This window comes from Ruegeria sp. BE9 (assembly GCF_056538765.1).
In genome coordinates, this window is the sequence record NZ_JBQFTS010000005.1 from 172,545 (window position 1) to 230,215 (window position 57,671).

Consider the following 57,671-nt stretch of genomic DNA (forward strand, 5'->3'; position numbering starts at 1 on the left):
CCCAAAGTACCTGCGCATAGTCCAACGACGACGGCAATCAAAAGCTCAACGGTTTCGACATTGGCAAAGTTCCAATGAGCGAAGATAAGCGTTTCGAAGATACCAACTGCACCACCCATTGCGGCACCCAACCAAAGACGCCGTGTCATCATTCCCAAAGCTAGGCCGAGGATGCCCGGGAGGCTAATGACGTTGGCTCCGATTGTTCCAAGAAGTTCCAGCATGTCTAACCCCTTATTACTCGGCTTGCGTGGTCAGATACGACCGGATTTCGTTGCTGCCGTCAGCGACCTGCTGCTGGTGGGTTCCAGAGGACTCACTGGCCAGTGTATCGGTTACCTTTTGGTACTCTTCCAGGTATCCCGGCGGTAGGCTGTGTGCGATGCCTTGGTGACAGTCGATACAGGTCATGTTGTTGTCGATCGCGCGCTGGTGTTCAGAGGCTGCGCGGGCTTCCTGAATAGTGAAGTCCATATAGTCGAAATTGTGACAATTGCGGCACTCACGGCTGTCCGAGGCCTTCATCTTTTTCCAGACTGCAGAGGCCATGCTCAACCGATGTTCTTCGTATTTTTCGGGTGTGCTGATGGTGCCGGCCAGTTCGTGATAAATGTCTTTGACCGCCATAATTTTGGCCTTGATTTTGTGGTTCCACTCATGGGGAACGTGGCAGTCGGAGCAAATAGCCCGCACACCTGAGTGGTTGTTGTAGTGGATCGTCTCGCGGTACTCACCCAGATTGGTTTCCATCGTGTGACACGAGGTACAGAATTCCTCGGTGTTGGTTAGTTCCAGTGTCCAGTGGAACCCGCCCCAGAACAGGATACCGGCCAGGAAACCTGCCAATATCAGAAAGCCCGAGCTGAACATGACAGCCGGTGTCCAGATTGCGTTCCAGATGCGGCCTATCCATCCGCGATTTTCGGGGGAGTCTGCCATGTCGGTGCTCCTTTCAGATATGCGTTGGATTAGTTGCCGGACGAGGGTTCAAATACGTTGTCGACCAACGCGGGTGCATCTGCTTGTGGTACGTGGCACTGGTTGCAGAAATATCGGGTTCCAGCGATGTGATCCAACTCGTTGCCGTCACGGTCCAGATAATGGGTCATCGACAGGGTCGGCGCGTTACGCTCCCCGGCTTTGGTCCAGTCGTGACAGGAGAGGCATTGGTTGGTGCGGACATCGATTTGGTACTGTTCGATCGAATGGGGGATCAACGGTGGTTGCTGGCGGTAGTTACGCTGCATTCGCCCCTCGACATTCTTATGTATCTGATCGAGCGGAATGGGCTCATCTACTTCTGCCCCCCGAAGGCTTTCCACCTGAGCCGACTGGGCAAGGGCGAACCCGCTCAGGAGCAAAACGGGTATCAGGGCAATTCCGCCTGTCACGATTGATCTTTTCATCTTGGCACTCCCTTAAATAGGTCTGGCTTCGCGCCGTTCGGGCGCGGGAACTGGATCGGAAGGTACGGCGACGTGGTCGTCGAACCGGTGAGTAAACTTGAAGACATCAACGGCGCACACATCGATGCAACGGCCGCAATTGGTGCAATCCGCAGACAGTATCAGCGGTGTCGAGCCGGGCTTTCCCTTGAGCGCTGGGGAAATGACCTGGTTTTCGGGGCAGACTGCGTAGCAATCCATGCAATCGTCACACGCGGCGCGGTTGGATGCACTGACTCGCAGCAGGCTTTTGCTGCCGATCAGGCCATAGAATGCCCCGACCGGGCAGACGTGCCCGCACCATCCATGACGCGAGACAAGCAGGTCAAAGATGAAAATCGCAGCGATCATGGCCCAAACGAAACCTACTCCGAATATCAACCCGCGATGCAGCATGGTGATCGGGTTGACCAACTCCCACGCGATCACGCCAGTTATTCCGGAGACGACCAATACGGTTGCAAGAATCCACAGGCGGGTGCCGCGTTTAGGTTGCCAACCCTTGGGCAAGTCCAGGCGCCGATGTAGCCAGTTGGCCGCGTCCGTCACCGGGTTGATTGGGCAAACCCAAGAACAATAGACGCGCCCACCGATCAGCGCATAGGCGACAAGTACGATGAGCCCACCGATTAGCGCGGTCAGTTCGGGCCAATGCCCCGCGACAACACTCTGTAGTAGAACAAACGGATCGGTCAGAGGTAAAACGCCGAACGTCAGTGACCCAGCCAGAGTACCTTGTACGATCCAGATCCCAAACCACGGACCCAACAGGAACAGGGCTAGAAAGAACAGTTGGCTAGTTCGACGCAGTAGCAGGAAACGGTGCGCACTTATCCAGCCTTTGGTGTCAATCGCCTCTTGGCCGGCGGGCAGATGGGTCCGGGCGCTCATTGTCCTGACCCCGGTAAATCATACGACGGTGCAAACCCGCCCGGTGTTGCCAGGTTGTCTGTACCCGGCCCTGGCAGGCGGTCGGGCAGGTCGATTAGGCCATCCACAAGAGGGCCGCCCTTGGCCTCTTTCTCTTCCCAGCCTTTGCGGTAGTGATCCGCGCTACTGCCACGCGCCAACCTCGCAGGTAGGACTTTGATCGCGGCTTCTGGTAGAACGCAGCTTTTCTCGCACATGCCACAACCGGTACAGCGATCGGCATGTACGGTTGGAATGAACATCGCATGATGCCCGGATCGCTCATTATGAGCAGTTTCTAGGGTGATCGCCTCGTCAATCACAGGGCAAACGCGATAGCAGACGTCGCAACGCAAGCCGAGAAAGTTCAGGCAATTTTCCTGATCGACCAGAACGGCCACACCCATTTTTGCGTTGTCTATATTGTCCAGCCCCGGGTCCAGCGCCCCTGTGGGGCAGGCGGCGACGCAAGGAATGTCGTCGCACATCTCACACGGCACGTTTCGTGCGGTGAAGTAGGGGGTGCCGGTTGCAACGGCATCCACCCCAAGTTCGGCTAGTTTCAATGTGTCGTAAGGACAGTCCCGAACGCACAGCCCGCAGCGAATGCAGGCCGACAGAAATGACTCTTCTGGCAAAGCACCGGGTGGTCGCAGGGCCTCAGCCGGCAACGCGCGGGCATCGCGGGCCAACCAGGCCAGCAATGACCCGGCAACCACGCAGCCACCTGCCGCGCGCGCCGAATCCTGCAGGAAACGGCGCCTTTGCGGCGAAAGGGGTGAACCGGCCAGAGACATGGGGACTACCTTTGTGATTTAGGCCGGTTACGCGCGCTCGACCTTGCAGGCGCACTTTTTATAGTCGGTCTCTTTCGACAACGGGCAGGTCGCGTCCAGCGTCAACTTGTTGGTTAGCTGGTGCTCGTCGAACCACGGCATGAATACCAAACCGCGCGGCACCTTGTTGCGTCCGCGGGTTTCGACCCGGCTGGTGACCTCGCCGCGGCGGGTGGACAGAACGATCTCCTGCCCGCGGCGCAGGCCCCGATCCTTGGCGTCCTGCGGATGCATGTAGACGACAGCGGATGGGAAGGCGCGGTGCAACTCCGGCACCCGGCGGGTCATCGAACCCGAGTGCCAATGTTCAAGCACACGTCCCGTGGACAACCACAGATCAAATTCTTCATCCGGCTCCTCGGCGGCGGGTTCGTAAGGCGCAAAGATGATCTTGGCCTTGCCGTCCTTGTGGCCGTAGAATTTTACGCCAGCACCTTCGGGAACATAAGGGTCAAAGCCTTCGCGGAAACGGTACAGCGTTTCCTTGCCGTCCACGACCGGCCAACGCATGCCGCGTGCCTGATGGTACATTTCGAACGGAGCCAAATCGTGCGCATGGCCGCGCCCGAAATCTGCATATTCCTCGAACAGACCTTTCTGAACATAGAAGCCGAAATGTTCGGCGTCGTCATTGTGGAACCCTTCTGCCGTTTCGGACAGCGGGAACTGATCCACCTTACCGTTGGCATAGAGCACGTCGAACATGGTCTTGCCTCGATGCTCGGGCATCTTGGCCAGCAGTTCTTCGCCCCAGACTTCTTCGACCGTGAAGCGTTTGGAAAATTCCATAAGCTGCCACAGGTCTGACTTTGCCTCACCCGGGGCTTGCACTTGCTGCCGCCAGAACTGGGTGCGGCGTTCGGCGTTGCCATAAGCGCCTTCCTTCTCGACCCACATGGCGGTGGGCAGGATTAGGTCTGCAGAAACGGCGGTGACTGTCGGATAGGGATCAGAGACAGTGATGAAGTTTTCGGGGTTGCGATAACCGGGATAGCCTTCTTCGTTGATATTGGGTGCGGCCTGCATGTTGTTGTTGCACTGCACCCAATAGGCGTTCAGCTCACCATCTTTCAGTTTGCGGTGTTGCAACACAGCATGGAAACCGGGTTTGGGCGGAATGGTGCCTTCGGGGATGTTCCACGCGGTTTCGCAGATTTCCCGGTGTTCATCATTTGCCACCACCATGTCGGCGGGCAGACGGTGGGCAAAGGTGCCAACCTCACGCGCAGTTCCGCAAGCCGATGGCTGTCCTGTCAGCGAGAAAGGCGAGTTGCCGGGTTCGGAGATCTTACCCACCAGCAGATGCACATTATACATCAGTGAGTTCACCCAAGATCCGCGGGTGTGCTGGTTGAAGCCCATGGTCCAAAGGCTCATAACCTTACGGGTCGGGTCCGCATATTGCTGGGCGAGCTTCTCGAGCTTATCCGCCGGAACACCCGACAATTCCGAGGTGTATTCCAGCGTATAGGGCGCTACCGCTTCGGCGTATTCTTCAAAGCTGATGCTCTCAAGCGCGCCAGAATTCGGGTTCTCTGCCTCTTGTTGCAGCGCGTTGGTCTCGCGCAGGCCATAGCCGATATCGGTGGCGGTCTTTGTGATGTTGACGTGGTTCCTGACGAAATACTCGTTCACCGCGTTGTTCTGGATGATGTAATTCGCGATGTAGTTAAGGATCGCAAGGTCGGTCTGTGGTTCAAACACGATGCCGTTGTCTGCCAGTTCGAACGAACGGTGTTCGAAGGTCGACAGCACGTGGACCTCGCATCCCGGCTTGGTCAGACGCGTATCGGTCAGACGCGACCACAGGATCGGGTGCATCTCGGCCATGTTCGAGCCCCACAGCACGAATGTGTCCGCGTGTTCGAAATCGTCATAACAACCCATCGGCTCATCAATGCCGAAGGTGCGCATGAACCCCACAACGGCGGACGCCATGCAGTGCCGCGCGTTGGGGTCGATGTTGTTCGACCGGAAACCAGCTTTCATCAGTTTGGAGGCTGCGTAGCCTTCCCAGATAGTCCACTGACCCGAGCCGAACATACCGACACTAGTCGGGCCTTTTTTGGCCAGCGCTTCTTTCCACTTTTCAGCCATAACGTCGAAGGCTTCGTCCCAACTGACGGGTTCGAATTCACCGTTCTTGTCATAAACACCGTTTGATTTGCGTAGCAGTGGCGTGGTCAGGCGGTCCTTGCCGTACATGATCTTGGACAGGAAATAGCCCTTGATGCAGTTGAGGCCGCGGTTCACGGGCGCGTCCGGATCACCTTGAGTGGCCACAACTCGTCCATCTTTGGTGCCGACCAGAACAGAACAGCCTGTTCCGCAGAACCGGCAGGCGGCTTTGTCCCAGCGAATGTCAGGAACACCTGCTTGCGCATTGGCCTGACCGGTGGCCAGAGGGATGCCTGCGGCGGACGCAGTGGCAGCGGCCGCTGAGGCCTTTAGAAAAGTCCGGCGAGATTCTGATGTAGTCATAGCGTGGGCCTCCGGCTGGTGGTTTGGCTTTGGGCATCGGGGTGCGGAGTGCTTTCCGCGAGATCCTCGAAATGGTGATAAGTCAGCGTCAGCGAAATCACTCCTGGGATCTGGTGCAGATCCATGATGATTTCCGACGCAAGGCGTTCATGTGTGTCTTCAACAACGACGACGAAACGGCCGTCTTCGGCTTCGGCGTGCACTTCGACACCGGAGGTGCCTTTCATCGCCTGAGATGCGGCTCGGATCTGGTCCGGGGCGACATGTACAAGGCAACCGCAGATGTTCATGAGAGGGCTTCCGTTTGAAGATTGGGTTGGCGTTTGAGACTGACCGCATCAACTGGGCACAGCGCCGCGCAAGAACCGCAGCCAGTACACAAGTCGGTATCCAGAGAAGGCTGGGCTCGGCCACCTAATTGAAGTTTGAAATTGATTGCGCGTTCTTCGCAATTGTCTTGGCAAATGCGGCAGCTTACTCCGTTGACAGACAGACAAGATGAAGCCTCGAGCGAAGCGCGCCATGGCCACTCGGATACGCGTTCGATAGTCAGCGCATCGGTAGGGCAGGACTCGGCGCAGGCACCGCAAAAGGTGCATGGCCCATCGGTAGGCTGCAGTACGGGAAAGCCGTCCGGACCAAATGAAATCACATGCTCGGGGCAGGCTTCGACACAGTCCCCGCACTTGGTGCACTGGTCAAGGAATCCAGACATAGCTGATCCAGGTGGGCGAACAATGCTACTGTCCTCCCGAAGAGTTCTGGCGCTCAAAAATGCGCGACGGCTGGTCAATTGGCTCATTTTGCTTTGACCTGGCTACCTTTGATTCCTTTTCCGAGCTTACTGCATATCGGTTCACTGCCGGATGTTTTTTGATCTTGGTCAATATTTGGGCAAAGAGTTTTATCTCATAATGAGAGAGCGTTGGAGCATAAAAGGTTGCGGTTTCATGTCTTTGCTGCACGAGCAAAGGCCGGGAAAGCTGTTACATAAGTCTACTATTCAACACGCAGCTTAGAAATTGAGTATCAGATCGAAACTTAGTATGCTGCGACGCAGAATTTCTTGTGAAGCCCGCGGTAGCTTCGGCGGGTAAGCAGAATGCCAGTAGTGGGGAAAGGCTTATGACCAAGGATGCGCGTTCGAATGGTTCGAAAACGGGCCCCAACTTGGCTGTAAATTCAGCGGCAGGGTACGACAAAACAGCTAATCTCGTGGCTCGTGCTCTGGATCGCTCTGGCATTCAATGGGATTTGTTGAAGACATCCGTAGCACTGCAATCTGGCAATATTGCCCGGGCGCATACGCAGCGGTCGAGCGACCTGGTGCAGGGGCTGACTGATGTGTCGCGACGGATTATGCGCTCTGGCACAGCGGTCGAAGATTGGGCCGCCTATGTAAAAGACGCAAGTCAGCGGGTCGTGTTGACAATGGACGCCTTGCGAGAGCGCGGAGATGTGTTTTTGGAGCATGAGGCAGCGGGGTGTCCCCCTGTCCTTATCTATGACTATGAGGTCGTCGTTGATGGCGCTTTGCTAAAACGGCCCTGTAACTATCAGTTGCTTAGAATTTTGCCGCCTAAAGGTGTGGAAGTTGAAGACACAAAACGCCCCTACATCATCATCGACCCCCGCGCAGGGCATGGCGGAGGGATAGGTGGTTTCAAGCCTGATAGCCAGGTGGGAGTAGCGCTTGCCAAAGGACATCCGGTCTACTTTGTCAGTTTTGGTCGCGACCCGGTTCCTGGACAAACCCTAGCAGATGTTATGCATGCTGAGGCCGGTTTCGTTCGCACAGTGCGTGCGCGCCACCCCGAAAGCCCTCAACCTGTTGTAACCGGCAATTGTCAGGGCGGATGGGCGACTTTACTGATGGCGGCTTGCAATCCTGATTTGACCGGCCCACTGATCCTGAACGGCGCACCTATCGCTCCATGGTCGGGGGAAGTTGGCGAAAACCCCATGAGGTACAATGCGGGTGTGTTGGGCGGCACTTGGCAACCGATGTTCTGGTCAGACTTGGGAAACGGTCAGTTCGATGGCGCCAATCTGGTCATGAATTTCGAGCTACTTAACCCAAGTCGCAATTACTTTGGGAAGTATTTTGACCTCTATCGCGACCCGGAAGGTGGTCGAAAACGGTTTATTGATTTTGAGCGTTGGTGGGGCGGGTACTTTATCCTGAACGAAGCCGAAATTCATTGGATTGTTGAACAGCTTTTTGTCGGCAACCGTCTGGTCAAGAACACCGCACAACTAGAGCCTGGGGTGCCGATCGATATCAAGGCAGTTAAGGGTCCGATCTTTGTATTTGCCAGTCAGGGTGACAACATTACCCCACCGCAACAGGCGCTAAACTGGATTGCAGCGACCTATGCCGATGAGGAAGAAATTCGTCTGCGTGGGCAAAGGATCATTTACATGCTCCACGAAGAGGTCGGGCATCTGGGGATCTTCGTGTCATCTAAGGTAGCCCGCAAAGAGCATACAGAATTGGCATCGACCTTGGAAACGGTCGAAGCGATGGCACCCGGTCTTTATGAGATGGTAATAGAACACACGGTCGGAGAGGGGCGGGATAAGGAATTTGAGGTTCGTTTCTATGACCGGACATTGGCGGACGTGGCCGCGCTGGATGACGGCCAACAGGACGAAGACAGCTTTGCCGCCGTGGCACACATGTCCGAAGTTCAGGCGAATTCATACGAGACCTTTGGACGTCCAATGGTGCAGGCTATGGCAACTCCGATGGCGGCAAAGACCTTGCGCGATTTGCATCCCCTGCGTCAGCAGCGAGCGATCATGTCTTCGACATCTCCGGTCATGCAGGGGGTTGAGAGCCTGGCAGAGGCAGTGCGAGCACAACGCACTTTGGTAGAGAAAGAGAACCCGTTTCTGGAACTCGAAAAACTCTCGGCAGACTGGATCGAACAGTCGATGGATCTGAGCCGTGATTTGAGAGATGCTTGGTACGAGGCGACCTTCTTCTCGCTCTGGGGCGGGCCATTCGCCGCGTGGTTCGGACGTAAATACGCAGCCAAACGCACCTTGCCCGATCCCGAAACGCTGCGTTCATTGCCCCAGGTTGAGGCGGCACTTGCGCATATGAGACAAGGTGGTCTGGCCGAAGCTGTTATCCGCATATTGGTGCTGCTTGGGCAGAGCAATCAGAGCTTCCGGGCCGAGAGCCTGCATCGGTGGGCGCATGTCTTTAAGCAAGAAACTCCTTTCAAGGAAATGACTGTCGAACAACGCCAGCGGATCCTGCATGAACAGACGGTCATCGTCACCTTGGACGAAAAAAGCGCGATCGAGTCTTTGCCAGAGTTGTTACCACAGGCTGCAGACAGAAAGTTGGCGGTCGAGATGATCCAGCGTATTCTGGGTAATATCCCCGAGCCATCGCAAGAGTTGATGGACATGTCACGTGCTCTATGCGACACGCTCAACCTTCCGGATCCGAAACAGAAATCGGCTTCCAAGCCCCGCTCTGCAACCAAGCCCCGGGCGAACACTAAAGCCGTTACGAACAAGGCAAATCCAAAATGAAAATTCACGAAAACCGAACTTTCTCGCAGCTGAAAGTCGGCGACGAAGCTCAGCTTACGCGGTTGTGTACTGTGGACGATCTGTATGCCTTTGCATCGGCTTCCGGCGATCATAATCCATTGCATTTGGCGGGTTACGATGGTGATGGCGACGGCCGTCCCGAGGCTGTTGCACCCGCATTGTGGCCGGCAGGTTTAGTCGCTGCGGTTCTTGGGAACATCCTGCCGGGTGCTGGGACTCAAACACGCCGGGCAAATCTAGAATTTCACATACCCGTTCTTGCGGGTGATGAACTAACCGCTTTCGTTTCGATCCTGGAAAAGCGAGAAGACGGTGATTTGGTTTGCTCCGCAGAAGTGCGGCGGGTCGGTGACAATGCCCTGATCATGAGCGGTGACGTGCAGGTCACCCCTCCGACGCATCACATGGAATTCGACTCTATCGAAGTGCCGGGTTTGATTGTCCAACGGCACCGTCACTTTGCCGCGCTGCTTGAAAAGGCAAGGCCACTAGACCCGATGCCAACGGCTGTTGTTGCACCGGAAGAACCGAATTCACTCGGTGGCGCTTTGTTGGGGCATTCCAACAACATAATCACACCGATTTTGATAGGTGATCCGGACAAGATTGCCGACGCCGCAGACCAGTTGGGCGCAGATTTATCCGGGATTGAGATCGTAGCGGCAAACACTCACGAAGCCGCCGCCCACCGCGCGGTTGATCTGGTGGTCGAGGGTAAGGCTCAAACCCTGATGAAGGGGCATTTGCACACAGATGTTTTGCTGCATGCCGTTCTGCGTCGTGACAAGGGACTGCGGACAGGGCGCCGGTTGTCACATGTGTTTGTAATGGATGTCCCCGGCATGTCGCGGCCGATCATGGTTACGGATGCGGCGGTTAACATCGCCCCTGATTTGGAAACCAAGGCAGATATCGTTCAGAATGCGATCCATCTGGCTCATTCCATTGGCATCGAAACGCCCAAGGTTGGCGTGCTGTCCGCGGTCGAGACGATCAACCCGCACATGCCATCGTCTGTCGATGCAGCCCTTCTGTCTAAAATGGCAGAGCGCGGGCAGATTACCGGAGGCCTGGTGGATGGCCCGCTGGCCATGGACAACGCGGTTGATCTGAATGCAGCGCGTACTAAAGGCATTACTTCACCTGTTGCCGGCGCTGCAGATATCTTGGTCGCTCCGAATATCGAAGCGGGGAATATGGTCGCGAAACAGCTTACATTTATTTCCCACGCCGAAGCGGCAGGGATTGTGGTAGGAGCAGCGGCTCCTATTATCTTGACCTCGCGGTCGGATGACGACGCCTCGCGGCTGGCTTCATGCGCGGTTGCAGCTTTGCATGCGACGGCAAACAAAGGCAAAATTAATGGCTGATCATGTTCTGGCACTGAATGCCGGCTCTTCCTCTTTGAAGTTTGCTTTGTACGAACTAGTCGATGGCAACCGCCCCAGCATGCGTTGGCGCGGCCAGATTGAACGGCTTGGTGATGCACCTCGCCTGCTTGCTCAATCCGCCGGAGGACGTTCGATCAATCGTCCGTTGTCCAACACCAAAAGCCACGATGAGGCGATCCACGCATTTTTGGAAATGGCCCGAGAGTTCCTTCCAGACATCCATGTTCGTGCCATTGGGCACCGGGTTGTGCACGGCGGTACGGTTTTCTCCGAGCCTGTTCTGATTGATGAAGGCGTCATCGACGCATTGACAGGGTTCATTCCGTTTGCACCGCTGCACCAGCCCTACAGTCTTGCCGGTATTCGCGCGGCCAGCGCGGCCTTTCCGGGAACGACCCAGGTGGCCTGTTTTGATACAGCATTTCATCGTACGCACCCTTGGGTGAACGATACGTTTGCTTTACCGCAGAGCTATTACGAAAAGGGTGTGCGCCGCTATGGTTTCCATGGCCTGAGCTACGACTATGTTTCGCAGAAACTGAAGGAAGTCGCGCCCGGGCTGTATGATGGCCGGGTGGTGATCGCACACCTGGGTAACGGGGCATCAATGTGTGCCGTGTCCGGTGGGCGGGCCGTGGCTTCGACGATGGGGTTCTCGGCTTTGGACGGTCTACCGATGGGGACACGGTGCGGCCAACTCGATCCGGGCGTCTTACTGTATATGATGCAGCAGGATGGTATGACGGCAGATGAAATTGCCGAAATCCTGTACCGCAAATCCGGCCTGCTGGGGCTTTCGGGTATTTCATCGGACATGCGCACACTTCAGGCTGCTGATACACCAGAGGCCCGTCAGGCCATCGACTATTACGTGTTCCGCATTCGCCGCGAACTCGGGGCTTTGTCTGCAGCGCTGGAAGGGATTGACGCGCTGGTCTTTACCGGGGGCATTGGTGAGAACTCGGCTTTGATCCGTCAACTGGTGTGTGACGGGATGCGCTGGATCGGCATTGACATGGATCACAACAGGAACGCAGACGGCGGCACGGTTGTTTCGACCGACTTCAGTCGGGTGCGCATCCTGACCATTCCCACAAACGAGGAAATGGTGATCGCGCGGGCTGCTAGTAAGATGGTCCAGTAAGGTTTGGGCGCGCTATTCCTTACGGCGTCGCGCGTACTTGACCAAAGTGCTGAGGATTGCGCTGATCACATCTGGGGTCAGCATACCAATCGGATCACGCCTCAGGCCTGAAACGGTATTGCGGGCATCAGACAAGCTGTCCTTAATTTCCGTTTCAATGTCCTGCATAGCCATATCTCTAAGCTCAATCGCGGCTGAGGTGTCGGCCTGCACGTTCTGCGCGTTGGCTAACAGGGCAAGAATGATCGCCAGCAGTAGGTTTGCGGCAGCCAGAATGAGCGCAGACAGCGGTTTGGAAAGGGTTGCGGACAACCAGAAAAAACCAGCCACGTTCAGCATGATTACAGCTAGCCCTACTGCCAAGCCAGCAGCGGCATAGAAACCGGTGCGTTTGGCGACAATGGTCAGATGGCGTTGCGCAATTAACCTTTCGGCGCGCAGAATGATCGAGATATTTCGGGAAATACGGCTCATGTTCTGGCTCCTACCGGGATCGGCCTAGCAGATAGCCAACCGCGAAAATGCCCAGGGCAAACAGGATTGGCCTTTTGTGAGGAAGGTCTTCTAGTTCGGTCAAAGCCTCATCAAGCTGCGTCGACCATGCTTCCAGATTGTCGGTTAACTTCTCGGCAGCGGCTTCGGCAGGTCCGTCAGATTTATGATCAGCAGAAGATTTTTGATTATCTGACTGTTCAGCCAATTGGCGGCGCAGTTCCGCGACTTGTGCCTCTAGCTCTGCTTTCGTCACCATCACACTGATCCTTTCCTGGATACCGGCCGATTGGCCTGTGACAATCATTCACATATTGCAGATCATGTTAAGGCGGTTTTCCGGTTTAAGAAAAGTAACTTATGCCCGGGCGGTAAAAAGTTTCACTGCCCGGCGCGCATCTACTAGCAACTGTCACAAGCCGAAAAGGCTTAGGTTTGGTAATCAGAAACCAGCAGGAAATCTGGCTCGGCGTCTTCTTCGATCGTCGCAAACCGAGGGATTGGGTCTTCGAACACGTTATCTGTGCGGTCGTCGTTGACGGTAGATACCTCACCGATCAGGCAGTCGCCTTGTTCCGCCCAAAACGCATGCCAGATTCCGGGCATAAGAGTGACGCTCTCGCCGGGTTTGAGGCGCATTAATTCGCCCGGTTTGATTGTGACCGCGCAGCCATCGCTGGGCACAACAACAGGGTTGTCGCGGTCAATACCGCCCTGGTCGTCCGAGGCATAAATCTCCATCACCAGATCTCCGCCACCGCGGTTGATAATGTCTTCGGCCTTAATGATGTGGCGGTGCATCGGCGATAGCTGCTTTTCCCGAGATACCAGTAGTTTTTCGGCGTACAGCATCCCACGACCGTTTTGCAGATCACGAACGTCGCCATTTCTCAGAGTGAACAGAAACAAACCCAACTCGTCAAAGCGGCCTTGGCCATAGTCTGTGATGTCCCAACCCAGCCCACGCTCACGGATGCTCGCGGCCTTGTCGCTACGCATTTGGTCAGGCGACCAGTCAGCAAAAGGCGGAAGAACTGCCCCGAACGAGCGGATAAATGCCTCAGCCTCGGATTTGATTGCGTTGACGTCTGATCGTTTCATCTCGTTGCCTCTTGGGTCAAAGTTCGTGCGCCCAAGGTGGATTGGCCCCGGCGCGGGATACTGTAACGGCAGCAACTTCTGCGCCTTTGGCGAGGGCCGCCTGCAGGTCTTCAATTTTCAGGTTGCGCAGATTGGATTTGTCGAGCTTTCCCGCATGTTCAAGCTGAGCCAACACGCCTGCGTTGAAAGTATCGCCAGCACCCACAGTATCGACCACCGTTACTGGCTTAACGGGAACTGAGGTCTCGGATCCATCCGCAAGATAGCCCGACGCACCATCGCCGCCCTTTGTTACAATCACCACGGCTGGCCCGGATTGCAGAAGTAGTGGAACCTTGTCAGAAACGTTCTCTGGGCCGGGAACGATCCAATCCAGGTCTTCGTCCGAGACCTTCACGATATCTGCCTGAGCGATCATCTGGTTCAGTCGAGTGCGATAGCGGGTTTGGTCTTTAATGAACCCCGGCCGGATGTTCGGGTCCAACATGATTGCACGATCGGATCCATGACGATCCAACAACGCAGCATAGGCGTCAGCACAAGGCTCGCATGCAAGGCTGATGCCGCCAAAGTACATCGCGGTCACTGCGGGTAGTTGGGCTGGCATATCCTCAGGCGTCAGCATTCGACCAGCCGAGTTTTCGTCCATAAAGCTGTAGGTGGCGTGCCCGTCCTTTAGCTGAACAAAGGCCAGAGTGGTTGGCCGATCCGAGCGAATAGCATGACTGGCATCCACATGGCTGGACTGAAGGGCATCTGCCAACTGTTGTCCAAACATGTCTGACGAAAGACCGGTCAGCATTCCGACCGGCGCCTCCAGTCGCCCCAAGGCAATTGCGGTGTTGAAAATGGCGCCACCGGAGTGAGGAACAAATCCATCAACCCCGGAATCGGTTGGGGTGGGGATCATGTCTATCAGGGCTTCACCGCAGCACAGGATCATGCCGGGACCTTTCAGTTTCTTGGGGACATGCGGCTATTCTACCGCGTCAGTGCACTTTTACAGAAATTGTTAGCGCCAACAATGCCAAATTCATCCTGTTCCGACACATAGAGATTGAACGAGCGACGCAATTCGCTGAATCGACCGCCAGCATTGAAGGCATCGCAGAACGCATCTTTGAACAACCAACGGTTCTTTTCAGCGACGCCGCCGACCAAGAATACGCCACCAGTAGGGATCAACACAACGGCAAGGTCTCCCATGACGGCGCCCAGATGCGTGGTGAACATGTGCGCGGCCTTTACTGCGATCGGATCTGTTCCAGAGCGCGCATCTTCTAGAATGTCTCTGGCGCTCCGCACGGAAGCGTCGGCTTTCCCTGACGCCATTTCGGCTGCTTGATACAAAACCGGCAGGCCAGTGCCGCTGAGGAACATTTCAGCCTCGAGCACCAGAGTATCGTCAAAGAAACAATCCGGAGCGATGTGACGAGCCGCCCGGAAGATTTCCACTTCGTCCTCGTGGCGCGGTGACAAGCCGATATGCCCGCCTTCGCCCGAAGCGGTGTGATAGCGTCCGTCCGAATATAGCAGAGCACCGACGCCAAGGCCGGTGCCCGGACCCACAACTAGGCGTGTGCCGGCGGGAGGATTTGCCTGTCCTTGCAATACTTCGACGTGGTCGCCGGTGATTTCAGCTACCGACCACGCGGCGGCCGTAAAGTCATTGATCACAAACGTATGTTGTGCGCCGGTTGCCCGGCCTATGTCGGTTTCCGACAAATTGAGATTAGCATTGGTCAGGCGGATCGTTCCGTCCCGTACAGGTCCAGCGCCCGCGGCAACCACGGCACGAGGGTCGGTTCCGATCTCATCCCGCAGGCTGTGAAACGCGTCCAACAATTCAGTGAGTGTACCAGTTGGATATTTGCGTAGGTCGGTCAAGATTCCGTTCGAAACCACGCCAAGCCGAGTATTCGTGCCTCCGATATCCGCTACCAGATTCCAATGTTCGTGCATGGATCCAGCGGGTTGTGCCAATGGTAGTGAAACGGCACCCTTTGCCAGTGCAGCTTTAACTGCCTTGAATGAATCTTCGACAGCGTGTTCTTGACCTTCGGCCAGCGAAGGAAGGAAGCAACCTTTCACCGGAACGTCGTTTGTAAGAGCCGTTTTGATTGCTTTGAGATGCTGTTCGAGGTTGGTGGTCCGATCAAATCTCTGCTGGTTCTCGGCATCGACCAGATTGGTCTCGGTCACAAAAATCGGTAGGTTTTTGGTGTAATGCTTCTGGATTTGGGTCAGCGCCTTGGTCAGCTCAGCGGGCGTGATCCCTGAGCCTGTTTCCGCTGTGGATAGCCCGGAGACGGTATCATTGAAGCCGGGGTTTGACGTGTCGAAAGCGGCGACAAATTTGCGGGAGTGGAGGTTTACTCCACACCAATCTAGCTGGACTCCGATCGTGTCGAAATCACTGTGCCAGTCCCTAGGCATTAGAGTTTCAAGACGCTCCAGCACAGTTTCCGGATAGGCTTTGTTGAAGATGCCACTTAGAAAAAAACGGTTATGAAGAGCGTCACAAAGATCGGTCGCTTCTTTTGCTTTCGCGCTTTCATCTGTGGGATCAACTAACTGCAACGCGAAGGTTGCTCCGAGGTTGGACATTCCCAAACCACGCATCGCCTCTATCGCGTGACCGTGGGCCAGCAGAACATGATGCATCGAACGCGCCATTGTGCGTTCGTCACCCGGGTTTGACACGCGGTTTCCTTCAGCGAGCATTGGTCTGATTACGCTGGCGGGGTCATGGATCGGCGCGACACTGTACATCCGATCTCCGATACGGCCCATGACCAACTCGGTGAAATCAGCGAACCACCCGGCGATATCTCGGTTGCGCCAACCACCCAGATCTGTGAGTGGTGCGGGCAACTCTGTTTGGTGCAGTGTTGCGCAAGGGCGAATGCCGCGTTCAAGCAATGCGTCTGCCAAACGGTCGTACTCATCCAGACCTTCTGGGTTAACTTGACCATGCCCTTCAGGCAGGATCTGCGCCCAACGGACTGAAAAACGATAACCGTCAAAACCGGCATCGCGGACCTGGTCCAAATCCTGTGCGGCTTGGTTCAGGTGGTCACCGTCTTGTTCACCTTTCTTACATTCATCCACTCCTGCCCGAGTCTGTGCGTAGTTCTGATCAGACGAATTTGCGGCGCCAAAGAAGAAGTCTTTGGGGAAGTCAGTACGGGTAATTTTCATCGTCAGAACCTGTTAGGCGCGTGGCGGGTTTAGCGCTAACTATCAGGTCGCCCCTTAGCAATCCAGTTTTATCCGGTCACAATTGTGGTTGGGGGCGATTGGGACCAACTCTACCTAAGCCAAAACTGTTATCAACCTGCCTCTCCGTCACTGTGCTTGACAAAGCGGGGCGTGGTGTTTCAACATTATTGAAACGTTTCAAACATCAGTAAAGCACTCAATGCGCGTATCCGCTCAGCTTTATACCGTCCGGCAGGTCGGGGATTTGAAAGCCCAACTTGAACTAGTTGCGGCGTGTGGCTTCACCGATGTTGAAACCGTTGGGTTTCATGACCTTTCCCCGCAGTCTGTAGCGTCGCTAGTCCAACAATCCGGCCTGAATGTCCGTTCAGCGCATTTTGACTGGGAAGATTTTGCAACTCGATTTGACGAAACTCTGGAATTGTTGAAGCTGACTGAATGCCAAGTGGCCGTCATGCCGTGGCTGGCGCCCGAGGCTAGGCCCGATACCCCTGAGGGATGGATGGCGGTATCGGGCCAATTGGCTGATTGGGGGGCAAAGCTGAACTCGCATGGAATTCGGTTGGCCTATCACAACCACGACTTCGATCTGGCAGGGAGGGCCGGAGAAACCCCACTAGATCTGATCCTGTCGCAGGATCACGTCTTTTGGCAGCCGGACATAGGTTGGCTTGCGGTGTCAATGCCGGAGCCAGTGGAGTTGTTGGCTCGTTATGCAGATCAGATTGTTTCGATCCATGCGAAGGACGCTGAACCGACCGCCGGGGATGGGGATGACCGGTGGCGCAATCTCGGACATGGCATTGTGGACTGGGATAGTGTCCTGAGAATATTGGAGCACAGTCCCTGTGCTGATCTTTTCGTAGAGCACGACGAAACCGCGCGGCATTTAGAAACTCTGGTGACTGGTCGGAACTTTCTGCGGCAGCAACTTTCGATGGGGGCTGGGTGATGGCACGCGCGACCATAAAGTCGATTGCTAAGGACACCGGTTTCTCTGTTGGCACGGTTTCGAATGCTTTGCGTGGCGCGGCGTCAGTAAAAGAGGAAACACGCCTTCAGGTTCAGGCAGCTGCGGCCCGGCTGGGATATCGGGTGAATTTGGACGGGTTGAAGCTGAAAACGAACAAATCGTATCGCATCGCAGTCCTCGTAAGTGTCTCACCTGATGCCGAAGAAGAATGGGAAGGTGTTGAATTCACCCGTATTTTGGCGGGGATATCCGGGGCGATCCAGAACTCGCGATATGAATTGAGCGTCTTCAACGTGTCAGATGTTGAGGACGCGATGAGCACTCTGGCCCGAATTGTTCAGGATGGACTGGCCGATGGAGTCATTTTCTCAGGCACTTTGCATGACGACCCGCGCATAGCTTTCTTGCAGCGGAATGACTTCCCGTTTGTCACTATGGGTATGAGTGAAAGCGAGATGCCGCATGCTTATGTAGATATAGACAGTGAGGCAGCGGCGTATGACGCGACTGCTCGGTTGGTTCGGCTTGGGCACCGGCGCATAGCTCTCATTAACCCTCCGGCCCAGTTAATCTATGCGACGCAACGCCGTCGTGGATATACCGAAGCTTTGAAGGCGGCCGATTTAGCCCCGGATGCCGAATTGGTTTTCAGCGGCCCTACGACCGCGCGTACTGGCCGGCAAGCGTTTGAAGCTTTGATGCGGCTTGAAAATCGACCAACGGCCTGTGTCTGTGCGAACGAAGCCATGACCTTGGGCGTCTTATCAGCAGCCCATGAGACCGGAGTCAGGGTTGGTCGCGATATAGCGGTGATTTCAACCGACGACCTGCAGCTCAGCCGCTATTTTGTGCCTCCGCCCAGCACCTATTACGTACCGATCGAAGAGACCAGCCGTCTGCTGGGCGAGTACATGTTGAAAGCCCTGGACGGGGCCGATCCATCCGAAACTCAAAAAAAGATCAGGGCCACCTTAATCGAGCGGCAACCTGACACCCCTGCGCCGCAAATGGCGTCAATCAAATAGACCAACAGAGGAGTACATGAGAATGTTCAAGAATCTACTGGCCGCTGCGGCACTGACCGCAATCGCCGTACCAGCGGCATTTGCCGCCGACCTGGAAGGGCGTGTTTTGAAGATCGGAACCGATGCAACCTATCCGCCGATGGAAACGGTGGATGAGGCAACGGGTGAGATCGTGGGCTTTGACGTCGATGTAATGAATGCGATCTGCGACAAGGTGAATTGCGTCCCGAATTTCGTCAACACTGCTTGGGACGGCATCTTTGCAGCACTTCAGCAGGGCGAGTTCGACCTGGTGATATCGGGCGTCTCAATTACGCCGGAACGCGAAGAGACGATGGATTTCTCTGAACCTTATATCGTGGTCAGTCAGGCAATTATCCTGCAAGTCGACAACGCGGACATGACGCTGGATGACTTCAAAGCGGGTGGTCAGAAATTGGCGGCGCAAACCGGAACCACCAATGCGCAATTGGCTGAGGAATTGGTCGGGCGTGAGAACGTCAGCCTGTATGATAATTTCTCCGCCGCAATCTTGGCCTTGCAGAACGCTGACGTACAAGGGGTCATCATCGATGGCACTTCGGCTGCTGCCTATGAGCAAGAGTTTGCGGGCGAGTTGACCGTTGGTATCACGGGACTGCAATCAGACCCGCTTGGCATCGTATTTCAGGAAGGCGACGCCACAGTTGACGCTATCAACGCCGGGCTCGAGGCGATCAAGGCGGACGGCACTTTGGACGCATTGATCGGAAAATACTGGGGTACTGAATAACTCGGTTCTTCCAATAACGGCCCGGTTCCGTTGGTGATCGGGCCGCCTATCCGCAGAGAGGTCCCATGTCGCGCCTAAGCTCGATCCGCCCGAGCAACCTCGTGTTGCTCGCCGCTGCTCCGTTTATAATCTATCTGTTTGCCACCTCCTCGAAATACCTGCGTTCGCTGATTGCGATTTTGGGGATCGGCAACAATGCAGGGCCGATTTTCGTCGGGTTCCTGATCATTCTTACAGTGGCCATTCTGGGATATCTCTGCGCCCGCCATGCGCGGTTCCATACTGTTGCACCAGCTTGGTTGCGTTTAGCAGCCGTGGCAGCGTTGCCATCAGCGATTGCATTGGCGGTTTTGGGCTTTGTTGCCCCCCAAGTGCTGATGCCTTTCGCAGAATCCGTCTTTTTTCATGCGCTCAGCGAAAACACATCGACTCTGATCGACCGATCTTCCCAGACTTGGGTTCTATTCCCCGAAGTCGTCGCGAAAGTGCAGACCGGCCTGCAAGTCGTACTAGTGGTTTATGCCTTAGTTGTTGCAACCATCCTCTGGTCTTCTCGTTTTTCTAAAGCGTTGCGTGGATATGTGCAGTTGGGGTTAGAAATCCTCACTGGTGGGGTGCTGTTCTACTTGATGTTCATGGCGCATTGGCAGTTTGCGACCGGGGTGGCGATTACGTTCCGAGCGGCCATTTTCGCCTATATATTTGCTGCAATTCTGGGCCTGATTTGGGTAGGGCTTCAATCATTCAAACCCAAAGCGCGCACGACCGTCACGTATGGCTGCATCAGCCTCGCCCTGTTGGCGGCGTCAGCGTTCTTCTTCATGCAGCCCAAGGTTCAGTATGAGTTGGTGGGCTCTCTGGATGCGCGCATCGCAATTGTCCGCGGTACGCCGCAGGCCCAAGCTGACGTGATCCGATTTGGCGAGTTTCAAGAGGGAGAAAGTCAGCAGTTCCGCATCCGCAGCGCGCCAGATGCTGCCACCGCGCTTGAGCAGATTGAAACGGTAGAAAGCGTTTCAGGCGCCTTTGTTCCGGTCGGCACGAACACCAAGGGATACCCAGTGATCTGGCAAACCAGCTTCTTGCCGGACTCGTATCGCAATCCGGCTCTCGCGTTCGCCGTTTTTGGCTTTCTGTTGCTGACACTGACCGTTGGCGGTGCCCAACACAAATTGCACCCATTGGCAGTAGGTGCTGAGTTCTTTGTTGATACCATCCGCGGCATTCCAATGCTGGTGATCATTCTCTACATCGGCCTGCCTCTGGCGGGTGCGGTCAAAGATGCCACCGGCGGTGGCATAGACATGACCAACATGACACGAGGGATCATCGCGATTTCGGTCGGCTACTCTGCCTATATGGCCGAAATTTTCCGGTCTGGCATCGAGGCCATTCCAAGAGGGCAGATTGAGGCTGGCGGTTCGCTGGGTCTGTCGCGATGGCAAACTGCGCGGCTTATTATCCTACCGCAGGCGCTACGCATCGTAACGCCTCCTTTGGGGAATGAGTTCATTGCGATGATCAAGGACACCTCGCTGCTGTCGATCCTGTCGGTTCGCGATATGACCCAGCGGATGCGCGAATTTCAGGCAGCCAGTTTCCTTCCCTTCGCACCCTTTAACACAGCGGCAATTTTGTACGTCGTGATCACACTGGGTTGCGCCAGTTTCCTAAAATGGATTGAGCGCCGAACGGCGAGGGAAGACCGATGAGCAAACTGGAACTGGGGGTTTGTTACTACCCTGAGCAATGGGATCGGTCGCTTTGGCGCGAAGATGCGAGGCGGATGGTTGAGATGGGTATCGACTGGGTGCGCATTGCCGAGTTCACGTGGGGTCTGATCGAACCCGAACGTGGTCAGTTCAAATGGGATTGGCTGGATGAGGTGATAGAAATTCTGGGCGATGCGGGCCTGCGCGTAATGATGTCCACGCCAACGGCTGCTCCTCCGAAATGGCTGATCGATGAACATCCCGAAATTCTTCCGGTCGGCCCAGATGGCCGGGTGAGGGGCTTTGGATCTCGGCGACACTATTGCTTTTCCAGCGATGTTTACCTTGCCGAGTGCCGCCGGATCGCAACCGAGTACGCACGCCGTTATGGCGAGAACCCGCATGTTCACGCTTGGCAGATCGACAATGAGTATAACGACCACGACACAGTGCTCAGCTATTCGGATGCGGCGCGCGACGGTTTCCAACGCTGGCTAAAAGACCGTTACGGATCCATCGATAACCTGAATCAAACATGGGGCACTGTATTCTGGGCATCAGCCTATTCCGGCTTTGGCCAGATCGAGTTGCCCAATGGTCTGGTGGCCAATCCCAATCCAACCCACGCACTGGATTTTGCGCAATATTCCTCAGACCGGGTAAGACTGTTCAACCGGGCTCAGGCGGACATTCTGCGTGCGTTCTCACCTGGCCGCGATATCACCCATAACTTCATGGCGGGCAGCTTTGAGTTCGACCACCATACCGTGGCCAAAGATCTGGATATCGTTGGCTTCGATAGCTATCCGCTGGGCAACTTGTTGGGCTCATCCCTGACCGACGAGGAAAAACACCGCTATTTGCGGACCGGAGCGCCAGACTATCAGGGGTTTCATTGCGATCTTTACAGATCACAGGGCAAAGGGCGGGTATGGATACTAGAGCAGCAACCTGGCCCGGTTGATTGGGCCGAAAAGAACCCTTCCCCCGCAGACGGAATGGTTCGGCTGTGGACTTGGGCAGCCTATGCCCACGGGGCGCAGGCGGTGATGTACTTTCGCTGGCGACAAGCCAAGTTCGCCCAGGAGCAGTTCCACACTGCGCTGTTGCGCTCGGACGGAAGCCCGGATCAGGCCGCATTGGAAATGGCTCAGGTGGTAAAAGAGCGTGCGTCGCTGCCCGCGGCCACGTGTGACAAGGCATCGGTGGCCATCTTACTGGATTACCAATCAATTTGGGCCGCAGATATCCTGCCGCACGACGATGCCTTCCCCAATGCTCAAATCTTTCGCGAATGGTATGCTGGGTTGCGTTCTCTGGGGGTAGATCTGGACTTTGTCGGACCCGAGGATGATTTGACGGGCTATAAACTGATCGTTGTCCCGCAAAGCATGATCGTATCATCGGATTTGGCGACAAAGTTACAAAACAGTCAGGCAAAGCTGCTCATCGGGGCTCGGGCGGGCAGCAAAACGATGGACATGCACACGCCGCAAAACTTAGCCCCGGGTGAATTGGCTGAGTTGACCGGTGTTCGAGTGAAACGCGTGGAGTCGTTACCGGATCTGGCTCGAGAGACAGTATGCCTAAGCGACGGTACGCACCATGAATTTACTGGCTGGCGTGAGATCATTGAAACCGAACAACGCGTAATCGCCCGCTTTTCAAGTGCTTACAGGGATGGAAGTCCTGCAGTCGTGCAATCGGATCGGGCCATGTACTTTGCAATGATCCCGCGTGGCGAATTGTTGCAAGCAGTACTGACCGACGCGCTTGAATGGGCAAACGTTCCTATGATGAAATGTGACGCAGATCTGCGCATCACATATCGGGGGACTTTGGGTTTTGCTTTCAATTACGGAGCCAAACCAAAGGCGCTGCCAGAGGCAAGAGGTCGGCAATACTTGATCGGATCAGACTTGATCCCTCCGCATGGGGTGTCAGTGTGGCAGAACCATTAACCGACCCTAGCCTAAGGGATTCCGCGATTGAACAACGAAGCTGGCGCCCCCAGTTTCAATGCACTGATTGGGGTTCTCTGAGTGTTGAAGGTGTTTGCGGGAGATTATCCTTTGGCTTCGATGGCAACGGCACACGCTGGGATTTCCTGCCCGTTCCACACGACGGAAGTGGCATTGTAGTTGATCAGGAATGTGTGATTTTCCGTCTCGCGACGCCGAAGGCCATCGGGCATGGATTGTAAGTCTAAATCAACCTGCTTAGCTGCCAATTCAATCAGCCTGTCCCACAGTGTTTCGTCAGGGAATCCAGACAAATACCAAACGCTGTCATTGCCCTTTAGCGCGCTTGTCCCGTCCGCGTAACCCAATAAGTCTTTGGCGTCGCCAGACACACGATCTATCCAATGGAGCGCTGCACCACCGCCGATAACCTCTCGCTTCACATTAGGCGGCAGGGTTTCAACCAATTCCACCTCACACTCCAGACTATGCAAACCAGGGCGTCCCGTTTCTGGGATCTGAAAATCTCTGGTTATTGCACCGCTGCGTGGGCCGAGTATTGCTAGGTCGCAATTGCCTGTCAGGCTTTCTTCCAGCGCTCCTTCTATGGTCGCCAGACCAGGTGCCAGAACCAATTTGTAACGCTCGTCGGGGATAGCTGTCGGCGATACAAAGTCCACGGACAACCCCGCCCGTCGAAGGGCGCGATAGGCCGAGAACACCAGTTTGAAATAGTCAAATCCTGCGCCCTGGGGCTGGGTTGCCCAAGCCCAGTGAGAAGCATAGTCGAACACTATGGCGACCTGCGCCTTTGACTGAGTTATTTGCCCCAATTGTTCAAGGATGTCAGCGGCTTCGCGCGCCTCAGACAATGCTGGGGCAGGGCGGTCGTTTGGCGTGAATAACCCGGCGTGCATTTGTTCCTGGGCAAACGGAGCCTGCCGCCACCGAAAATAACTGACGACTTCCGCCCCATGGGCGACGGCTTCAAGCGACCATAGCTTAACCATACCGGGCAGAGGCGCAGGGTTGTAAGGGGCCCAGTTAACAGGGCCCGGCTGTTGTTCCATGACCCACCAGCGCCCTTTACCGACAGCGCGGTAAAGATCATGGTGAAAGGCCTGCATATCGGGATCACCTTGTTGCAGGAACCGCGTCTTATGGTCTTCATCTGCCTCTAGGCGATCAGAAAGAAATCCAATCGGGTAACTGTCCCAAGTGGCGATATCCAGGTCGGCGCCTACTTTGAAGTGATCAAAGTCCAGAATGCGGCCCATATAGTTATGCAACAACGGAGCATCTGTCAGGGGCCGCAAAACATCCACCTGCGCTTTGTTGAAGACCGCAACTTGGTCCGAACTAAACCTGCGGAAGGCTAAAACATGAGCAGGATTAGGTTCGGTGACCGTCAGGTTTGGCAGTTCAATCTGGTCGAACGTGGCGTATTCCATTGACCAGAAGATGTTACCCCAAGCTGTGTTGAGCGCGTCGATGGTGCCGTACTGTTCGCGCAGCCAGTTTTGAAAAGCACGCAAAGCAACGGGGCTATAGCTGATGGTTGTATCATGGCAGCCGTATTCATTGTCGATCTGCCACGCCACGATGTGTGGGTTGCGGCCGTAACGCTCGCCCATTATCTGCGCAATTCGTTCGCATTCTTCGATGTAACCCGGGTGGCTAAAGCAATAGTGCCGTCGAGAGCCGAACTTGCGGGATTGCCCGTTTTCGTCGCACGCCAGCATATCTGGGTGTTTGTCGAGCATCCAACGCGGAGGTGTTGCCGTTGGCGTCCCCATTACGATTTTCAGGCCAGCTGCACCTAAAACCTCTACCGCCCGGTCCAGCCACTCAAAGCGCAAGTCTTCAGGCGAGGGCTCTAGTCGGCTCCACGCAAACTCGCCGATCCGAACCCACTTCAGGCCAGTTTCTACCATGCGTGCGGCATCTGCCGGCCACATCTCTTCGGGCCAGTGTTCAGGGTAATAACACACGCCAAGTTCAGGCTTCATAGGATGACCTTGTGTTCAGGTTGTCCTTTGCCGACCTCAGTGGCCGCAAAGGTCATGCCATTGGAAGGGTGGCTTAGTAGGGTCTCTTCGTTCAACCCTTCGCGCGCTGTTGTGCAAAATAAGGTCGTTAGATCGTCACCACCGAATGCGGGGCAAGATGTGTGTGCCGCCTCAAAATCGACCGCTTTCAAAAACGTCCCGTCTGGGCTGTAGGCCGCGACGCGGTGTGCACCCCATTGGGCAACCCAGACATTCCCATCGAGATCGACGACTGCGCCATCCGGGTTTAAACCTTCGACTCGCAAATCCAGAAACACGGTGCTGTTCCCCTCGGGCCAGCCGGTTTCGGCATTAAGCTTCCAGCGCATAACCTTTTTTTCGGCTGTGTCTGCGAAATAAGCGCAAGAGCGGTCTGGTGCGAAACAGATTGCGTTTGAGATTGTTACGTCTTGTACCAACTGACGCAGTTCACCTCGCCAAAACCTATAGATTGATCCTGCGCCTTTTTCGGCATGTTTGCCCATAGTCCCGATCCAGAAACCACCCCAAGGATCGGCCCTTCCGTCATTGGACCGGGTTATGGGGTTATCCGTTTCCAGCGGTACGACGAGCTCTCTCTCTCCGGTGGCCAATCCGAACCGCCATAGTCCTGTTTCCGAGGCGATAATGAGCGTATCGTGATCCACCCATCCGGCGGCTGAAACGTGTTCGGGAAACTGACAGCTTTGTTGGGCACCTTTCTCCTGTGTCAAAAGGCGCTTGTTTACAATGTCGAACCAAAAGAGCTGCTTCCGCTCAGGATGCCATAGCGGACCCTCGCCCAATTCGCATGGGCGATCATCAAAGACTGTGCTCATCCGGCGGCCTCGTCAAAGGCCGAAACGATCTGTTGAGCGCGGTTCGCTATCTCTGAGGCGGACATGCCGGGTTTGAACAGGGCTGAACCAATTCCAAAACCATCTGCTCCGGCTTTGATCCATAGCCCAAAGTTCTCTGGCCCCGCGCCACCAACGGCGTAGACCAAAGTGCCGTTGGGCAACACGGGACGCAGCGCAGCCAACCCAGTTGGGCCAGCCAACACGCCGGGGAACAGTTTTAATCCAGTCGCCCCGGCCTTTAGTGCGGCAAATGCTTCGGTCGGAGTATACACGCCCGGCCAGCTTTCCAGCCCAAGTTCACAGGTTCTGGAAATAACGTCCGTATCGCAGCTTGGCGACACGATCAGTTTGCCGCCAACACTCGCCACGTCATCGACCTGCTTGGGGGTCAGAACGGTTCCTGCACCTATCAAGGCTTGGCTGCCAAAGGCCTCTGTCAGGATGCCAATGCTATCCAAAGGGTCCGGAGAGTTAAGCGGGACCTCAATCTTGTCTATACCTGCTTCGATCAGAGCACGCCCTGCGTCTAAAGCTTCTGCCGGTTTTAAGCCGCGCAAGATTGCTATGATGGGGCGGCTCATGCGGTTTGCCTCGCGAGTACACGGGCCTGTCCAAGGCCCGCTAGTGTGGATCGAGTACTGTTGGCGGTCTCGACAAAGGCACCTTGTTGCTGAAGGGCTTTGGCGTAAACTTCGGATAGACCTTCGGCGCCAATAATCGCGATTTGCTGACCAAGCCAATAAGCTCGTGTTGCGGCCAATTCTGCCCCAATCAAATAACCTGAAAGCCGCGCACGCGCCACACCAGCGTCTTGCCCTTCCAGCAAATCAGCGGCGCGAAGCCCAAACAGACGGGCGGCCAACTGTTCAGGTTTCGACAATGTGTCGGCGGTAGCTTCAGCAAAGGCCGTATCGTCCCATCCGTCCGAGACCGAGTGCTTGAGAACCGATTGTCCCCGCAACAAATCGAACATTTCTCCGGTCATGAACGTTCTGAAGCTTATGACTTCGCTGGCACTGACTTGGACCCACTTAGTATGGGTGCCGGGTAGGCAGATAACGCCGTCCCAGTTTTGGCGGTCGGCCAGGAAACCGGCGATCTGGGTTTCCTCACCACGCATCACATCCGGGGGTGAGTTCTGCTTTAACCCTGGCACCACAAATGCGCGGATCCGCGGATCACTATTCGGAACACGTACCGGGGGAACCGGGGTCGCCGCGCATGGCACTGCAGAGTAGGGGGCCTCAACCCAACCTTGCCTTGCGCCGACCATGCCGCATGCCACAACGTCGACAGGTTCAGGCCCCAGCCAGTCTTCGATCAGGTCGAGCAGCGCCGCCTGAAAGTCCCCCTTGGCGACACGCACCATGCCTTGATCCGATTGCGACTGTTTCAAAACAGTGTCACCCTGCATGGCCCAAGCCCGCAGATGAGACGTTCCCCAATCGACAGCGATCCATTCGGTCTTCATGGTTTTATCCCGTTACTACGACGCCGCCATCGACAGCCATGCATTGGCCGGTCATGGCCCGGCTGGCCTCGGAAGCAAGGAACAAGGTCGGAGCGATCATGTCCTCGGGCGTCAGGTGTTCTTTGAGACATTGGCGATCCAAATGGGCTGCCAAGTCCTCTGGCGTGGCCCACATGTCTAGCTGTTTTTGGGTCAGGACCCATCCCGGAGCGAGCGCATTGACACGGATTTTCTGCGGTCCTAACTCGCGCGCCAGCGAACGCGTCATACCGGTGATCCCTGCATTCGAAGTTGTATAGATTGGGTATCCGGCATTTCCCATCATGTAGCTGATCGAGCTGAAATTGACGATTGCGCCACCTTGCCCCTTCATGTGCCGGGCTGCTTCCTGACAGGCAAAGTAATACGCTTTGAGGTTCACCTCGATCATCCAGTCCCAGAACTCCGTTGTGGTTTCTTCCAGTGAATGGCGTTGGTCATTGGCGGCATTGTTGATCAGAACTTTAATCGGGCCATGCGCTTCGGCTGCGGTTTTCATTGTGGTGTGCAGCAGCTCGGTATCTGTCATGTCGCCCTGCATAAACAAAGGTTCACGGCCGTGTTTGTCGCGCATTTCTTCGACGAAGCCACTGGCATCCGAACGGCCAATGAAAGCTACGTTCGCACCTTGGGCCAGAAACCCATCCGTCAGTGCTGCTCCGACGCCAGAACCTCCACCGGTGATATAGACCGAGGCGCCGTTCAAATCGTGGAATGTGGCTGTTTGTTCCATCAATGGCTCTCTCTGGTAACAAGGCGGGTGTCTTTGCCAACAAGGAAGTCTAGGTCTGCGCCTTGATCGGCTTGCAGAACGTGGTCGATATAGAGTTTCGCGTAGCCGCGGGTGTAATGCGGGTCGTCCGGTTGCCACGCTGTGCGGCGGGCATCCAGTTCCTTTTGTTCGACCAGCAGCTCGAGCTCGCCATTGCTGGCCGAAACGCGGATACGGTCACCGGTCTTGACCAGCGCCAGAGTACCCCCTGCCTGAGCTTCGGGGCTGACGTGTAGGATTACCGTGCCGAACGCAGTGCCCGACATACGTGCGTCTGAGATGCGGATCATGTCCCGCACGCCTTCTTTCACCAGCCGCGCTGGGATTGGCATGTTGCCGACTTCGGGCATGCCGGGATACCCTTTGGGGCCACAGCCTTTGAGTACCAGAATAGTCTCAGGCGTCACCGGCAGGTCTTCGCGGTCGATATTTGCTTTCAGGTCTTCGATGCTCTCAAAGACATAGGCTTCGCCTTCTGTTTCAAGCAGATCATCCGTCGCGGCCGAAGGCTTCACTATCGCTCCGTTGGGCGCTAGGTTTCCACGCAACACACGCAGGCCAGCGGCGTGTTTCACCGGGTCATCAAAGGAGCGAATGACATCGGTGTTAAAGCACTCTGCACCTTCGTAGTGGGCCGAGATATCCCGGTTCAGTACAGTTTTGGCCGGTCGCAGGTAGGGTTTTAGCTCGTTCAGAACGACTGGAACACCGCCCGCGTAACAGAAATCTTCCATCAGATACTTGCCCGAGGGCATGCAGTTTACCAGCAGTGGTATCTCTGAGCCGATTTCGAAATCCTTGAGCGTTAGGTCTACACCTACGCGGCCTGCCAAAGCCAGTAGGTGAACCACTGCATTGGTCGACCCGCCAACGGCGGCATTTGCGAGGATGGCGTTTTCGAACGCTTCCTTTGTCAGGATGTCCGAAGGCTTAAGGTCCTCGTCCACCATCTCAACGATCCGTTTGCCGGTCAAATGTGCCAGAGCCATGCGGCGGGCATCAACGGCGGGCAGGGCAGCATTTGTCGGCAATGACATACCCATTGCTTCAACAAGAGACGCCATAGTCGAGGCCGTGCCCATAGTCATGCAGACACCTGCGCTGCGGGACATACCAGACTCAGCGTTCATGAAGTCCTGAAGAGTCATCTCTCCGGCCCGAACAGCTTCGGAGAATTTCCAAACGTCCGTGCCCGAGCCGATATCCTGTCCGCGATACTTACCGTTCAGCATCGGACCGGAGCTGACGACGATCGACGGCAGATCGACCGAGGCCGCGCCCATCAACTGCCCGGGCGTGGTTTTGTCACAACCTCCCAGTAAGACCACGCCGTCGATGCCATAAGCGCGGATGGATTCCTCGACATCCATTGCCAGCAGGTTGCGGAACAGCATAGCAGTGGGTTTCATCTGGGTTTCGCCCAGCGACATGACGGGGAATTCGACTGGAAAGCCTCCAGCCTCCCACACGCCACGCTTTACGCCTTCGGCCAGATCGCGCAGGCCCGAATTGCAGGGGGTGAGCTCAGACCACGTGTTACAGATGCCGATGATCGGGCGCCCGTCGAAGGCGTGATCGGGAAAGCCCTGGTTCTTCATCCAGGATCGGTGGATAAACCCGTCCTTATCGAGCTTTCCGTACCAATGCTGTGAGCGGCGTTTCTTAGTCATTCGCTGAGCCCTTTCAAGCGGCTTTGGCGGGCTGGCACCAATCCGGTAGCCAGTCTGAATGTGCAGTCAGAAGGTCTGTCACCAGATTGCGGATTTGGCGTAAGTCTAGTTCGGCCGCGGTGTGAGGGTCCATCATCGCTGCGTGGTAGATGTATTCGGGGTTCTGCTCGGTCAGGGCGCGCACGGTCAGTTCCTGAACGTTGATCTGCGATCGCATCAAAGCGACCAGTTGCGGCGGGATGTCCGTCACGACCGAAGGCTGGATACCGTTCGTGTCGACCAAACAGGGCGTTTCGACGGCAGCTCCCAATGGCAGTTGCGGGATTTGCCCTGTGTTTGGCAGGTTGCCGTACGCCACATAGGGCGTATCGGTGACGATGGCGTTCATCAGGTCAGCAGCAAACTCGTGGCTTCGGGTGACCTCGATGTTTCGCCCGTCGGTCAGGGTTTTGGCCTGCTCTTTCCAGCTGGCGACCTGCTCTTCGCAGCGCGTTGGATATTCATCCAGCGGTATGCTGAACTGGTCGATCAGATCTTGCCGTCCGTCTTTGATAAACCAAGGCACATACTCGGCCAGATGTTCCGAGCTTTCGGTGCAGAAATAACCCAGATGATCCATCACCTCATACCGGACTTTGTTTGCACAGCGCGGCATCAACAGTGGTGGCTTCGGTAGGTGTCCGCTGGCATAGCCCTGCCTTAGCGCCGGATAAAGATCGCGGCCTCCATGCTCGAGCCGCAGGAAAAAGGCGACGTGGTTCACACCCGCGACCTTATAGCGGAATCCGTCCTTGGTCAGGTCCAGATCATGGGCCAGTTCCTCGACCGTATTTTGTACGGAATGGCAGAGGCCGACATGTTTCAACGTCGGAAACTGCTCGGCCAAGGCCCAGGTGTTGATCGCCATCGGGTTGACGTACTGCAGCAAAGTTGCCTTCGGGCAAAGCTGCATCATGTCGTGTGCTACGTCCCAAAGAACCGGAACCGTTCGCAAGCCGCGCATGATGCCTCCTACGCCGAGTGTATCGGCGATGGTTTGGCGCAGACCGTATTGTTTGGGGATTTCGAAATCCGTGACCGTGCAGGGTTTATAGCCACCGACCTGGAAGGCAGTGATTACAAAATCCGCGCCATCCAGCGCCGCACGGCGTTCGGTGTGGGTTGAGACTGTTGCACCCGTTCCGACAGAACGGATCATCGCGCGGGCCACAGCCTCACTTTCAGCCAGCCGCTCGGAATCGATATCCATCAGGGCAAAATGGCTATCTGCCAGCGAGGGGGTGAGCAGAGCATCCCCCACGATATTCTGCATGAAGATCGTGGAGCCCGCTCCGATAAAGGTGATCTTTGTCATTTTGCAAACCTTTGGCTTGACGTCATTTCACAGCCCCGAGGGTCAGGCCCGCGATGAAGTGTTTTTGCATCAGGAAGAACATGGCAACTGGAGGCAGCGCGGCTACGATCGATCCGGCGCTCATCAGTTGGTAGGCGGCCCGGAATTGGGCGTTGAAACTGGTGATCCCTGCCGTGACCGGCTGGCTTTCGGCGCCTTGGGTCAGAACAACGGCCCAAAAATAATCGTTCCAGATAAAGGTAAAGATCAGCACGCTGAGCGCCGCGATGGCGGGTTTCATCAGTGGTAGAACAACGTACCAGAAGATACGCCATTCACTGATGCCCTCGACGCGGGCAGCCTCGATCAGTTCAAAGGGCAGGGCGCGGATAAAGTTGCGCATGAAGAGGGTGCAGAACCCTGTCTGGAATGCGATGTGGAACAGGACCAAGCCAGTTTTGGTGTTGTATAGGCCAAGTTGGAGGGTCAGGTCGCGCACCGGAACCATCAGGATCTGGAAGGGTACGAAGTTGCCTGCCACGAACATGAAAAAGATCCAGAGGTTCGACTTGAACTTGTAGATCCCTAGAGCAAAGCCGGTCATACAGCTGAGCGCTACCGCACCGATCACCGTCGGGATGGTGATCAGGAACGAGTTCAGCAGATATCGCGGCATGTCCGAGTTGAAGAACACCTGTCCGTAGTTGAACGCGCCCTCGAAACTGGACGGGAGTCCCCAGTAGTTCGCATTGGTGAAATCGGCCTCGGGCTTGACTGAAAAGAGGGCAACGGCCAGCAGCGGGCCTAACCACAAAAGCAAGGCCAAAGGCAACATTGCCTGATAGGTGATCTGCGCTGCGCGGGGTTGTTTTTCGATAGGTTTGGGAAACATCTCAGTGCCCCTTTTCTTCGCGGTACATCGACCACAGGAAGTAGGCGATGAAGCAGAGCATGATCAGGAATAGGATCACCGCAATGGCTGCGCCATAGCCCATGCGGAAGCCGTATTCGGAGAGCGCGACCTCGAACATGTAATAGGCCAGTACGCGTGAGGAGCCGAACGGCCCGCCCTGGGTCATAATCGAGATCAGGTCGAAAGACCGCAGCGCGCCGATAATGGTGACAACGAAAGCGATGAAAGTGGCAGGGCGTAGTTGCGGCAGGATGATATGCCACAGCATCCGCAGGCCCTTTGCGCCGTCCAGACGTCCTGCCTCAATCTGTTCAGGGTCCACTGCGTTCAAACCGGTGAGATAGAGGATCATACAATAAGCCGTTTGCGGCCAGAGCCCGGCGAAGATGATGCCGTAGGTCACCAGCGTTTCATCCCCCAGAACGTTCAGAGGCCCTAGGCCGAACAGGCCAAGGAATTCGTTTAGCAACCCGAAAGTTGGATCGTAGAACCATGTAAAGACAAGACCTACCACGACCTGCGAGATCACGAAGGGGAAGAAGAAAAGCGATTTATAAAGCCGGATGCCCCAGACGGTTTGGTTCAGGAACAGGGCAATGAACAGACCTGCCGGGATCGCTGCCAAATACAGGATCAACCAGATCAGGTTGTTTTTGAGCGAGATATAAAAGGCGTCTCGATCGACCCATTCCCAGTACAGATCTTCGTAGTTGCGGAACCCGATATATTCAGCAGAGCCAAGCCCATCCCATTCATAAAGCGACAGGTTGAAGGACTGAAAGACCGGAATGATCACATAGACCATGAAGAACAGCATGCCTGGCGCCAAAAACAGCCAGGGCGCAATGCGTTGTTGATTCCTGTGGAACCAGCTTTCCTGTTCTGGAGTGTCGACGGCTGACATATAAATACTCGGGTTGGTTCAGTTGAGTAAGACGGGTTGTTACCCGCCTTACGCTTGATGAGGTGCAGGCCGGGCTAGAGCCCGGCCTGACCGGTTTAGTTCTCGTAGATGCGGCTTCGTGCGCGTTCCAGCTTGGACAGAATACGGTCGAGGTTGTCGGGCTTCACCATGAACTCCTGGAAACCTTCCATCGAAACCTTAGCCATTTCCGCAGGTGCGTCGCGGTCCCAGAACTGAGCGACGCCGCCCGGGCTGTTGGAGGACAGCATCTCAAAGCCTTGCTGCAGGAACTTGTCCTCATCCACCGAGGATTGGGCGTTGATGGGCAGCTGGCCCAGGTTGGCGCCGTTGTTGATCTCGGTCTGTACGTCGGGCGAGACGACGAAACGCAGGAATTCGCGTGCCGCTTCTTTGTTCGAGGCATTCGCCGGGATATGGAACGTGTCGGTCGGGGCGTCCTCGGCCAGTTCAACATCGGGGTTGATCGCGACAAACTGATAGAAGTCCAGCTGATCGTCAGTCAGACCGGCCTCACGCAGAGGTGCCACAGCAAAGTTGCCCATCAGATAGGCGGCTGCGTCTCCGTTGACCATGAAGGGTAGGGCTTCTTGCCAGCTGTAAGTCTGGTGATTGTCGATGAACGCGCCCATGTCGATCAGCTGTTTCCAGTTGGCGAAGGTCTGCTTAACTCGATCATCTTCCCAGCTCACCTCACCGTTGGCGAGTTGCTGGTGGAAGTCGAACCCGTTGGTGCGCATGTTCAGGTAATCGAACCAGCCGCCAGCTGTCCAAAGGAACTTAGTGCCGATGGTATAGCAAGCCCGACCTGAGTCGATAATCTTCTGACAATTGACCAGCTCTTCTTCCCATGTGGTCGGTTCGGTCAGGCCCAGTTCGTCAAAGATATCTTTGCGGTAGTAAACACCCCACTGATAATAAGTGTAGGGTACACCCCACTGCTTGCCGTCGATGGTCATCGCGCCTTTGGTCGAGGCGAGATTGTCAGCGATCTCAGGCTCGGCCCACAGGTCAGAGACGTCTTCGAACAGCCCAGCCTCGACATAAGGCTTCATTCGGTTGGCCGCGTACCAGTTAGCTACGTCCGGGGTATCAGCTGTCAGGAAGTTCCGGATCTGCGTCTTGTAGGCCTCGCGATCGATCACCGTGGTCTCGATGGCCAGATCGGGGTGTTGTTGTTGAAACTTTTCGATCATCGCTTCCATCGTCGCACGCGGCGCTGGGTTCGATGTGTCAAGAAAGATGCGCAACTCGCCTGTGAGTTCGGCAGCCGCCGGGGCCGTTAACGCAACGCTGGCGGCCAGTGCGGCCGCCGTGCGCTTGAACATGGAATGCATAGTTTCCTCCCTTAGCTTCCACTTTGGTTCCAAATAGTGAAACCAAGTTTTATATATTGAAAACTACACATCGACTCAGTTAGTCTTGTCAAGACCCTTGCGCCGAGACCGGCCAGGGATGCGGAGGAGAACAGACACCCGTGGCAGGTGACGGAACCATAGGCAAAGCATGCGATGTGCTGGATCAAGTAGCAGCATTCGGGCGACCGGTGCGGTTCGCTGAATTGTTGGAAAGTAGTACTTTTCCTAAGGCTACCTTGTATCGGTTTCTACAATCGCTGACCAATCAGGGTATGCTGTCGTACGATCCCGACCGCCAAACATATGCGCCGGGAATGCGGCTGGTGCGTCTGGCTCATGCGGCATGGACGCAAAGCTCATTGGCGCCGGTCGCGCGGCCGTTTCTGGATGCGCTGAGTCGGGAGACAGGCGAGACAGTACATCTGGCGCAACTAGATTCCAGCCAAGTTCTGTACGTTGATAAGCGCAATGCGGCTCAACCAGTCGAGATGTTTTCGCAGGCTGGTAAAGTTGGGCCTGCCTATTGCACAGGCGTAGGCAAGGCAATGCTGGCGTTTCTGGATGAAGAGGCGCTGTGCAATGCGGTTGCCCAGCAAAGCTATCATCGGTTCACCGAAAAGACTTTGACGTCCGAGCAAGCTCTGCGCGCGGACCTGCAGCTTATTCGCCAACGTGGTTACGCCATTGACGATGAAGAACACGAACCCGGCATTATCTGTATTGCCTGTCCGATCCTGACTTCGGGCGGACGAGTGCTGGGTGCAATTTCAGTAACTGGGTCCACCGGACGAATGGGGTTCGAGCAATTAGAGAGCTGGATACCCCACGTGCGGCAAGCGGCCGACCAGATTGGAGCCGAGGCGCAGGCCTGGAGGTTCCCCGAAACCCGCCAAATGGCCAGTAATGACAGGATGCAAGCGACATGACCGGCGTAACTCTGAATGGTGCCATTAAACGGTATGGTCAAACACAGGTGATACACGGGATCGACCTGCAAATTGAGGACGGTGAATTCTGTGTATTCGTCGGCCCGTCGGGGTGTGGAAAGTCGACCCTTTTGCGGATGATCGCCGGACTTGAGGAAACCTCAGAAGGTGAGATTCGCATCGGCGCGCGCGACGTTACGCACATGGATCCCGCGAAACGGGGCGTGGCAATGGTGTTTCAAACCTACGCTCTTTACCCGCATATGACCGTGGCCGAGAACATGGGTTTCGGGCTGCGCATGAATGGGGTGGCTAAGGCTGAAATTAATAAGAAGGTTCAAGAAGCCTCAAGCATTCTCAAGCTGGACCAGTATCTCAAGCGTAAGCCCAAAGCGCTGTCCGGCGGTCAACGCCAAAGGGTGGCCATTGGTCGGGCCATCGTGCGTGGTCCAGAGGTTTTTCTGTTCGACGAACCTTTGTCCAATCTGGACGCCGAATTGCGGGTAGAGATGCGCGTTGAGATCGCGCGGCTGCACAATGAAATTGGTGCAACCATGATCTATGTGACCCATGATCAGGTCGAAGCGATGACCATGGCCGACAAGATCGTCGTTTTGCGCGATGGGCGGATTGAACAGGTCGGTGCTCCGATGGACCTGTACCGCGATCCGGACAATCGCTTTGTCGCTGGGTTCATCGGATCTCCTGCTATGAATTTCCTGGAGTGTGAGATTGTGAACGGAAAAATTTCTCATCCAGCGTTTGGCGAGCCTTTGGATGCGCCTGCCAAAGTACCCGCGGGTTTGAGCAAGGTTACCTTGGGTATTCGTCCCGAACATATCGAAGTAAACCGCGCTGGAGACACATGCACGGTTGATTTGACCGAAGCGTTGGGAGGCGTGAGCTATACATATTTGCTGACACCGAACGGAGACAAATTAATTGTCGAAGAACGCGAAGACCAGCGCAGCAAACAAGGCGAGCGCATTGGTTTAACAGTTCGTCCCGAGCGCGCGATGTTGTTTGATCCCGAGACAGGGCAGCGTCTGCGGTAACACTGAAATAGCACGTGAGCAGAAGCGCGCCGATCCGATGATCTGGCGCGTTTTTTTTGGCCAGATTTCATCTGGATTTTGTATCCAATATCCGATATGGCGGGTTCAAAGGGCCAATTCTTTGGGCCCGACGCTGCTTTCTAAAAGGATGTAACCGATGTCGACCAATGTTTTCACCGGCACTATGCCTGCGCTCATGACCCCCTGTAAGGCTGATCGAACACCCGATTTCGACGCGTTGGTCCGCAAGGGGCAGCAGATGATCCAAGAGGGCATGTCGGCTGTAGTCTATTGCGGTTCGATGGGCGATTGGCCGCTGTTGACTGATGAGCAGCGCATGGAAGGCGTCGAGCGTCTGATCGGCGCAGGTCTTCCTGTTGTGGTGGGGACGGGTGCGATCAACACCCACTCGGCAGTTGCGCACGCTGCGCATGCGCAAAAAATGGGTGCTGTTGGCCTTATGGTTATCCCGCGTGTTCTTTCTCGCGGCAGCTCTCCTATTGCTCAGAAAAACCATTTCAAGGCAATTCTATCTGCTGCGCCGGATGTTCCTGCTATCATTTACAACAGCCCGTATTACGGTTTCGCGACCCGCGCGGATTTGTTCTTTGCATTGCGAGCAGAACACCCCAACTTGATTGGTTTCAAAGAGTTCGGTGGTGAGGATGACCTTCGCTATGCCGCTGAAAACATCACCAGTCAGGATGACCAGGTGACCCTGATGGTTGGCGTCGATACCGAGGTATACCACGGCTTTGTTAACTGTGGCGCGACTGGGTCAATCACAGGCATTGGCACCGCGCTTCCGAAAGAAGCGTTACTTCTCGCCTCTCTTTCCAAAAAGGCTGCACTAGGTAGCGCTGAAGCACGTCAACGCGCCCAAGAGCTTACTGATGCGATCCATGTGCTTTCCAGCTTTGACGAAGGCCCGGATTTGGTGCTGTATTACAAGCATCTTCTGGTGCTGAATGGTGAACAGGAATACCGTCTGCACTTTAACGAAACGGATGAGCTAACCGATGCGCAACGTAACTACTGTGAACAACAGTATGACTTGTTCCGTACTTGGTTTGCCGATTGGTCCAAGCAGGGCGGAGTGATCGCTGAATGCATGTGATCGACAGCCATACAGGGGGCGAACCTACACGGGTCATCCTTGATGGCGCCCCCGATCTTGGTGATGGTCCTCTGGCGGAGCGTGCGCATCGTCTGGCAACCGAGCATGAGGCGTTCTACCGGTCAATCATGCTTGAACCGCGCGGCCAACCTGCAATGGTCGCTGCGTTGCTGGTTGAACCGGTCGATCCGTCCTGTGTGACCGGTGTCATCTACTTTGACGTAGATGCGGTTCTTGGCATGTGCGGCCACGGAACAATCGGTTTGGCGGTTACTCTTGCGCACATGGGTCGTATCGATGTCGGTCGCCACCGGATCGAAACCCCTGCCGGTGTAGTGACGGTCGAGTTGCATGATGCGAATACCGTGACAGTCACGAATATCGAAAGCCGCCGTGTCGCTGCAAACGTCGCACTTGATGTCCCAAACTACGGTGTGGTGACTGGCGACGTAGCATATGGGGGCAATTGGTTTTTCATTGTAGACCCAAGCCCCATTTCTGTTGAGACAGGGAACATCCATCAACTCACCGAGATGACCATAGCGATCCGAGAGGCTTCGATCGCTGAGGGGACCGGCGGCGAATTGGGTGAGCCGATTGATCATGTGATCTTTCAGGATGCCTCACCCGATCCCGACGTTCATAGCCGAAACTTTGTTTTATGCCCCGATGATAACTATGATCGATCACCTTGTGGAACGGGAAGTTCGGCGCGGCTTGCCTGCCTTGCAGCTGATGGTGCGCTAGGCCCGGGGGAAGAGATCGTTCAACACAGTGTCATCGGCAGCGCCTATCGATTGTCTTACCAACCTGGCGCAAACGGTGGTGTTATTCCCTCCATTACAGGGCAGGCTCACATCATGGCCGAAGCGAAGTTGGTCTTTTCAGAAGCAGACCCATTCCGGTTAGGGATTGAGTTATGACCCAGCAGGTTGTCGTGATCGGGGCCGGTGTCATTGGCATCACGACGGCACTGGAATTGCAGCGCCGCGGGCATTCAGTTCTGGTTCTGGACCGAGATGGTGTCGCGGCGCAGGCCTCGGCTGGGAACGCCGGGGCGTTCGCCTTTCCCGAAGTGGAGCCTTTGGCCACGCCGGGAATTATGCGAAAAGCGCCCAAGTGGCTGATGGATCCACTTGGTCCTCTGTCTGTTCCTCCGGCATACGCTTTAAAAATTGCGCCTTGGATGCTGCGGTTCTGGCGCGCGAGCCGTCCGGATCGCTACAAAAATCTGTTAAGCGCGCAAGCCAGTTTGATGGACCTTTCCCGTTCTGCCCTGGATCGCCTGATCGCTTCCGTCGACGCCGAGGCTTTAATGCAGCGAGACGGTCAGATGCAGCTTTACGAAGGCGAAGCCGAATTTCGCGCGAGCCTTCCCAATTGGGAGGTGCGCCGGGCGCACGGGATCGAGTTTGAGTTGCTGGAAACCCGTGATGCGATTGCCGAGAAACAGCCCGGCCTTAGCCCACGATTTACGCATGCTGGGTTTACGCCCAATTGGTTCAACATAATTGATCCGAAAAAATGGGTCGAGCATCTGGCTCAAGCCTTTCGCGAGCGAGGCGGCCAGATCGAGGTGCAGGACATAACGGCACTGACGCCGACACAAAACGGAGTGCGGATTACTCTGGGCGAAAGTGTATTGGACGCAGGCAAAGTGGTCGTCTGTGCAGGCGCCTGGTCCCATCAACTTGCTCGAACGCTAGGGGATCATATCCCGCTGGAAACTGAGCGTGGGTACAACACGACTCTGCCTGAAGGCGCCTTTGATCTGCGCATGCACCTGACTTTTTCGGCGCATGGTTTTGTTGCCAGCCGCATCAATGGTGGCGTTCGTATCGGCGGGGCTGTCGAACTGGGGGGGCTGACCTTGCCTCCAAATTATAAACGGGCGGATACATTGCTGGACAAGGCGACGCAATTTCTGCCGGGGCTTAAAACCGAAGGTGGGACGCAGTGGATGGGCTTCCGCCCCTCATTGCCCGATAGCATCCCGGTTATTGGGGCGTCCTCGAATGCGCCAGAAGTTATCTATGCCTTTGGGCATGGCCACTTGGGCCTGACACAATCTGCCGGCACTGCTGAACTTGTCGGAGCTTTGGTGGACGGACAGGTTGCTCCGATTTCAGTCACTCCGTTTTCTCCGGCAAGATTTTAGGGGACATAAATGCGCAGCAGCAAAACCATCCATGTGATATCGGCCCACGCAGAGGGCGAGGTGGGTGACGTCATAGTCGGTGGTGTGCAGCCGCCGCCGGGCGAAACTATCTGGCAGCAGCGTTCCTTTATTGCCAGGGATCAGGCCCTGCGTAACTTCGTATTGAACGAGCCCCGCGGTGGCGTATTCCGCCATGTGAACCTGCTGGTCCCCCCCAAGCATCCTGAGGCTGACGCGGCCTTTATCATCATGGAGCCGGAAGACACGCCGCCTATGTCCGGATCTAATTCGATCTGCGTGTCCACTGTTCTGTTGGATGGCGGGATTATCCCCATGAAAGAACCCGAGACGCGCATGACGCTTGAGGCCCCCGGTGGCCTTGTTCATGTTCGGGCTGAATGCCGGAACGGTAAGGCAGAGCGTATTTTCGTGCAGAATTTGCCCAGCTTTGCGGACAAAATTGCAGCCTCTCTGGAGGTTCCCCGTGTCGGAACGCTGACTGTCGACACTGCTTATGGGGGCGACAGCTTTGTGGTCGTAGATGCTGCCGCTCTTGGGTTTGAGATAGTCGAGGCAGAGGCGAAAGATATCGCGCAACTGGGTGTGCAAATCACGAATGCCGCCAATGAGCAGCTTGGGTTTACGCATCCCGAAAACCCCGATTGGGATCATATCTCGTTCTGTGCCTTTTGCGGGCCTCTCAAGGAAACTGATACCGGTCTGACCGGTAAGTCCGCTGTCGCCATTCAACCCGGCAAGGTTGATCGTTCACCCACAGGAACAGCAGTTTCTGCGCGCATGGCGTTAATGGCCGCCAAGGGTCAGATGAAGATTGGTCAAACATTTGAGGCTATCTCGATCATCGGTTCTCGTTTCACTGGCCGTATTGTCGAGACTGTACAGGTAGGTGATCGCCCGGCAATTATACCTGAGATCAGCGGTCGTGGCTGGATCACTGGGATTCATCAGCACATGTTGGACCCGGATGACCCCTGGCCGGGTGGATATAAGTTGAGTGATACGTGGGGTGTGTGAGGCCATTTATTTAGCCCTCCTCAACCCCGTGGCAATATGCGCCCCCTCTAAACGATTGATCCCAAGCCCAACCTAATTTAAGGGAGACCCTGTCAAATCAGAGTCACCGTTGGGGCGGTATGATAAACGCGCCCCTCACACGCCACGCAGAAGTGGCACACTCTTGGATCGCACGCCCCGAAAGGCTTAAAAAAGGTAAAAGAATATGGCAGATAAATCGAACTTCGACATATTGTATACCATTGTAGACGAAGCGCCCGAACTGGCCAGCGCATCGTTTCTGCCCATCATCCGCAAGTTCGCATCCGCCGCTGGCGTCAGCGTTGGTACCAAGGATATCTCGTTGGCCGGACGTATCATTTCGACCTTCCCGGAAAACCTGACAGAGGCACAGCGCATCACTGATGATCTGGCCGCGTTGGGTGAACTGGTGAAAACACCAGACGCCAACGTCATCAAGCTGCCTAACATTTCAGCTTCGGTTCCGCAGTTGGTTGCCGCGATCGAAGAGTTGCAGTCGCAAGGCTACGATATTCCGAACTATCCCGAAGAACCCTCGACCGACGAGGAAAAAGCGATCCGAGCGCGGTATGACGCGATCAAGGGTTCTGCGGTGAACCCAGTTCTACGCGAAGGCAACAGCGACCGCCGTGCGGCCCGTGCAGTGAAGAATTACGCCCAGAAGAACCCCCATTCGATGGGTGAGTGGGTATCGTCCAGCCAGACCAAAGTATCCTCGATGTCGGGCAATGACTTCTACGCCAATGAGAAGTCCGCGACTATCACTGGGGCGCAGGCAGGTGATGCTAAAATCGAATTCGTGGGCAAAGACGGCAGTGTAACTGTTCTGAAGGATGGCTGGCCGCTGGCCGAAGGGACCGTTGCAGACGCGACCTTTATGTCTGTCAAAGCTCTGTCAGCATTTTTGGCAGACGCGATCGAAGACACCAAAAAAGACGGCACCATGTTCTCGCTGCACATGAAAGCCACAATGATGAAGGTCTCAGACCCGATCATCTTTGGCTATGCGGTAAAGGCTTGGCTGGCTCCGGTTTTTGAAAAATACGGTTCCGAATTGGAGGCACTGGGTGTGAACCCGAACTCTGGTTTGGGTGACCTGCTGGAGCGTGTTCAGGGTAATGCCGACATCATGGCAGCGATTGATGCGATCAAGGCGGATCGCCCATCAATGTACATGGTCGACAGTGACAAAGGTATCACGAACCTGCACGTACCATCGGACGTGATTATTGATGCATCGATGCCGGCTGTTATCCGTGCAGGTGGCAAAGGATGGGATGAGAGCGGTGCCAAAGGTGACACTAACTGTGTGATCCCCGACCGTTGCTATGCCCCGGTTTACGATGAGGCCATCAACTTCTTTAAAGCGAATGGTGCATTGAACCCGGCTACTGCCGGTGCCGTGGCAAACGTTGGCTTGATGGCCCAGAAAGCCGAAGAGTATGGCTCGCACCCGACCACATTCCAGGCTCCGGCCGATGGCACGATCCGTATTGTTCTGGCAAATGGTGAAACTCTGCACTCGCATGATGTAGAGGCGGGTGACATTTGGCGCGCGTGCACCGTCAAGAAGGCTCCGATCGAGAACTGGATTCAACTGGCGATGGATCGTCAGCGCCTGACCGGTTCCGAAGCGATTTTCTGGCTGGATGCTAACCGTGCCCATGACGCCGAACTGATCAAATACGTTAAACCTGCTCTGGAAGCTGCGGGTGTTTCGGACAAGTTCCTGATCATGGCGCCCCGTGAAGCAACACGTCAGTCGTTGGAAACCATCACTGCCGGTAACGACAGCATTGCTATCACCGGCAACGTATTGCGCGACTACCTGACCGACCTATTCCCCATTCTGGAACTGGGCACTTCGGCGAAGATGTTGTCGATCGTTAAACTGATGAATGGTGGTGGCTTGTTCGAAACAGGCGCCGGTGGTTCTGCTCCAAAACACGTGCAACAATTGGTGGAAGAAAATCACCTGCGTTGGGACTCGATGGGTGAGTTCTGCGCACTGGGTGAATCGCTGAACTTCCTTGCCGATAGTAAGGGCAATGCTAAAGCAGGTGTTCTTGGCGCAGCGGCCGAGGCTGCAACCCAAGGGATCCTGGACAATAACCGCTCGCCCAGCCGTAAAGTAGGCCAGCCTGACAACCGTGACAGCCACTATTGGTTCGCTCGGTATTGGGCAGAGGCTCTGGCCAACCAGACTGACGATGCTGATCTAGCGGCCGAGTTTGCACCGCTGGCTAAAGACTTGGCTGACAAGGAAGAGCAGATTCTGTCTGAGCTTGCCGCGGCTCAAGGCCCAGCAGCTGACTTGGGTGGTTACTACCATACCGATCCAGCGAAAACTGCAGCCGTTATGCGCCCAAGTGCAACCCTGAACGCGATCATCGGGTGATTGCGAATGGCCACGCTTTTGGGCGTGGCTGTTTTACTGGGCTAGTTCTGAAGAAAAGTAAAAGGGCCGACCCCCAAAGTCGGCCCTTTTGAGCGAGTGGGGAGGCAGAAGCCTCGCCGGTGTAGTTAACTCAACTCTATCAGCGCACAATTTTGCGGATATTAGGGGTTTCCCGTACCCGACGTGGTTATTGAAAGCGTCGAACGAAAAAGGCCGGTCCTAAGACCGGCCAATTTTTGTTGATTTGATGTGTTTGATCAGTTGGAAGCTGCGTTCAGCTTTTCGTTTTGCTCACGCAGGGTATCCGAGATGATCGCATACCATTCGCCGGATTCACGCATCTCGTTCAGACCTTTGTTCATCATCGCGACGTACTCGCGTGCGAACGGGTTCGAACGGTGAGCCATGAAGCTCATCGACGACAGTGTGGAGACGTACGGGTTCTCGACGATGTCTTGCGAGGTCAGACCCATCTCTTTCATGGTTGCCGCGAACAGTTCAACTTCGAACGCCGCAACGTCAGCTGAACCGGTCAGAACCGCATCCAGACACTCGCGTGCCGAGTTGGGGTGGACAAGGTTCAGGTTGTTGCTGTTCAGGCCAACTTCTTCCAGAACAACCATGCTCCAGCCTGCCATACGGCAGAGAGTTGCACCTTCGAGATCTGCAAAGGATGTCGCGTTGCTGTACTCGTTTTCGGGTAGGGTGAAGAAGCCACCAACCACGTCGTAAACAGGAACGGTTGCTACAAACTGTGTGCAGCGAGCTTCGGTTGCAGCTGACCATTCGTAAGAACGGTTGGTACAGTCAGGCAGAGTCCACGCGATCGAGATATCGAATGCGCCAAGTGGCAACAGAGTATCCAGGTGCGAGGACCAATCGTCTACGAAGCTGACCGAGTAGTCGCGGCTGTTGCCGGCACGCTGCAGGCTGGTTGTTGCGAGACGGGTCATAATGCCGCCGCCGCTCAGTGTTTCAGTTGTGAATGGCTCCCAGCCGTTGCCTGCTACCAGTTTGATTGGTGGAGCATAGACGTTCGAGCGTTTGACGCTGGCCGCGCGCTTTTCTTCCGCCGCGATAATTTCTTGAGCCGACTGACCATTGGGCAGGCTACCGTCTTCACAAGGCAGAGCCAGAACGAGGCCGGGCGACAGATCGTTGGGGTTGGTGATGACGTTGCGGTTCGCGTTGAAGATCGGCTGATAGTTCGAAGTGCCGTACGCCGCGATTGCGATGGTTGCCATCGTGTCGCCGTCTGCGACTGTGTAGTTCGAACAGGCTTCCTGCGCTGCAGCTGCGCCTGCGGTGAGTGTGAGGACGGCCGTGGCCGTCATCACTTTGATGTTAAGTTTTTGTTTTTGCATTTTTCTTCCTCCCGTGGGTTGGAATGTGAAAATTAAACCTTAGCCAGAAGAGGCTAACAGTCGTTCGTTGTGTTCATTCAGGGTGTCAGAGATGATGGCGTACCATTCTCCGGTCTCCCGCATTTCATTCAGCCCCTTGTTCAACATCGCGAGGTACTGCTTGCCCTGCGGGTTGGAACGGTGGGTGATGAACCGAAGTGCGGAAAGAGTTGTGACATACGGGTTTTCGACCAGATCGTTTTGGTTCAAACCCATTTCTGCCATCGTGTCGGCGAACAGCTGAACTTCGAACGTGGCTACGTCCGCCGTTCCAGTCATGACCGCGTCAAGGCATTCCCGTGCAGAAACTGGCTGCAGCAGTTTGATGGTTTTTTCCGGTTGCAGACCTTCTTGTTCGAGGTCGTGAATGAACCATCCATCCATCCGGCATACGGTTGCGCCGCTCAGGTCATCAAAGCTTGTCGCGCTTGCGTATTCGCTTTCTGGAACTGTGTAGAAGCCCAGAACGATGTCATAAACAGGGGCCGACGCGTGGAATTGAGTGCAGCGGATCTCTGTTTCCCATGACCACTCGTACGAACGGTTGGTGCAATCGGGAATGTTCCATGCCATCGAGACGTCAAACGCCCCCAGTGGCAGCAGTGTTTCGATGTGCGAATTCCAGTCGTCCACAAAGCTGATCGAATACTGATGCGAGTTCCCAGCCCGTTGCAGGGCTGTTGTGCCGAGGCGGGTAATAAAGCCACCGCCATTCAGGGTTTCATCAGCAAAAGGTGCCCACCCGTTGCCCGTCACCAGTTTAATGGGGGCTTTGAACGAGCTGGTCTGGTTTGAATTTGCATAACGCTCTTGCTGTGCCGCGATAATTTCGCGTGCACTTTGACCGTTAGGCAGGCTGCCGTCTTCACACGGAAGGACCAGAGACAACCCAGGGGACAAATCGTTCGGGTTGCTGATCACATTCCGGTTCGCGTTAAAGATCGGCTGGTAGTTTGATGTGCCGTAAGCAGTAATTGCGATGGTGGCCATCGTATCACCATCTTGTACGGTATAGTTCGTACATGCTTCTTGTGCGGCAGCGGCTCCGGCGCTGAAAGCAATGACGGCAGCAGATGTCATTACAACGTTATGGAGCTTGTATTCGGGCATTAGTTAGTTTCTCCAGATTGAATTTGAGAGGGCTTTTTGTTGTTTCAGCCGTTTTCCATTTGATAGCGTAGGGCGGTCGATACGATGTCCCGCCATTCTCCGGATTGCTGCATGATCGCCAGACCTTGGTTCAGCGTCTCAAGGATCGCTTCCCCATCCGGATTATCTTTGTGGGTCATGACGTTTAGCGACTTGATGGCCGCCAGGTTGGGGTTTTCTACAATTTTGTGTTCGTATCCGAGCCGTGCGATGGCTTCGACGGCCAAGTGGGCTTCGACAGCAACGATGTCGGCTTTGCCTTCCATCACCGCTTCAAAACAATCGTCCGGGGAAACCGGGCGAACCAGGGTGATTGCGGGTTCATACAGTCCAACGTCGTTCATGTGGGACAAGGACCAGCCTTCGGGACGGCAGATTGTTGCGCCGGCAAAATCAGCATAGGTCAGGGTTTGTTCGTAACCTGATCCTTCACGGGCGAAGAACGTGTCCACAACTTCGTAAAACGGATTCGAGAAGTTGTATGTCTCGCAGCGCGAACGATCGTTTTCCGAAAGAGCTGCTGCTTCTTCGCAGTTCGGGCGTGACCATGGGAAGGTAGCATCAAAGGCCAGGGTCGGCATCAGAAGATCCAGATGCGAAGACCAGTCATTTACGAACTGGATCTTATACGCCTGTTCGGGTGCAGCGCGCAGCATCGCCGTTTCCACCAGATTGGTGTACAGGCCACGATGGGGCAGGTCTTCATCCGTGAACGGAGCGTAGTTTCCGCCGGTGATCAGTAGTATCTGACGATCCCGAATTTCAGGGCGTTCGCCTGTGTCTGCTTCGCGGATCAGCGCCGCACCTTCAGCACGGGCTGCTTCGATTTCTTCACTGGCCGCTGCTTTAGCTGCGACCACAGCTTCTTGGTTAGCCTTCTTTGCTTCGGCCTCTGCCTCCGCTACTCGGGCTTCTGCCTCGGCAATCGCATCAGCTGCACGTTTTTCAGCAGCTGCAACCAATTCCGCAGCCATTTCTGCGGCCAAAGCTTCTGCTTCGGTTTTCGGAGCTTCGGGTGCGCGGCCGATGTCTTCCAGGCAAGGCATGGTCAATACATCGCCAACGCGAATGATGTTTGGGTTGTCACCAATCACATCGCGGTTTGCATCATGAATTATGCGGAAGTTCTCGGTTGAATAAACCTGAATTGCCAATTCCCGCAGGCTGTCGCCGGGTTGAATTTCATAGGTTGTGCAGGCCTCTTGGGCCGAGGCTGCACCCGCCGCGGCAGCAAGTGCCAGGCTTGAAATGAACAGTTGGGGTCTCATGGTCCTGTTTCTTTGCCTTGATTAGTTTCTTGTTAGTTTCACGACACCGATCGAGGCATTGTCCTGATCCGGGTCGCCCTTGGCGTGTAGTGCTTGCAAAAGCGCATCGGCGATGTCCTGCGCCAATGCTTGTGCGTTGGCGGCCAAAATCGCCTGAATTTCTGTGTTGCTGATGTACTGCAAGCCGTCGCTGCCGAGGATCAAGATATCCGAAGGTGTCAGACAAAGCGGCTCTTCGGGGCAATCGACCTGAGGGATCGCAGCTCCCATGACCACCGACGTTAGTTGGTTGCGATCGGGATGAGCCAGAGCTTCTGCTTCGGTCAAAGTGCCTTCGGCAAGCTGTGCATCAATCAAAGGCGCCATAGAGTGGTCTTCGTTGATTTGGCGCAGTTCTCCGTCTCGGAATAGATAGAGGGGGCTATCCCCAATCGAAATCCAGAACACCCGATTGCCCAGCAAGAGAACGCCCAGCATGGTCGAACCCATGTTGAAGCCTTCGCCCTGTTCCTCGCAATGGTTGGAGATTGAGGCATTGGCTTGCATAGCGGCAAGCGGTAGTGCATCGATCAGTGCAGATTCTGAGGGGTCTGTGCCTTCGAGCTCAGCGTCCAGTGCGTCACGCCAGGCAGAGATCACAAATTCCGAAGCAACTTCGCCCGCTGCGTGTCCGCCCATACCGTCAGCCACGACAACGTAGCCGGCGTTTGCTGCGTCGAACAGACGTGCCGCGACCGCGTCTTCCTGCGAGTCCCGCTGACCCATTTCCAGGATCAGCGCAATATCATATGCCGGAGTCGCCAGCATCTATTAGGCGTCCCGCCAGTCAAAGCCGTCATCACAGAACGCGGTGAAACGGACAGAGGTTTCGCTGATGCGGATCAGATCGCCATTGGACAGAGCGACGGTGCTCAGGACCGGTTTGCCGTTCAAGCGAACCAGGTTGGCCTTGCCGCCGTGACCCAGATAGCACTTACGATCTTCGGGATCATAGGCGATTACGGCGTGGTTGCTGCGGGAAATGCCCGTGTCACCAAAGTCCAGTTGAATTGCCTGATCATCGTTTCGACCGATTTGCATCAGGCCTTCTGTCAAGGTGATGCAGGATCCACGGCCCGGCCCACCAGTCACAACCAGCCAGCCAACAGGAAAGGTCTCATTTGCCGTCTCTGTTTTTGCAACCGGCTCAGAGGTTTCGATCAGATCTTGTACGTGAGTATCGGCACGCTCAAAGCCAAGGAAGGTTGTCTTTACCCGGCTGCGGCGATCCGACTGAGCGGCAGGTGCCGGTTGTTCGGGGGCAGCAGGAGTGACCTCGGGTTCAGGCTTTACTTCGGCAACCGGGGCAACCTGAGGAACTGCGGGAGCCTCTGCAACCACTTCGATCACTGGCTCTTCCTTAGGCTCTTCAACCTGAGGGGCTTCATCGACGACAGGCTCTTCTTCGGATGCGACGTGCAGCGTAACGACCGCTTCGGGTTCTTCAGCTTCTGGCTCGGCCGGAGCAGGTTCCTGAATTTCATCGATCACTTCCGTGATGATGATCTCATCTTCGGACTCAGCTGACGCCTCATCTTTGTCTTCAACAAACTCGGGCATCTCCTCTTCCGGGATCAGGTCATCCGAGTCGTCGTAGCTTTCGGTGGTCATATTGCCGCCGGCCAATGCGTTCCGCAAAGCGTTGAAATCTGCGATAGGCTTGGCAGGCTCGGCCGCTGGTTCGGCGGCATCGTTGATTTCTTCGGCTTCCGCTTCGGGCTCTTTGGCTTTGCCGGCACCTTCGAGAAGCCGGCTAAGAGGGCTTTTATATTTGAACATGGTGTCGACACCTTTGTTTATTGGTACGGGCTTGTCGTCCCGTGGGCTGCTACTGACCTCTGTGCGCGTTGGCACAACGGTATTTCTGTTTCGGAAACCTGGTTGTTTTCCTTCCGCGACGGGCCGGTCCCCGTCAGGGTGGTGGGTTTCCAGTCACCACCCCTTGCAAGCAACAGCGGAAAGATGAAAATCGAGCCGGTTAGTTTACTCCTGCGCAAGCTGCATCGTTGCAGCAGTCTCAGATTCGTTGCGCAAAACGGTGAACTTGGCTTGGGGCTGGTTGTCGGCGACAAGAGCTTCCATTACCGCGTTCAGGCTGTCAGAGCCGTCGAGCGTCAAACCAGTTTGGGCTTCTGCCGTCAGAACATCACCTTTTTGCAGTCCGCCTGTTGCGTCCGCTGGCAGCGTTGAAACGACAGTCTTCCAACCTTGGCCGTCGGTGTTACGAACGGTAAAGCCGTAACCGTTTTCCAGTCCGATCATTCGAATTGCGGGCAGGGCAAGCAAACCGTTTTGAGCGCGGGTTTCACCCAGTGCTCGGTAACGAGCCGTAACACGGGTGTAGCCGTCAGGATCAACCGCTAGATCGTCCAGAATCTGAGCCGCAAAGCTCGCGTTCGCGCGCACTGGCTGACCGTTCAGAGTATAGATCGCTGCGCCGCGTTGGACCCACTCGCCAATGACGCTGGTGTCAAGCTCAGGGTCTACACCTGTAATCGCAATGACGCTGCCGGTTGACGCACGGCGTTTGGATGTTTGGAAAGGAATCTCAACATCCCAGTGCGAGAACGCAACCTGAGTTTCGGCCAGATTGACCGGACCCGCCGGGGCTGGTACTGCAACCTCGATTTCGGCTGCCTGAGGTTGTTCCTCGATTGTGGCAACCGTTTCAGCCTGGTTCTGCTCGACAGGCTCTGGCGCTGGTTGTTCCTGTTCTGGAGCTGCTTCCGCAACCGTCTCAGTAACTTGAGCGGCCGGGGCTTCAACCGCGACATCAGTTGTTTCTTCTGTGGCCGCAGGAGTGGTTTCTTCAGTGACTGCAGGCTTAGCTGCAGTGACAACTTCCTGCTCCGGCGCTTTTTCACCGCCAGACATCAGGAAGAACCCGCCGGCTGCCAATCCAACAGCGACAACTGCGATACCAGCAACCATCTTGCCATTGCCACCCGATCCGCTTTTGACAACGGTATCGACTGTCGCAGTGGCCTCATCCTTGGGCGTGAACTTGGCCAGCTCATCGTCTTTTTTGTCTTCGTTACCCAGTGCCAGATCGGCGTTTCCAGCCAACAGTGCAGTAACGACGGCCTCTGCATTCTCGCTTTCGGCTTTGATCCGAGCTTCTTCGGCCTCTTCGTCCTTACGGTCCATTGCGACGATCACGGAAACCGGGCGATGTTCGAAAGAATCGAACATGACACCGGGACCGCGGAACATACGCAGCCAGTCCAACGCGCTCTGAAGGCGATCAGTGGTGTGGACTTCCATCGCTTTGTCGATCGCTTCAAGGAACCCCTTGGGGTAGCCCTCATAGCGGCCGGTCAGCGGTGTATAAGGATCATCCTGGCCGTTGTTGAACGCGTTCAGGCGTGACTGGCCGTCAATCGGGCGTTCACCGCTAATTGCGTGGTACAGCGTTGCTGCCAGAACATAGAGATCACTGCTCGGGCCCTGATCCGCGCCGCGAACGTAGAACTCGTGTGGGGAATAGCCATCCTTAATCACACGCAGCGTCAGCAGAGCCGCAGATTGATTTGCGGCCTGTTCGCGAGCGGCACCAAAGTCGATCAAGATCGGTTCGCCTTTGTCGTCGATCAAAATGTTGTCCGGTGAAATATCACGATGCAACATGCCACTTTCGTGGATGAAAGATACCGCCGACAGCATCTTTTCTGTGACCTGAACGATAAAGTCAGGGCCCGCCTTGTTGTCGGAGTTTTCGACATAGTCCAGCAGGTCGCAGCCCTTGATGAAGTCCATCGCGATGTAAGCAGTGTCGTTATCTTCGAACACCTGATGCACATCTACGATGTTAGGGTGAACCAGCCGCGCATGGTTGCGGGCTTCTAGAATAAAGAGGTCGATGATAGCCCGTAGATCTTCTTTATGATCCGGATTGGCCGGCTCGACCATGTCGCCGTTGCGCGTACACAGAGCGCTTGGATAGCACTCCTTGATGACAACGTCGCGCTCAAGGCTGTCGCGGGCCAGGTAGGTAATTCCAAACCCGCCGTTGCTGAGGAAGCGTAGGATTTCGTACTGCCCGCGCAACAGCTTGGCGCCGGGTTGAAGTCCTTCAATTTTCGGTTCGTCGTGCGATGCACCGACAGCCTGGTTGTGGCTCATTTCATTCCGCCCGTTACTAATCATTTTGCGGTTTTTTAACTGGGCAAATCGCCCGGGAACTCACAACCAAACACAACCGCAGGACACTTGAGACCGTTAGACGTTTCAAATTTGACTTTATTGGGGCCGCCTCATGGCTTCACTGAGAACGAACATTGTTGAAAATCAACATGACGTAGGTGAAGCCATGAGGCATACTAAATGTAGTTTTTCGGCTTAAAAAAATGCGGACTGAATGCGCATTTGCGGCTAATTGGTCACTAGAATCGAAACAATCGAGACCCGATTCTCAGGGCCTCGATTCGCTCACTTTCAACTTAAAGTTAATGAAGAATTTTCAGGTACCGGTTTTCGACTGAATCGAATCAACTCTGCTACCGGCCCAGGCCAAGTTGTCGCTGAGCTGCGCCAGAATGCTAATTGCATCCTTCAAAGGGGCGTCGCCGGTTTCGAATTGCAGGAGCAACAGCAGGTCCGTCGCCTTTTCAAATTCACCGGGTATCCAGTCAGCCGAAGGATCGATTTCTCCACCCTGTTCCAGTCGTTCGGTAAAATCTTCAACGATTTCCTGACAGCTATGCAGAAAGGCCGCAGGTTCTATGTTCGAAGACTCTCGCAGATCCTCATAGATGCTTGCGATGGCGGCCAGCCAATCTTCGAGGATCGGGTTTTCCAACGGCGGAAGAGTCGACTCAATTGCAGCCTGAATAGAGGAGGCATCTGACTGGGGCTCTTCGGGTTCAGGGCCTTGCAGGTTCTCCAGATAGGGAAGGAAGTCCTGTTTAAGGTCTGAACGTGCCGCTTCCAGATCCGATTGACGTCGGTCCGAGGCAATTTGCAGAACCTGTTCGGCCAGGTTTTGACCGCCGCATATTTCCCAAAGGGCAAAATCGGGTTCCGGCTCTTGCGCCATTGCGCGAACCGCGACCGGTGTTCCGATCGGTACGACGGCGCGGAACATGTCGCCTTTTTCTTTGTTTAGGCGCGCGACAACGCGATCCAGTGCATCGTGGACCGGAGGAAGGTCGGCGTGCGTAACAGCGAGCAGACTGTTCGCACGCAACTCCTGTGGAACCTGCGCCCACAGGTGACGTTCGGTTTCGCGCCAGGCATTTGTGCCGTTGGTACACCAGATTGCGCAATCGACGAACTTCAGTAGATCGAGTGTCGGCTTGTAGGTATCGTCCAGAGCGCCAGAACCCGGCAAATCGAACAGAGAGATTTCCTGCAGGGCAGGAGTGTTTAGGCCGACAGAAATAAAGTCGGGTTCCTCTGCTGCTGCCTTTTCAAGCGCGATGCCGGAAAAGACTTTGGGTTCCTTGCCCCACCACCCCACGGTGGTTTCGGGAGTATCGGAATAAGCGACAATCACCAGAGGCAGTTTCAGGTGCTGTGGGCCTGTAGGCAAGATATCAGCCCCGGCCAGCATGTTTGCAAGGCTAGACTTACCAGCCCCAAATTCCCCAGCAAAACCGATATTGACCGCGTTGGACAGCCGTTCCGCATGGCCGAGCGCGCGTTCACGCATCTCGTCCAATGCCGGATCGGCCGGCAGCTTTTCGGTCGCCGTCAGAAAGCGTTCGAGTTGCTTTACTTCCTGTTCGGTTCCGGGAAATTCTATCATTCCGCAGCCTCTGCTAATCGTTTGTCTACGTAATCCGCACCATATACGGCGCTTAGCTCATCAGTAATGCGTTGAGCTTCATCATAAGCGGTTTGGGCCTCGGCCCGTTCATTTGTTTCGCCGGTTCCGGCGCGGTGTTCAAGATGTCCAGCGAGCAATGCCACATAGTGATCCAGAACGGTGGTCAGGCGTTCCATAAGATCGCCGCGCGCGGTGTCTACGAGATCGTCGCCGATAATCTCAAACTCTTGAACAATCATCCGTTCTGCGCGGGCAACCACGCTTTTGCGTGAAATCAGGCGCGACAACCAGTTGACCCGTAATTCAACAGTAATGCCCCGCGTCAGAGCAGTCGTGTCCGGACGGAACCAACGAACGGCACTTGTGTTCATCCGGTTGTCTGCTGAATCCTGCCAACCGGGGAGGGCACGCAAGGCCGCGTTGCTTTGCATGTCGATTGTATAGAGTTCGCTCAGCATACGCTGGCGGATAACCTGTGTTGCACCCTGAACGAGCTCGCGCATGCGATCACGCAGCGGGGTAAAGTTCAGTTCTGTATCACCACCTCTTACCAAGAGAGGCGAGTCGCCGTTAGGGCCGCGCACAACTGCGGCGACGGATTCAGCCACAGTATCGTCCATGACTCCACGCAAATTGGCGAGCACATCGTCCATGTCGCTGACAATATCGGCAGTCTTCTGTGTGACGAGCCCGCGCAAGTCAGACAGAGTTTTGTCGTTCTCGGTCGCGTCCTCTGAGGTTGGGGCGGATTCGTCCTCGATCGCACGCAAATGCGCTTTGGTTCGCTCTAGTTCACCCTGAGCAAAACTGTTGAGGTGCTGCCACGCCATCCGCAAGTGTTCCTCTCGCGGTCCTTCGGTCAGGGCGTGTGTGACGTGACGGCGCAAGTCCGGCAGGCCCGAGGCGATCATGGCTGCAAAGCGCAGAACGCCTTCCCGACTGATAGGGCCGGGGCCTTGTTTGATCTCTTCCACACCGTCCAGATATTGCTTCATCTGCTCGGGGTGTGCACGCAACCATGCCAGAATCTGGTCATGGTCCACACCAGTATCATCGCCGGTCAAAGCGTAGTGGGCCCATTGGGCGCTACCCATCAGGACGTCGATGTTTGAGTTCCCAAGAGCTTTTTCCAGTCCGTCCAATACGTCGGCTTGAACTTTGCTCGCGTCTTCTACTCCACCGCCCAATTCATCAACGCGATTGATGAAGACCACAATCTGACCAAGCTCCAATGCCTGCATCAGGCGGAACAGCTTTAGGTCGGCACGTGACAGTGCCTGATGCGCCGACAAAACCACCACGAAGAAATCGGATTCCTTGAGGTACTGCCGCGAAATTTCTTCCCGGATCAGCAGAGGGTCGTTCACACCCGGGGTATCCGTAACGGTCAGCGGAAACGGGAAGTGGCCGATGTCAAAATACACCTCGGCCTTCCGCGTAATGTCGCTGTACAAACCGCGATCCGATCCGGGATCATAAGAGTCTTCTTCTGTCGGATCATCGCCTGCGCATACATAACGTGCCAGATCGTCTGTCGTCAGCTTTTCCAGATCGTGATGCTGACCCAACAGGTGTTTGTAGCTTTCGCCCAAGCGCAGCTTGGCGCGTGTTTTCATCGCCTCAACCTGCTCTTCGATCATCTCGCGCTTATAGCTGTCCTCATCATCGGGGAACATGTTGCGCAACTCTTCGCCTTCGGCGATCAGCGATTGCCATTGGCGGTTATCGAAGAAGTGGAATTCCGCGCCTTCTGTCCGGCCCGAGGGATGGCCGAAGTGCATATCGGTAATCACAGTCGTCCAGGGATTCACATCCGACGGCAGATACTCAGCCTGACCCGTGAACCCGTTGATCAAACGGGATTTTCCCGCCTTAATCTGACCAACAAAGGCGATTGACGGCTTTAGGTTCGTTAGATCGCTGACAATGCGAGAAATGAACTGACGGGTTTCCTCGTTGCTGGTCCCGTTCATGTCTTCGGCTATGCGAATTAACTCGCGACGGTTGTTTTCACTCATAAACCTTACCCTGGTAACTTGTAATCACGGTTTGCATTATTAGAAAAATTTAACGGACGGGGCGGTTTCATCCTTTCGGCCCTGTCAGAGATGTCCACAAATTGACGACTGCACCCAGTTTTCGCGCCTCATGCACGGCTACTGAGAAATGCTCGCCATCGCGAAGGATAGCCAAACCCTGGCCTTTCCCACCTGATGGCCGCATGACGATCAATTGTGTTTTGTCCAAGTCTGCTGCGTCGTCATCCCACCCCGCTAAGTCGCGGGCAAAACGGGTCAGCAGCTCTTGATCCGCATGTAGCGGCTGATCTGTTTCGCACATCCCGTCGGACCGCAACGCGGCACCGCCATCTGCATTAGCTAGAATGCGCCCTTGCGCAAACCTTTCCGCGGCATCGTAAAACTGGCTTGCCAGGTCGTCAGTTTCCGGAGCTTCGTCTGTGACATCTTCAACGGAAGGAGTTTCTTCGTTTTCGACGGGAGCAGATTCGGCAACGATCGAAATGACAGGTTCTTCCGTCAATTCGATGCCTTCGCATGCGGTCTCGATTTCGCTGAAAGTGATACCGACGTCATCAGCCTCGAGCGCAGTGTCCGGCTGTAGGGAAATCAAATCCAACGGGGCAGGTGCCGAGGCAATGTCAGAGACCAACTGAGCAAGTTTGCCTGCCAATTCTTCTCTGGGTTCTGTTTCGAAGTCCGGCACGGCCCCCGAGCGTACACGGAACACATCTGTGACCCGAGAACTGTTAACTTCGATGGCCAGACAATCCCCATTCGCGGCAGTAAATTCCAGCCGACGGGGCAGGATTGTACCCCTGATAGTGTTCAGCACTTTCTGACGTCGCACCTGTGCCGTGTCACCGGGAATGGTGACTGCCGGGTTGAGGCGCGCAACTGCCGATCGCCCAATGCCATCGAGCATGTCGAGTATGTCAGTGTCCATCATGCCGTGACCCCCTCTGGTCCCGTCTAAACTGCGGCCGCAACCGGCCCCAGGCTAAGATTCGATTTTGTCAGCGCCAACCCGACATTGGCACTGTTGCGACAGATGTAGCAGACCACATGATCGGGATACTCCCGGGTCCGCAGAAAGATGTTCAGACGATCATTTGAAAACACCGCGATTTCCCCAAATCCCGGATACTCCGTATCTTCTGAGCCGGCGTGCCGCAGCAGTTCTTCAAAAGCTTTCACACCACGCCCTTGAAACAGGTTAGCCACGGCTATGGCCAGACTGTCCAGCGCCTTAGCGCTTTCAGGGTCGTCGGTGTTGGTCCCCAGCAACATACCTGTTTCCATGTCGATATACCCGGCTGCAATACAGTCGGGTATAGTCGCCATCGCGGTGTTTAGTGCGCTTTCGATAGACATCTTTTCTACCTGAGTTTCCTTTTACGACACATGCCATTCCGCCCGGCTTCGCTCTGAAGCATTTGGAACGGGACGAACAGTGCTTTTGAACTGGCGTTCATAATGCTCGGCCGCGATCTGGTCGAATTCCTTGAGGAAAGCCTTAAAGACCTTCTTCATGCTTTCGGCATCTTCTGGCAGTTCTTCATCCTGAGTTACCTCACGCCACATATCGGCAGCGCTCAGCGGAGAGCCCGGAGATACGTTAAGCAGATCTTCCAGCGATTCCTCTTTTTCTTCGGACGATACGGTTTCATCAGGTGTGCTGTCGTTCGACAGGGATACAACCTGCATGTCTACCAAGCCGTTGGATTCAGGCTCGGGTTCGTAATCATCATCGGACCCGCTTGGCTGTTCGGCCATTAGAGCTGTAATTGAGGAAACCGTTGATTCAGAACGCTGTTCTTCGGCTGGCTCGACCTCAGGCGTGTCCTGTTCAGGTGTAGAAGCCAGTTTGTCTTCCAGCGAAAGCATGAAGGAATCTTCGCCATCAGACATTTCTGCAACCTGAGGCTCGTCCGTGTCGGCATCTGCCAACAGGTCAAAGTCCTCTTCCTGATCCTCGTCATCAAGATCGTCGTCCAGCAGATCGAATTCATCCTCGGCTGTCGACAATTGCGTGTGTTCGGCCAGGTTCAGAGGCGGGTTGTCCGCTTCCCGGAAGAACGAACGCAGATCATCCTCGTCCGTTTCAACCTCAGGCTCTGGCGTTTCGGTGGTGCCAGCCATCTCGGCCCGCAAGCGTTCAGCTTCTTCCGCGTTGATCCGTTCTGCGCGCTCGGCGTCCTCTGAACGACGTTCTACCCGGGCAGGGCGCACTGGAAAGTTTGTTACAACTTCATCAGCCGCAGCGGAGTCTTCAACGGGGTTCACCAGTTTCAGTGGTGCGGGCTCAGTGGGCTCTTCGCGGACACGTCTGGGCCTGATCGGCTCAATGCTCGGACCTTCTGTCAAGCTGTTGTCAATCTGATACCGCGAAAGCTGGTCCGCGCGGGTATCCATGATCTGTTCTGTAATTTCCAAGAAGCTGTCGACCATCTTGCCGCCGCCACTGCGGGTCCAAAGCTCGGCATCGCCGCTCTTGTCACGGGCCGTAATGGCGTCGCGGGCCGAGAAAAGGATCGAACGGTTGAAAAGATGACCCGCCTCGCGATTTACCCGGCGAAGAACCTTCTGACGGTCTTTGGGTGCCAGCACATCAGCGCGCGTCACCAGCAGCAAAGAGTTGTGCTGTAGTCGTTCCGGCAAGGAAACCCAAGTTGCGCGTTCGGTTTCGCGCCAGGCCTGAGTGGCATGTGTACACCACAAAACCCCGTTCGCTTGTCCAACTGCACGGCGCCAGACGTCGTTGGAGATCTTCGGGTCCGAGATGCCGGGCGTGTCGATCAGATCCACGGCTTCCAGAATATCGGCTTCTAGGAAGATGCGCACAAACTGCACATCATTAACCCCGACATCCTCAAGCTGATCCAACGTGATATCTTCGCGACTGCCATCATGGCGTT

Annotated in this window: 49 protein-coding genes (2 of these 49 cut by a window edge); 15 read left to right on the forward strand and 34 right to left on the reverse strand. The window is 55.5% G+C overall.

From position 1 onward, the window contains the following. The 8 genes in view from ACR0EO_RS14975 to napF are tightly spaced (at most 29 nt apart) and all read right to left on the reverse strand, a layout consistent with a single transcriptional unit that may run on beyond the window. On the reverse strand, positions 1 to 224 hold the 5' portion of the coding sequence (locus ACR0EO_RS14975; protein WP_480691299.1) for a hypothetical protein. The gene continues 34 nt to the left of window position 1, outside the view; 224 of the gene's 258 nt are visible here — the first part of the coding sequence; its start codon is at positions 222 to 224; the stop codon falls past the left edge of the window. A gap of 13 nt (positions 225 to 237) precedes the next feature. After that, positions 238 to 939, reverse strand: a complete 702-nt coding sequence (locus tag ACR0EO_RS14980) for a NapC/NirT family cytochrome c (protein ID WP_480691300.1) — start codon at positions 937 to 939, stop codon at positions 238 to 240. 29 nt (positions 940 to 968) lie between these two features. Then, on the reverse strand, positions 969 to 1,406 hold the full coding sequence (locus ACR0EO_RS14985; RefSeq protein WP_480691301.1) for a nitrate reductase cytochrome c-type subunit: 438 nt from the start codon (positions 1,404 to 1,406) through the stop codon (positions 969 to 971). 12 nt (positions 1,407 to 1,418) lie between these two features. Continuing rightward, on the reverse strand, positions 1,419 to 2,336 hold the full coding sequence (napH, locus tag ACR0EO_RS14990) for a quinol dehydrogenase ferredoxin subunit NapH (RefSeq protein WP_480691302.1): 918 nt from the start codon (positions 2,334 to 2,336) through the stop codon (positions 1,419 to 1,421). Further along, positions 2,333 to 3,151 carry a ferredoxin-type protein NapG gene (gene napG / locus ACR0EO_RS14995; protein ID WP_480691303.1) on the reverse strand — a complete coding sequence of 273 codons (819 nt, stop codon included), beginning with the start codon at positions 3,149 to 3,151 and terminating at the stop codon, positions 2,333 to 2,335. The genes napH and napG overlap by 4 nt, the downstream gene beginning before the upstream one ends. A gap of 27 nt (positions 3,152 to 3,178) precedes the next feature. After that, positions 3,179 to 5,671: a nitrate reductase catalytic subunit NapA gene (gene napA / locus ACR0EO_RS15000; RefSeq protein ID WP_480691304.1), complete on the reverse strand. Its 2,493-nt coding sequence runs from the start codon at positions 5,669 to 5,671 to the stop codon at positions 3,179 to 3,181. Beyond that, positions 5,668 to 5,961 carry a chaperone NapD gene (locus ACR0EO_RS15005; protein ID WP_480691305.1) on the reverse strand — a complete coding sequence of 98 codons (294 nt, stop codon included), beginning with the start codon at positions 5,959 to 5,961 and terminating at the stop codon, positions 5,668 to 5,670. Before ACR0EO_RS15005 ends, napA begins: the two co-directional genes overlap by 4 nt. Then, positions 5,958 to 6,473, reverse strand: a complete 516-nt coding sequence (gene napF, locus ACR0EO_RS15010) for a ferredoxin-type protein NapF (RefSeq protein ID WP_480691306.1) — start codon at positions 6,471 to 6,473, stop codon at positions 5,958 to 5,960. The genes ACR0EO_RS15005 and napF overlap by 4 nt, the downstream gene beginning before the upstream one ends. 323 nt (positions 6,474 to 6,796) lie before the next feature. Here napF and ACR0EO_RS15015 point away from each other — a divergent pair, with 323 nt between their 5' ends. From ACR0EO_RS15015 to ACR0EO_RS15025, 3 genes are read left to right on the forward strand one after another with little or no spacing between them, the layout of a single operon-like run. Further along, positions 6,797 to 9,220 (forward strand): DUF3141 domain-containing protein, encoded by a 2,424-nt coding sequence (locus tag ACR0EO_RS15015; RefSeq protein WP_480691307.1) that lies wholly within the window; start codon positions 6,797 to 6,799, stop codon positions 9,218 to 9,220. Continuing rightward, positions 9,217 to 10,611, forward strand: coding sequence for a bifunctional enoyl-CoA hydratase/phosphate acetyltransferase (locus ACR0EO_RS15020; protein WP_480691308.1), 1,395 nt, complete (start codon positions 9,217 to 9,219; stop codon positions 10,609 to 10,611). The genes ACR0EO_RS15015 and ACR0EO_RS15020 overlap by 4 nt, the downstream gene beginning before the upstream one ends. Continuing rightward, entirely contained in the window at positions 10,604 to 11,776 is a 1,173-nt protein-coding gene (locus tag ACR0EO_RS15025; protein WP_480691309.1) for an acetate/propionate family kinase, read from the forward strand. Before ACR0EO_RS15020 ends, ACR0EO_RS15025 begins: the two co-directional genes overlap by 8 nt. Positions 11,777 to 11,788: 12 nt before the next feature. Here ACR0EO_RS15025 and ACR0EO_RS15030 read toward each other — a convergent pair whose 3' ends face one another. The 5 genes from ACR0EO_RS15030 to ACR0EO_RS15050 form a co-directional block, all read right to left on the reverse strand. Next, a complete protein-coding gene (locus ACR0EO_RS15030) occupies positions 11,789 to 12,250 on the reverse strand; it encodes a hypothetical protein (RefSeq protein WP_480691310.1) in 462 nt (153 codons plus the stop codon). A gap of 10 nt (positions 12,251 to 12,260) precedes the next feature. Then, on the reverse strand, positions 12,261 to 12,527 hold the full coding sequence (locus tag ACR0EO_RS15035) for a hypothetical protein (protein ID WP_480691311.1): 267 nt from the start codon (positions 12,525 to 12,527) through the stop codon (positions 12,261 to 12,263). Between the two features lie 170 nt (positions 12,528 to 12,697). Beyond that, the gene (locus ACR0EO_RS15040; protein ID WP_480691312.1) at positions 12,698 to 13,369 is read right to left on the reverse strand and encodes a D-lyxose/D-mannose family sugar isomerase; all 672 of its coding nucleotides are present in this window, start codon (positions 13,367 to 13,369) and stop codon (positions 12,698 to 12,700) included. Between the two features lie 16 nt (positions 13,370 to 13,385). Next, a complete protein-coding gene (locus tag ACR0EO_RS15045; RefSeq protein WP_480691313.1) occupies positions 13,386 to 14,312 on the reverse strand; it encodes a carbohydrate kinase family protein in 927 nt (308 codons plus the stop codon). Positions 14,313 to 14,350: 38 nt separating this feature from the next. Next, positions 14,351 to 16,570 (reverse strand): family 1 glycosylhydrolase, encoded by a 2,220-nt coding sequence (locus ACR0EO_RS15050; protein ID WP_480691314.1) that lies wholly within the window; start codon positions 16,568 to 16,570, stop codon positions 14,351 to 14,353. A 220-nt stretch (positions 16,571 to 16,790) separates the two neighbouring features. Between ACR0EO_RS15050 and ACR0EO_RS15055 the strand changes: the two genes are divergently transcribed. The 5 genes from ACR0EO_RS15055 to ACR0EO_RS15075 all read left to right on the forward strand — a co-directional run bounded on the left by ACR0EO_RS15055 (position 16,791) and on the right by ACR0EO_RS15075 (position 23,034). Continuing rightward, complete coding sequence (locus ACR0EO_RS15055; RefSeq protein ID WP_480691315.1) at positions 16,791 to 17,543, forward strand: sugar phosphate isomerase/epimerase family protein; 753 nt, start codon at positions 16,791 to 16,793, stop codon at positions 17,541 to 17,543. After that, positions 17,543 to 18,589, forward strand: coding sequence for a LacI family DNA-binding transcriptional regulator (locus ACR0EO_RS15060; protein WP_480691316.1), 1,047 nt, complete (start codon positions 17,543 to 17,545; stop codon positions 18,587 to 18,589). Before ACR0EO_RS15055 ends, ACR0EO_RS15060 begins: the two co-directional genes overlap by 1 nt. 22 nt (positions 18,590 to 18,611) lie before the next feature. Next, complete coding sequence (locus tag ACR0EO_RS15065) at positions 18,612 to 19,361, forward strand: basic amino acid ABC transporter substrate-binding protein (protein WP_480691317.1); 750 nt, start codon at positions 18,612 to 18,614, stop codon at positions 19,359 to 19,361. A gap of 65 nt (positions 19,362 to 19,426) precedes the next feature. Beyond that, positions 19,427 to 21,073 carry an amino acid ABC transporter permease gene (locus ACR0EO_RS15070; protein ID WP_480691318.1) on the forward strand — a complete coding sequence of 549 codons (1,647 nt, stop codon included), beginning with the start codon at positions 19,427 to 19,429 and terminating at the stop codon, positions 21,071 to 21,073. Beyond that, positions 21,070 to 23,034, forward strand: coding sequence for a beta-galactosidase (locus ACR0EO_RS15075; RefSeq protein WP_480691319.1), 1,965 nt, complete (start codon positions 21,070 to 21,072; stop codon positions 23,032 to 23,034). The genes ACR0EO_RS15070 and ACR0EO_RS15075 overlap by 4 nt, the downstream gene beginning before the upstream one ends. A 104-nt stretch (positions 23,035 to 23,138) precedes the next feature. Here the strand turns inward: ACR0EO_RS15075 and ACR0EO_RS15080 are convergent, their stop codons facing one another. The 10 genes from ACR0EO_RS15080 to ACR0EO_RS15125 all read right to left on the reverse strand — a co-directional run bounded on the left by ACR0EO_RS15080 (position 23,139) and on the right by ACR0EO_RS15125 (position 34,378). After that, positions 23,139 to 25,043: a beta-galactosidase gene (locus tag ACR0EO_RS15080; protein ID WP_480691320.1), complete on the reverse strand. Its 1,905-nt coding sequence runs from the start codon at positions 25,041 to 25,043 to the stop codon at positions 23,139 to 23,141. Continuing rightward, positions 25,040 to 25,900, reverse strand: a complete 861-nt coding sequence (locus ACR0EO_RS15085; RefSeq protein WP_480691321.1) for an SMP-30/gluconolactonase/LRE family protein — start codon at positions 25,898 to 25,900, stop codon at positions 25,040 to 25,042. The genes ACR0EO_RS15080 and ACR0EO_RS15085 overlap by 4 nt, the downstream gene beginning before the upstream one ends. Beyond that, on the reverse strand, positions 25,897 to 26,502 hold the full coding sequence (locus ACR0EO_RS15090) for a 2-dehydro-3-deoxy-6-phosphogalactonate aldolase (protein WP_480691322.1): 606 nt from the start codon (positions 26,500 to 26,502) through the stop codon (positions 25,897 to 25,899). Before ACR0EO_RS15090 ends, ACR0EO_RS15085 begins: the two co-directional genes overlap by 4 nt. Beyond that, the gene (locus ACR0EO_RS15095) at positions 26,499 to 27,392 is read right to left on the reverse strand and encodes a 2-dehydro-3-deoxygalactonokinase (RefSeq protein ID WP_480691323.1); all 894 of its coding nucleotides are present in this window, start codon (positions 27,390 to 27,392) and stop codon (positions 26,499 to 26,501) included. The genes ACR0EO_RS15090 and ACR0EO_RS15095 overlap by 4 nt, the downstream gene beginning before the upstream one ends. 4 nt (positions 27,393 to 27,396) lie before the next feature. Further along, on the reverse strand, positions 27,397 to 28,164 hold the full coding sequence (locus ACR0EO_RS15100) for an SDR family NAD(P)-dependent oxidoreductase (protein WP_480691324.1): 768 nt from the start codon (positions 28,162 to 28,164) through the stop codon (positions 27,397 to 27,399). Next, positions 28,164 to 29,873, reverse strand: coding sequence for an IlvD/Edd family dehydratase (locus ACR0EO_RS15105; RefSeq protein WP_480691325.1), 1,710 nt, complete (start codon positions 29,871 to 29,873; stop codon positions 28,164 to 28,166). Before ACR0EO_RS15105 ends, ACR0EO_RS15100 begins: the two co-directional genes overlap by 1 nt. A gap of 13 nt (positions 29,874 to 29,886) precedes the next feature. After that, positions 29,887 to 31,227, reverse strand: coding sequence for an alpha-galactosidase (melA, locus tag ACR0EO_RS15110; protein ID WP_480691326.1), 1,341 nt, complete (start codon positions 31,225 to 31,227; stop codon positions 29,887 to 29,889). 22 nt (positions 31,228 to 31,249) lie between these two features. Beyond that, complete coding sequence (locus ACR0EO_RS15115) at positions 31,250 to 32,098, reverse strand: carbohydrate ABC transporter permease (RefSeq protein ID WP_480691327.1); 849 nt, start codon at positions 32,096 to 32,098, stop codon at positions 31,250 to 31,252. 1 nt (position 32,099) lies between these two features. Next, positions 32,100 to 33,023 carry a carbohydrate ABC transporter permease gene (locus tag ACR0EO_RS15120; RefSeq protein WP_480691328.1) on the reverse strand — a complete coding sequence of 308 codons (924 nt, stop codon included), beginning with the start codon at positions 33,021 to 33,023 and terminating at the stop codon, positions 32,100 to 32,102. Between the two features lie 95 nt (positions 33,024 to 33,118). Beyond that, the gene (locus tag ACR0EO_RS15125; RefSeq protein WP_480691329.1) at positions 33,119 to 34,378 is read right to left on the reverse strand and encodes an ABC transporter substrate-binding protein; all 1,260 of its coding nucleotides are present in this window, start codon (positions 34,376 to 34,378) and stop codon (positions 33,119 to 33,121) included. Between the two features lie 140 nt (positions 34,379 to 34,518). Between ACR0EO_RS15125 and ACR0EO_RS15130 the strand changes: the two genes are divergently transcribed. From ACR0EO_RS15130 to ACR0EO_RS15160, 7 genes are all read left to right on the forward strand, one after another. Further along, positions 34,519 to 35,325, forward strand: coding sequence for an IclR family transcriptional regulator (locus ACR0EO_RS15130; protein WP_480691330.1), 807 nt, complete (start codon positions 34,519 to 34,521; stop codon positions 35,323 to 35,325). Then, complete coding sequence (locus ACR0EO_RS15135; RefSeq protein ID WP_480691331.1) at positions 35,322 to 36,380, forward strand: ABC transporter ATP-binding protein; 1,059 nt, start codon at positions 35,322 to 35,324, stop codon at positions 36,378 to 36,380. Before ACR0EO_RS15130 ends, ACR0EO_RS15135 begins: the two co-directional genes overlap by 4 nt. A gap of 157 nt (positions 36,381 to 36,537) precedes the next feature. Beyond that, on the forward strand, positions 36,538 to 37,497 hold the full coding sequence (locus tag ACR0EO_RS15140) for a dihydrodipicolinate synthase family protein (protein ID WP_480691332.1): 960 nt from the start codon (positions 36,538 to 36,540) through the stop codon (positions 37,495 to 37,497). Further along, the gene (locus tag ACR0EO_RS15145) at positions 37,488 to 38,420 is read left to right on the forward strand and encodes a 4-hydroxyproline epimerase (protein ID WP_480691333.1); all 933 of its coding nucleotides are present in this window, start codon (positions 37,488 to 37,490) and stop codon (positions 38,418 to 38,420) included. The genes ACR0EO_RS15140 and ACR0EO_RS15145 overlap by 10 nt, the downstream gene beginning before the upstream one ends. Beyond that, positions 38,417 to 39,655, forward strand: coding sequence for an NAD(P)/FAD-dependent oxidoreductase (locus ACR0EO_RS15150; protein ID WP_480691334.1), 1,239 nt, complete (start codon positions 38,417 to 38,419; stop codon positions 39,653 to 39,655). The genes ACR0EO_RS15145 and ACR0EO_RS15150 overlap by 4 nt, the downstream gene beginning before the upstream one ends. Positions 39,656 to 39,664: 9 nt before the next feature. After that, entirely contained in the window at positions 39,665 to 40,690 is a 1,026-nt protein-coding gene (locus ACR0EO_RS15155) for a trans-3-hydroxy-L-proline dehydratase (RefSeq protein WP_480691335.1), read from the forward strand. Positions 40,691 to 40,895: 205 nt separating this feature from the next. Beyond that, positions 40,896 to 43,109, forward strand: a complete 2,214-nt coding sequence (locus ACR0EO_RS15160; RefSeq protein WP_480691336.1) for an NADP-dependent isocitrate dehydrogenase — start codon at positions 40,896 to 40,898, stop codon at positions 43,107 to 43,109. Positions 43,110 to 43,366: 257 nt separating this feature from the next. Here the strand turns inward: ACR0EO_RS15160 and ACR0EO_RS15165 are convergent, their stop codons facing one another. The 11 genes from ACR0EO_RS15165 to ACR0EO_RS15215 form a co-directional block, all read right to left on the reverse strand. Further along, positions 43,367 to 44,473, reverse strand: a complete 1,107-nt coding sequence (locus ACR0EO_RS15165; protein WP_480691337.1) for a peptidoglycan-binding protein LysM — start codon at positions 44,471 to 44,473, stop codon at positions 43,367 to 43,369. A 39-nt stretch (positions 44,474 to 44,512) separates the two neighbouring features. Next, entirely contained in the window at positions 44,513 to 45,622 is a 1,110-nt protein-coding gene (locus ACR0EO_RS15170) for a peptidoglycan-binding protein LysM (RefSeq protein ID WP_480691338.1), read from the reverse strand. A 44-nt stretch (positions 45,623 to 45,666) separates the two neighbouring features. Continuing rightward, positions 45,667 to 46,929 (reverse strand): peptidoglycan-binding protein LysM, encoded by a 1,263-nt coding sequence (locus tag ACR0EO_RS15175; protein ID WP_480691339.1) that lies wholly within the window; start codon positions 46,927 to 46,929, stop codon positions 45,667 to 45,669. A 21-nt stretch (positions 46,930 to 46,950) separates the two neighbouring features. Further along, positions 46,951 to 47,736 (reverse strand): PP2C family protein-serine/threonine phosphatase, encoded by a 786-nt coding sequence (locus ACR0EO_RS15180; protein ID WP_480691340.1) that lies wholly within the window; start codon positions 47,734 to 47,736, stop codon positions 46,951 to 46,953. A 3-nt stretch (positions 47,737 to 47,739) separates the two neighbouring features. After that, a complete protein-coding gene (locus ACR0EO_RS15185; RefSeq protein ID WP_480691341.1) occupies positions 47,740 to 48,747 on the reverse strand; it encodes an FHA domain-containing protein in 1,008 nt (335 codons plus the stop codon). Positions 48,748 to 48,951: 204 nt separating this feature from the next. Next, positions 48,952 to 51,090, reverse strand: a complete 2,139-nt coding sequence (locus ACR0EO_RS15190) for a serine/threonine protein kinase (RefSeq protein ID WP_480691342.1) — start codon at positions 51,088 to 51,090, stop codon at positions 48,952 to 48,954. A gap of 337 nt (positions 51,091 to 51,427) precedes the next feature. Then, a complete protein-coding gene (locus ACR0EO_RS15195) occupies positions 51,428 to 52,714 on the reverse strand; it encodes a dynamin family protein (protein ID WP_480691343.1) in 1,287 nt (428 codons plus the stop codon). After that, positions 52,711 to 54,753, reverse strand: coding sequence for a dynamin family protein (locus ACR0EO_RS15200; protein WP_480691344.1), 2,043 nt, complete (start codon positions 54,751 to 54,753; stop codon positions 52,711 to 52,713). Before ACR0EO_RS15200 ends, ACR0EO_RS15195 begins: the two co-directional genes overlap by 4 nt. Positions 54,754 to 54,820: 67 nt before the next feature. Next, the gene (locus ACR0EO_RS15205) at positions 54,821 to 55,702 is read right to left on the reverse strand and encodes a hypothetical protein (protein WP_480691345.1); all 882 of its coding nucleotides are present in this window, start codon (positions 55,700 to 55,702) and stop codon (positions 54,821 to 54,823) included. 23 nt (positions 55,703 to 55,725) lie between these two features. Then, on the reverse strand, positions 55,726 to 56,127 hold the full coding sequence (locus ACR0EO_RS15210) for a hypothetical protein (RefSeq protein ID WP_480691346.1): 402 nt from the start codon (positions 56,125 to 56,127) through the stop codon (positions 55,726 to 55,728). A gap of 21 nt (positions 56,128 to 56,148) precedes the next feature. Then, positions 56,149 to 57,671: the 3' portion of a dynamin family protein gene (locus tag ACR0EO_RS15215; protein WP_480691347.1), read on the reverse strand. 223 nt of this gene lie beyond the right edge of the window; 1,523 of the gene's 1,746 nt are visible here — the last part of the coding sequence; the start codon falls outside the window, past its right edge; its stop codon occupies positions 56,149 to 56,151.

Excerpts from the sequence above, each read along its gene's own strand:
- ACR0EO_RS14980 (WP_480691300.1), bottom strand. The coding sequence starts at position 939 with ATGGCAGACTCCCCCGAAAATCGCGGATGGATAGGCCGCATCTGGAAC.
- ACR0EO_RS14985 (WP_480691301.1), bottom strand. The coding sequence starts at position 1,406 with ATGAAAAGATCAATCGTGACAGGCGGAATTGCCCTGATACCCGTTTTG.
- napH (WP_480691302.1), bottom strand. The coding sequence starts at position 2,336 with ATGAGCGCCCGGACCCATCTGCCCGCCGGCCAAGAGGCGATTGACACC.
- napG (WP_480691303.1), bottom strand. The coding sequence starts at position 3,151 with ATGTCTCTGGCCGGTTCACCCCTTTCGCCGCAAAGGCGCCGTTTCCTG.
- napA (WP_480691304.1), bottom strand. The coding sequence starts at position 5,671 with ATGACTACATCAGAATCTCGCCGGACTTTTCTAAAGGCCTCAGCGGCC.
- ACR0EO_RS15005 (WP_480691305.1), bottom strand. The coding sequence starts at position 5,961 with ATGAACATCTGCGGTTGCCTTGTACATGTCGCCCCGGACCAGATCCGA.
- napF (WP_480691306.1), bottom strand. The coding sequence starts at position 6,473 with ATGAGCCAATTGACCAGCCGTCGCGCATTTTTGAGCGCCAGAACTCTT.
- ACR0EO_RS15015 (WP_480691307.1), top strand. The coding sequence starts at position 6,797 with ATGACCAAGGATGCGCGTTCGAATGGTTCGAAAACGGGCCCCAACTTG.
- ACR0EO_RS15020 (WP_480691308.1), top strand. The coding sequence starts at position 9,217 with ATGAAAATTCACGAAAACCGAACTTTCTCGCAGCTGAAAGTCGGCGAC.
- ACR0EO_RS15025 (WP_480691309.1), top strand. The coding sequence starts at position 10,604 with ATGGCTGATCATGTTCTGGCACTGAATGCCGGCTCTTCCTCTTTGAAG.
- ACR0EO_RS15030 (WP_480691310.1), bottom strand. The coding sequence starts at position 12,250 with ATGAGCCGTATTTCCCGAAATATCTCGATCATTCTGCGCGCCGAAAGG.
- ACR0EO_RS15035 (WP_480691311.1), bottom strand. The coding sequence starts at position 12,527 with ATGGTGACGAAAGCAGAGCTAGAGGCACAAGTCGCGGAACTGCGCCGC.
- ACR0EO_RS15040 (WP_480691312.1), bottom strand. The coding sequence starts at position 13,369 with ATGAAACGATCAGACGTCAACGCAATCAAATCCGAGGCTGAGGCATTT.
- ACR0EO_RS15045 (WP_480691313.1), bottom strand. The coding sequence starts at position 14,312 with ATGATCCTGTGCTGCGGTGAAGCCCTGATAGACATGATCCCCACCCCA.
- ACR0EO_RS15050 (WP_480691314.1), bottom strand. The coding sequence starts at position 16,570 with ATGAAAATTACCCGTACTGACTTCCCCAAAGACTTCTTCTTTGGCGCC.
- ACR0EO_RS15055 (WP_480691315.1), top strand. The coding sequence starts at position 16,791 with ATGCGCGTATCCGCTCAGCTTTATACCGTCCGGCAGGTCGGGGATTTG.
- ACR0EO_RS15060 (WP_480691316.1), top strand. The coding sequence starts at position 17,543 with ATGGCACGCGCGACCATAAAGTCGATTGCTAAGGACACCGGTTTCTCT.
- ACR0EO_RS15065 (WP_480691317.1), top strand. The coding sequence starts at position 18,612 with ATGTTCAAGAATCTACTGGCCGCTGCGGCACTGACCGCAATCGCCGTA.
- ACR0EO_RS15070 (WP_480691318.1), top strand. The coding sequence starts at position 19,427 with ATGTCGCGCCTAAGCTCGATCCGCCCGAGCAACCTCGTGTTGCTCGCC.
- ACR0EO_RS15075 (WP_480691319.1), top strand. The coding sequence starts at position 21,070 with ATGAGCAAACTGGAACTGGGGGTTTGTTACTACCCTGAGCAATGGGAT.
- ACR0EO_RS15080 (WP_480691320.1), bottom strand. The coding sequence starts at position 25,043 with ATGAAGCCTGAACTTGGCGTGTGTTATTACCCTGAACACTGGCCCGAA.
- ACR0EO_RS15085 (WP_480691321.1), bottom strand. The coding sequence starts at position 25,900 with ATGAGCACAGTCTTTGATGATCGCCCATGCGAATTGGGCGAGGGTCCG.
- ACR0EO_RS15090 (WP_480691322.1), bottom strand. The coding sequence starts at position 26,502 with ATGAGCCGCCCCATCATAGCAATCTTGCGCGGCTTAAAACCGGCAGAA.
- ACR0EO_RS15095 (WP_480691323.1), bottom strand. The coding sequence starts at position 27,392 with ATGAAGACCGAATGGATCGCTGTCGATTGGGGAACGTCTCATCTGCGG.
- ACR0EO_RS15100 (WP_480691324.1), bottom strand. The coding sequence starts at position 28,164 with ATGGAACAAACAGCCACATTCCACGATTTGAACGGCGCCTCGGTCTAT.
- ACR0EO_RS15105 (WP_480691325.1), bottom strand. The coding sequence starts at position 29,873 with ATGACTAAGAAACGCCGCTCACAGCATTGGTACGGAAAGCTCGATAAG.
- melA (WP_480691326.1), bottom strand. The coding sequence starts at position 31,227 with ATGACAAAGATCACCTTTATCGGAGCGGGCTCCACGATCTTCATGCAG.
- ACR0EO_RS15115 (WP_480691327.1), bottom strand. The coding sequence starts at position 32,098 with ATGTTTCCCAAACCTATCGAAAAACAACCCCGCGCAGCGCAGATCACC.
- ACR0EO_RS15120 (WP_480691328.1), bottom strand. The coding sequence starts at position 33,023 with ATGTCAGCCGTCGACACTCCAGAACAGGAAAGCTGGTTCCACAGGAAT.
- ACR0EO_RS15125 (WP_480691329.1), bottom strand. The coding sequence starts at position 34,378 with ATGCATTCCATGTTCAAGCGCACGGCGGCCGCACTGGCCGCCAGCGTT.
- ACR0EO_RS15135 (WP_480691331.1), top strand. The coding sequence starts at position 35,322 with ATGACCGGCGTAACTCTGAATGGTGCCATTAAACGGTATGGTCAAACA.
- ACR0EO_RS15140 (WP_480691332.1), top strand. The coding sequence starts at position 36,538 with ATGTCGACCAATGTTTTCACCGGCACTATGCCTGCGCTCATGACCCCC.
- ACR0EO_RS15145 (WP_480691333.1), top strand. The coding sequence starts at position 37,488 with ATGCATGTGATCGACAGCCATACAGGGGGCGAACCTACACGGGTCATC.
- ACR0EO_RS15150 (WP_480691334.1), top strand. The coding sequence starts at position 38,417 with ATGACCCAGCAGGTTGTCGTGATCGGGGCCGGTGTCATTGGCATCACG.
- ACR0EO_RS15155 (WP_480691335.1), top strand. The coding sequence starts at position 39,665 with ATGCGCAGCAGCAAAACCATCCATGTGATATCGGCCCACGCAGAGGGC.
- ACR0EO_RS15160 (WP_480691336.1), top strand. The coding sequence starts at position 40,896 with ATGGCAGATAAATCGAACTTCGACATATTGTATACCATTGTAGACGAA.
- ACR0EO_RS15165 (WP_480691337.1), bottom strand. The coding sequence starts at position 44,473 with ATGCAAAAACAAAAACTTAACATCAAAGTGATGACGGCCACGGCCGTC.
- ACR0EO_RS15170 (WP_480691338.1), bottom strand. The coding sequence starts at position 45,622 with ATGCCCGAATACAAGCTCCATAACGTTGTAATGACATCTGCTGCCGTC.
- ACR0EO_RS15175 (WP_480691339.1), bottom strand. The coding sequence starts at position 46,929 with ATGAGACCCCAACTGTTCATTTCAAGCCTGGCACTTGCTGCCGCGGCG.
- ACR0EO_RS15180 (WP_480691340.1), bottom strand. The coding sequence starts at position 47,736 with ATGCTGGCGACTCCGGCATATGATATTGCGCTGATCCTGGAAATGGGT.
- ACR0EO_RS15185 (WP_480691341.1), bottom strand. The coding sequence starts at position 48,747 with ATGTTCAAATATAAAAGCCCTCTTAGCCGGCTTCTCGAAGGTGCCGGC.
- ACR0EO_RS15190 (WP_480691342.1), bottom strand. The coding sequence starts at position 51,090 with ATGAGCCACAACCAGGCTGTCGGTGCATCGCACGACGAACCGAAAATT.
- ACR0EO_RS15195 (WP_480691343.1), bottom strand. The coding sequence starts at position 52,714 with ATGATAGAATTTCCCGGAACCGAACAGGAAGTAAAGCAACTCGAACGC.
- ACR0EO_RS15200 (WP_480691344.1), bottom strand. The coding sequence starts at position 54,753 with ATGAGTGAAAACAACCGTCGCGAGTTAATTCGCATAGCCGAAGACATG.
- ACR0EO_RS15205 (WP_480691345.1), bottom strand. The coding sequence starts at position 55,702 with ATGATGGACACTGACATACTCGACATGCTCGATGGCATTGGGCGATCG.
- ACR0EO_RS15210 (WP_480691346.1), bottom strand. The coding sequence starts at position 56,127 with ATGTCTATCGAAAGCGCACTAAACACCGCGATGGCGACTATACCCGAC.